The following is a 56,441-nucleotide window of genomic DNA, read 5'->3' on the forward strand; positions in this document are numbered from 1 at the left end:
ACGGGGGCGGGCGCTTGGACGGGAAAATCTTCATCGGTGGCGGTGGCGAGAATTACGGCGTGAAGCAGGGGCTTGCGCTTGGGTATGCCAACCGGCACGGGCTGATCGCGGGCGCCACCGGAACGGGCAAGACCGTGACGCTGCAGATCATGGCCGAAGGGTTCTCGGCCGCCGGGGTTCCGGTCGTTCTGTCCGACGTCAAGGGCGACCTGTCCGGCCTTGGCCAGGCCGGGTCCGAGACCGGCAAGCTGCACCAGCCCTTCATGGAGCGCAACGCCAGGATCGGCTTTGACGATTTCGCCTATGCGGCCTTTCCGGTGATCTTCTGGGACCTCTTCGGCGAACAGGGCCATCCGATCCGCACCACGGTGTCCGAGATGGGGCCGCTGCTGCTGTCGCGCCTGCTGGAGCTGTCGGAGGCGCAGGAGGGGATCATGAACATCGCCTTCCGCGTCGCCGACGAAGAGGGGCTGCCGCTGCTGGACTTCAAGGACCTGCAGGCGCTGCTGGTCTGGGTCGGCGAGAACCGCGAGACGCTGTCGCTGCGCTATGGCAATGTCTCGGTGCAGTCCATCGGGGCGATCCAGCGGGCGTTGCTGGTGCTGGAGAACCAGGGCGGCACGAACCTATTCGGTGAACCGGCGCTGGAGCTGGCGGACCTGATGCGCACCGACACGGACGGGCGGGGCCTGGTCTCGATCCTCGCCGCCGACCGGCTGATGGGCTCTCCGCGCCTCTATGCGACCTTCCTGCTCTGGCTGCTCTCCGAGCTGTTCGAGACCCTCCCCGAGGTGGGGGACCCCGAAAAGCCCAGGCTCGTCTTCTTCTTCGACGAGGCGCATCTGCTGTTCGACGACGCGCCCAAGGCGCTGCTGGACAAGGTCGAACAGGTGGCGCGGCTGATCCGGTCCAAGGGCGTGGGCGTCTATTTCTGCTCGCAGAACCCGGCGGATGTGCCCGAGGATATCCTGGGCCAGCTTGGCAACCGGGTGCAGCACGCCCTGCGCGCCTTTACCGCCAAGGACCGCAAGGAGCTGCGGCAGGCCGCCGAAACCTATCGCGACAACCCCCGGTTTTCGACCGAGGAGGCGATCCGCGAGGTCGGCACCGGCGAGGCGGTGACCTCCTTTCTGGAACGCAAGGGCGCGCCGGGAATGGTGGAGCGGACGCTGATCCGCCCGCCGTCCTCGCGCCTCGGGCCGATCGACGCGGATCTGCGCAAGTCGCTGATCGCCGGATCGCCGGTTGCGGGGAAATACGACAAGGCCGTGGACCGCGTCTCGGCCTACGAGATGCTGAAGGAGCGCGCCGAAAAGGCCGCCGCCGCCGCCGAGACGGCCGAGGCACAGGAAGACGAGCTGCCCCCCGCCGAGCGCGAATACCAGTCTGCCCGGCGCTATTCCGGCACGCGGGTCACAAGGTCGACCTCGCGCACGACACGGCGAAGCGAGGAAACCTTTGGCTCGGCCATCCAGACGGCGGTGATCAAGGAGCTGAAGGGCACCACCGGGCGGCGCATCGTGCGCGGGATCCTCGGCGGGCTGTTCCGGGCGCGCTGAGGTGGCGCGGTTCTGGATCGGCGTCGCGGCGCGGGCGCATGTGCTGCGGGGTGTCGATGGCGGATTCTGCCAGCTGGGCCACGGGAAGGAAGGCCCGGTGCGCCGCCTCTCGCCCGGCGACTTCCTGACCTACTACGCCCCGCGCGAAACGCTGGAGGGCACCGATCCGGTGCAGGCCTTCGTCGCGCTTGGACAGGTGCGGCAGGGCGAGGCTTACAGGGCAGAGCAGGGGACGCAGTTCCATCCCTGGCGCCGGGATGTCGACTATCTGGACGGGGTCGAGGCGCCGGTGCGCCCGATGCTGGACCGGCTGGCCTTCGTGCGCGATCCGCGGCATTGGGGCATGGCCTTCCGCCGCAGCCTGTTCGAGGTCGGGGATGACGATTTCGCCCTGATCGCCGGGGCCATGGGTCTGGCAGAGGCGGTTGAGAGGCTGCGGGGCTGATCACGGCCCGGCAACATGAAAAGGGCCGCGCGATGCGGCCCTAAAAGTGTGCTGCGGCGTCCGCTCAGAACGGGATTTCGTCGTCCAGATCGCGCGAGGGCGAGCGCCCGCCGCCACCGCCGCCGCCCGATGCGGGGCCGCGGTCGTCATAGCCGCCGCGGTCGTCGTATCCGCCCCGGTCGTCATAGCCGCCACCGGAACCGCCGCCGCCGAAGTTGCCGCCGCCGCCGCCTTCGCCACGGCCGTCGAGCATGGTCAGTTCCGACCGGTAGGGGCGCAGCACCACCTCGGTCGAATAGCGGTCCTGCCCGGACTGGTCCTGCCATTTGCGGGTTTCAAGCTGGCCCTCGATATAGACCTTCGAGCCCTTTTTCAGGAACTGCTCGGCCACGCGGATCAGCGGCTCCGAGAAGATGGCGACGGAATGCCATTCCGTGCGCTCGCGCCGTTCGCCGGTACTGCGGTCTTTCCAGTTCTCGGACGTGGCGATGCGCAGGTTGCACACCTTCCCGCCGTTCTGGAACGAACGCACCTCGGGGTCGCGCCCGAGATTCCCGATCAGGATGACCTTGTTCACCGATCCCGCCATGGAATCCCCCTCAATCCGAATCCGCTGTCTCTGGTCCGACGGTTACAGCAGAACGGAAAGGAAACGTAAAGTTTTCCCCGGATTTGCGGCAAATCCCGTGGGGTCAGGTGCCTAAACCTTGGTTGCAGACAGCGGATCTGGCCCCGCGGGCCGATGGCGCGGGGCGGGGTGCGGGGGCAGATCGGTGTCACCCGGCAGCGGATCACCCCGCCGGGCCACAGCAACCGAAAGGATCGACATATGACACGTTTCACCACCCTTGCCGCCGCCGCGCTGATCGCGTCCACCGGGGCCGCCTTTGCCTCTTCCGGCCACGGGGTCGATGACCAGACCCGCGCGGCGCTGACCGAACGCTTCACCGCCGAGGGCTATGACGTGCGCAAGATCGAGATGGAGGATGGCGAGATCGAGGTCTACGCCCTCAAGGACGGCAAACGCTACGAGCTGCGGCTGGACGACCAGATGAACGTCATCAAGGGCGGCGACAAGGACGGCGACGAATGATCGGGACGCCCGCCACTGCCGGGACCTCTGCCGCGGATCGCCCGCGGCAGAAGGTCAGGGTCTGGGACTTCGCCGTGCGCGGCTTTCACTGGCTGCTGGTGGTGGCCTTCGTGCTCAACGCCTTTGTCACCGACGCGGAATCGGCGCTGCATCACTGGATCGGCTATTTCGTGGTCGCGCTGGTCGGGCTGCGGCTGGTCTGGGGGCTGGTGGGCACGCGCTTTGCCCGGTTCGCCAGTTTCCCGCCCAGCGTCTCGGGTGCGATGCAGCAGCTGCGCGAGATCGCCGGGGGCGACACGCGGCCCCATGCAGGACACACGCCGCTTGGCGCGCTGATGATCTACAACCTGCTGGCCACGATGCTGCTGATCGGGCTGAGCGGATGGATGATGACCACCAATGCCTATTGGGGTGTCGACTGGGTCGAGGCGCTGCACGAGGCGCTGGTGACCTGGGCCGAGATCTGCGTCGCGCTGCATATCGGCGCGGTGATCTGGGAAAGCCGCCGCACGGGTGTTAACCTGCCCCGCGCCATGGTGACGGGAGTGAAGGACATGCCGGTGGACACAGCCGAAGGCCGGGCCGGGTGAGCCAGCGGCGCGGCCCGGGCAGGGCGGGGCTGGGGCTGGCCTCGCTGATCGTCGCGCAGGCGCTTTGCGCGGCGTTCTTCCTCAGCGATGCCCTGGCCGATTTCGCCGATATCGGCCCGGGCGCCCTGACCACCGGATATGTCGGGATCGAGGCCGCCGCCGCGCTGCTGCTGGCCGCCGGGATCGTGGTCGAATTCCGCATGCTGATGGGGCTGCTGCGCGATCAGGCGCGGCTGCAACGGGGCCTGTCCATCGCCTCGGGCGCGCTGGAAGAGCTGATGCAGGGCTATTTCCGCGACTGGCGCCTGACCCCGTCAGAGGCCGATGTCGCCCGGCTGACGATCAAGGGCATGACCATCGGCGAAATCGCCGGGCTGCGCGGATCGGCGGAGGGCACGATCAAGACCCATCTCAACGCGATCTACCGCAAGTCGGGCGTGACCGGGCGCGGCGCGCTGATGGCCCTGCTGATCGAGGATCTGATGGCCGAGCCGCTGGTTGCCGATGCCCCTGCGTCACCTGCGCAGGTCGGGGAAATCCGCTCTGGAAAATCCGGCTCTGATCGGTAGTATGCGCCAGAGGGTAACGGGGCAATTACAGGACATTCCATGACACGACTGGTGGCTATGGCACTTGCCGTCGGCCTGGCTGTGCCGGGGCTTGGCGCCCCCGAGCGGGCCGAGGCGGATGTCTTTTCCTCGCAATCCCGGGTGCGGCTGTTCAAGTCGCAGACCAAGGTGCTGGATACCCGTGCATCCAAGCAATATGCCAATTCGGTCCGGCTGCAGCCGCAAAAGGTCGTCACGCCGACCAAGTGGGGCGTCGCCCCGGCCTTCACCGGGCGCTACAAGGGGCCCTTCCTCGATGTCGCCCGCGCCGCGGCCACGCGGCATGGCGTGCCCGAGGACCTGTTCCTGCGGCTGGTGCAGCAGGAAAGCGGCTGGCGGACCGATGCCAAGTCGCACAAGGGCGCGCTTGGCCTGGCGCAGCTGATGCCGGGCACCGCACGGCGGCTGAAGGTCAACCCGCATGACCCGGTGGAAAACCTGGAAGGCGGCGCTCGCTATCTGGCGCAGCAGTACCGCACCTTCGGCTCCTGGCGGCTGGCGCTGGCGGCCTATAACGCCGGCCCCGACGCGGTGCGCAAGTACGGCGATATTCCCCCGTACAAGGAAACCCAGAATTACGTAAAGGTCATCTGGGGCCAGTAGGCATCCCCCCGGCAGGCCTGATCCGGGCCGAGGTCGGGCGGCAAAAAAATCTCTGAATCAATGTTTTATCGGATTTCCGTGCGCCGTGCGGGAACCGGCGGCCCCTGGCCGGGTTTGTTAACCACAACATAACACGGACATGCCTGACACCGGCGCGGTGACTGCCGCGCCCGGTCAGCACAGTGATAAAGAGAGACCGCCATGCTGAAGAAATCCATGACCGCCCTTGGCCTCGTTTTTGCAATGACCGCACCCGGCTTCGCCTACACCGGCGACTCGCTGCCGGTGGAAGACGTGACCGTCCGCTACTTCGAGGATTCGGCCTATACCATCGACGCCTCCAAGAAATATCCCGGCATCGTGTCCGACCTGACCGCGGCCGTGCGCGATGCCCTGCCCAACCTTGTCGAGGGCGAGCCCGGCTACGACGTCAATATCAAGGTCTATGGCCTGTCGCTGACCGGTGGCCCTATCTCGGAGGAAGGCAAGGACTTCAACTCGCTGGAAGCCATGGTCGAGGTGAACAACCCGCAACTGGGCACGGTGACCCACAGCTTCCCCGTCGTGCTGAAGGCGCATAGCGGCGACGCCATGCCGGGTGTCCTGACCGTGTCGCCGAATTCCGACGATTATTACGACGCGATGCTGCTGGCCTTTGCCGATGGCGTGAAGCGCGAGCTGGACGGCGTGCTGGCCGACGTGCCCGCCGATCAGCGGAAATAAGCGGAGCAGGGCGCGCCACTGCGGCCCGCCCGATCCCGCCCGAGACGGAAAACCCCGGTGCCCTGTGGCGCCGGGGTTTTTCCTGTGCGGGCCAGGGGCCGTGCCGCCCCGGGCAGTTCGCCCCCGAGCAATTAGACCCCGAGCAATTCGGCCGGGGCCTATAGCGGGGCCTATTCGGCGGCAATCTTGATGACCGGGGTCATCTCGGCCAGTTTCTCGTCGCTCAGGTGGCATTTGATCTGGTGGTTGCCCTCCAGCATGCGCACCGGCGGCACCTCTGTCTCGCAGAGCCCGCCGGGCACCTCGCTCTTCCACCGGCAGCGCGTCTGGAACGGGCAGCCCGGGGGCGGGTTCATCGCCGAGGGGATGTCGCCCTCCAGCACGATATGCCGCTTCTCGATCGAGGTATCGGCAATCGGGACGGCCGACAGCAGCGCCTCGGTATAGGGGTGATAGGGGGGCGAGAAGACCTGATCGGTGGTGCCCAGCTCCACCACATGGCCCAGGTACATGACCATCACCCGGTCGCTGAGATAGCGCACGATGGAGAGGTCGTGCGAGATGAAGAGCAAGGTGGTCTTTTCCTTGCGCTGGATCTCCATCAGCAGGTCGGTGACGGCGGCCTGGACCGAAACGTCGAGCGCCGAAACCGGCTCGTCCGCGACCACGATGCGGGCGCCGCCGGCAAAGGCCCGGGCGATGCCGACGCGCTGCTTCTGCCCGCCCGAAAGCTGGCGCGGCATCCGTTCGGCAAAGGCGCGCGGCAGCTTCACCAGATCCAGCAGGGTCAGCATGCGCTCGCGCCGGTCGGCCTCGGACGTGCCGATCTTGAAGATCTCCAGCGCCCGGATGATCTGCCGGCCCACGGTCATCGAGGGGTTCAGCGTATCGAACGGGTTCTGAAACACCATCTGCACATCGGCGACCGTCTTGGTGTCGCGCTTTTCGATCGGGGTGTCCTGGATTTCCCTGTTGTCGAGCAGGATCGACCCGCCGGTTGCGGTTTCCAGCCCCATCAGGACCTTGGCAAAGGTCGACTTGCCGCAGCCGGATTCGCCGACGATGGCCAGGGTTTCGGATTCGCGGGCCTCGAAGCTGAGCGTCTCGTTGGCCTTGACGACCTTCCTGGCCCCGCCGCCGAAAAGCGAGGAGGCGGCGACCTCGTAGTATTTCTTGAGGTTCTCCATGCGCAGCACCACATTGCCGATCTCGCCCTTTTCCTTGGTGGCGGCGGCGACAACGGGCGCGTTCCAGTCGATCTCGTCATATTTCAGGCAGCGGGTGGTGTGGCGGTCGTCGCCTGCGACGTCGAACATCGGGATGTCCCTGGCATCGCACCGGCCCGGTTCGAAATAGTCGCAGCGCGGGCCGAAATTGCAGCCACTGGGCCGTTCATGGGGCAGGGGGAAGTTGCCCGGGATGGCGACCAGCGGGCGCGCGTTCTTGTCGGCCCCGGGCAGCGGGATCGAGCGGAACAGCGCCTGGGTATAGGGGTGCTGCATCTTGTCGAAGACATCCTCGATCGAGCCGCGCTCGACCGCCTCGCCGGAATACATCACGCAGATCCGGTCGCAGGTTTCCAGCACCAGCCCCAGGTTGTGGCTGATGAAGAGCATCGAGGTGCCGTATTTCGCGCCGAGCTCCTTGACCAGTTCGACGATTGCCGCCTCGACCGTCACGTCGAGCGCGGTGGTGGGTTCGTCCAGGATCAGCAGCGCGGGTTTGGACATCAGCGCCATGGCGATGACGATGCGCTGCTGCTGCCCGCCCGAGAGCTGGTGCGGGAAGCTTTTCAGGATCCGCTCGGGGTCGGGCAGCTTGACGTCGGTGACCACCTGCAGGGCGCGCTGATAGGCCTCTTTCTCGGAAACGCCCTCGTGGATCATGGGCACTTCCATCAGCTGCTTGCCGATGCGCATGGCGGGGTTCAGCGAGGCCATCGGCTCCTGGTAGATCATCGCGATCTCGTTGCCGCGCACATGGCGCAGCTCTTCGTCGGACATCTGGCCCAGGTCGCGGCCCTTGAACTTGATCGTGCCGCCGACCACGCGGCCGTTCTTGCCGAGATCCTGCATCACGCCAAGGGCGACGGTGGATTTGCCGCAGCCGGATTCGCCCACGAGGCCAACCGCCTCGCCCGGCATGACCTTGACGGAGAAATCCATCACCGCCGGAATTTCCCGCAGCCGGGTGAAGAAGGAGATCGAGAGCTTGTCGATTTCCAGGATCGGGGCGTCCTGGGCGGGTGCGGCCGCGGCGGCGGGGTCAGTCAGGGTCTCAGCCATGGGCGTATCCTTCCGGGGACGGGCTCTGATCCAGCGGAGCGCGGGCTGACGCCCGCGCACACGATGCGTTTGGTTGGGGGGCTCTGCCCCCGTCGCGTGCTGCGCCCGCGACTCCCCCGGCATATTTCCGGCAAGAGGAAGGGCGGGGCGCGCGCATCAGTCCTTGAGGCTTTCTTCGCGCAGCCCGTCGGCCATGAGGTTGAGGCCGAGGACCAGCGAGAGGAGGGCAAGCGCCGGGGCGATGGCCGGGTGGGGATAGATCGACAGCAGCTTGCGGCCGGCGTTGATCGTGGTGCCCCAGTCCGGGCTGTCCGGCGGCAGGCCCAGGCCGAAGAAGCCGAGCGTGCCGAGCAGGATCGTGGTGTAGCCGATGCGCAGGCAGAAATCGACGATCAGGGGGCCGCGGGCATTGGGCAGGATCTCCCAGAGCATGATGTACCAGGGGCCCTCGCCGCGGGTCTGGGCGGCGGCGACGTAGTCGCGGGTCTTGATGTCCATCACCAGCCCGCGGACGATGCGGAACACCGTGGGCGCGTTCACGAAGACCACCGAGACGAAAACCACGAGGATGCCGCCGGGGATGTCGAAAAGGTCGAGGGCGGCGGGCATGAAGCTGACCGGCGTGCCGGGCTGGGAGATCAGCGAGAGGTAGGCCCAGCCGAGGGTGACGAGGATCACCGCGACAACCGTGTTCCGTTTCACCGGTTCGGTGAAGAAGCGCGCGTTGAAGAGCACCACGAGGAAGACGATGGGAAAGAGGAAGAGCACCACCGCGAGGAAGGAGGGAATGCCCGTCTGCACGATTTCCGGCGTGACCAGCAGGTAGAAGAGCAGGATCACCGGGAAGGCGAGGATCAGGTTGGCGAGGAAGGAGAGGAAGGTGTCGAGCCGCCCGCCGATATAGCCCGCCGGCAGCCCGAGGGTGATGCCCACCATGAAGGCGAAGAGCGTGGCGAGCGGCGCGATGCGGATCACCACGAAGCTGCCCGCGACCATGCGCGAGAAGACATCGCGCGCCAGGTTGTCGCCGCCCAGCAGGTAGTAGGGGTAATCGCCCGCCCCGGCCCCGTTGAGGGGGGTGCCGGGGACCTTGTTCTTCATCCCCGAAACGGCGGTGAGCGGGTCATGGGTGACGATCCAGTCGAACAGGCCCACCGAGAGCGCGGTGAAGATCCAGAACATCACCAGCCCGAAACCGGCCATGCCGATGGGATTGTCGAAGAGCTTGCCGTAGAGACCGAGCCGGCGCTTGAAGGCGATCGACAGGGCGAATGTCACGATCAGGGCGATCCAGACCGGCAGGAAGCGGGCCGAGAGGGCGCCGATGATGCCCTTGTTCTCGATCCCCGGGATGACGATGCCGCCGCCGAGGTAGATCAGGATCACCGCGAGGATCAGCCAGAGCGCCCCCTGCATCACCAGCCGCGCCCAGTCGGCCGGGGTGCGGCGGGCGGCGAGGGTGCCGTCGCCCTGCGCCACCGCGCCCGAGGGCACGAAGGACAGGACGATCGAGGCGAGGATCGAGAGGATCAGGACAGCCACGCCGGCCATCAGGATCGGGTTGAGGACGGGGCCAAGCACGCCGGTCCAGGTCAGGGGTTCCATTGCCATGCCCTCCTTACGAGATCCGGATGCGGGGGTTGAGGTAGACGTAGCCGATGTCCGAGATCAGCTGCGTGATCAGCACGACGAAGACCGACACGACCGAGATGCCGAGCAGCAGGTCGATGTCGTTGTTGCCCGCCGCCTGCACCAGCGCCCAGCCGAAGCCCTTGTAGTTGAACAGAGTCTCGACGATCACCACGCCGTTCAGCAGCCAGGGGAACTGCAGCATGATCACCGTGAAGGGGGCGATCAGCGCGTTCCTGAGGGCATGTTTCATCACGATGTTGGGAAAGCTCACGCCCTTGAGGCGCGCGGTGCGGATGTATTGCGCCGTCATCACCTCGGCCATCGAGGCGCGGGTCATGCGGGCGATGTAGCCCATGCCGTAGAGCGCGATGGTCAGCACCGGCAGGAAGAAGTTTTCGAATGTCGCATTGTCCATCGCCGAGGTCGCGGTGCCCTTGAACCATTTCAGCCCGAAGGCGGAGGAGGCGAAGACCGCGACGAGGATCACGCCCGAGACATATTCCGGCGTCGCCGTGGTGGCGATGGAGAAGGTCGAGAGCGTGCGGTCGGTGCGCGAGCCCTCGCGCATCCCCGCCAGCACGCCGACGATCAGGGCCGAGGGGACCATGAGGATCATCACCCAGAGCATCATCTTGCCGGTCAGTCCGAGGCGGGTGGCGATGATCGAGCTCACATCCTCGCGGAACACGCGCGAGACGCCCCATTCCCCCTGCAGGATCCCGCAGAACGCGGGCGCCGTCTCAGGATCGTCGCCCGGGGCAAAGCAGCGCCCGGCCTCAAGCCGGCCGTTGGCGTCCTCGCGCGTCCAGCCGGGCAGGACGCCCAGCCATTCGCTGTAACGGACGATGAGAGCCTGGTTGAACCCGTTCTTTTCCAGCCATCCCGCGACCTCTTCGTCGGTCATCCGGGAATTGCCTTCGTATTTCGCGACCTTTTCGAGGTTCGGCGGAAGGTTTGTCAGGAAGAACACGAGGAAGCTGAGGCACAGCGCCGTCAGAATCATCGTTCCCGTCCGTCTCAGGAGAAACGTGAGCATATGGAGTCCCTGTCTGGCCCGCGACCGGGGGCGATTTGGGCCCTTCTCGGTTCTGGCGCGGCTGGATAGCGAGAGGGGCCGCGTCCTGCGCGGCCCCTTTCAGGTTCTGATCAGCTTTCGATCCACCATTTGTAGTGGTGCATCTCGAAGGTCGGATGCATCTCGGTCCCGTGAACCGTGTCCTTGTAGTGGCGGAATAGCGAGCGCCAGTAGGGCTGGATGACCACGCCCTGGTCGATCATGATCGTCTCGATCTTGGCCATCACCTGCGAGCGCTTGCCGGCATCGGCGATCGACATCGCCTCGGCCAACAGGGTGTCGAATTCCTCGTTCGCGAATGCGGTCTCGTTCCAGGCCACGCCCGAGCGATAGGCCAGCGCCAGCACCTGCACGCCCAGCGGACGCTGGTTCCACTCGGTCGCGGACCAGGGATAGGCCAGCCAGTCGTTCCAGAAGGTCGAACCGGGCAGGATCGTCCGCTTGACGTTGAAGCCGGCATCGCGGCACTGGGCGGCGACGGCATCGCAGGTGGCCGACTGCCATTCGTCGTCGATCGAGATCAGTTCGAATTCCGTGTCGGCATGGCCGGCCGCGGTCATCATCTCCATCGCCTTGGACGGATCGGGATCGGGTGTCTCGATCTCGGCATATTCCGGGTGGATCGGCGCGACGTGGAAGTTTTCGGCCACGGTGCCCAGGCCCGAATAGCCCAGTTCCAGCACGACCGCGTTGTCGGTGGCCAGCTGCAGGGCCTTGCGGACGTCGACGTTGGTATAGGGCTCCTGCTTCTGGTTGAAGCGGACGCAGAGCGTGGCGGCGGTCACCGCCTCGGACTTGGTCCAGCCGATGGCGTCCAGCACCTCGATGAACTCGCCGGTGGACTGGTAGGTCATGTCGACCTCGTCCGCATCGGCGGCGGCCACCCAGGAGGCCATGTCGGTGCCGAAGTCGATGAATTCGATCCGGTCGAGATAGGCGCCTTCGCCCCACCACTGGTGATCGGTGTTCTTGACCAGGACCTGGCCGACGCCGGGGTTGTTCTCTTCCGGCAGGAAGGGGCCGGTGCCGATCGGGTTGTCCGCCGGATCGCCGCCGTCATAGGACTGGTGCACGACCTGCGCCGGATAGTCGGCCATGCCGGGGATCACGGTGATGTCGGGGGCCGAGCATTTCAGCACCACGGTCATGTCGTCGGGCGCGGTCACCGCGCCCTCGCGCATCATGCCGGTGGCCTCGTCGATCAGCGTGGTCATGCGCGAGGCCATCGAGTTGCCCTCGACCCCCTTTTCGCACCAGCGCTTGAAGTTGAAGATCACGTCTTCGGCGGTGAAGGGATCGCCGTTGTTCCAGGTCACGCCGGGGCGGACCTTCAGCGTGTATTCGGTGGCGTCGTCGTTGGCTTCCCAGCTTTCCAGCAGGCGGCCTTCGAAGGTGCCGTCACGGTTGTACTGGACCAGGTATTCCAGCCAGCCGCGGCTGAAGTTCGCCATCTGCGACCAGTCGTAGTTGCGCGGGTCCTTCAGCGCCTTGCATTCCATCTGCACGCGCAGGGTGCCGCCCATCTGGGGTGTCATGTGGCTTGCGGCCTCGACCGGCTGATCCAGCCCGCCCAGGGCATAGACCACCGGCGTGGCAACGCCGAGCGCCGAGGCGCGGGCCAGGAATTCGCGGCGGCTCAACTGGCCGGCCTTGAACTCCTCGGCGTACATGGTTGCGGCCGGATGAATCCGTCCTTCGGTTGTCGGGTGCGTCATCGTGTTCTCCCTGTGACACAGTCGTTCTTCTGCGATGCGGTGTGCCGGAGGGCCCCGCATCTTTTGATTGGATCAGAAACGACCGGGAAAAACGGCCCCGGGTCGCGCCTGACGCATTTCCGCATTATTCGCCGCAATGCGTCAATGTTTCCTATCGGCATATTCGGGTCAGAAAACGACATCTGTCTCAGTCAAAAACGACCCGCCGTCGCAATGCAACCATTTCCCGATGTTTTGATCGCCCGGCTGCCCGAAATCATGCCGCTTTTCCGACCCTCAGGGCAGAGGGCGTCCGCCCGGTATGGTGCTGTATGAACCTTGTGAAATAGGCCGCGCTGGCAAACCCCAGCCCCGCGGCGATGTCGCGGATGGCGCGGTCGCTGTCGGCCAGCTCGCTGCGCGCCGCATGCAGGGTGCATTCGGTCAGGATGTCGGCGGCGGTCAGCCCCCCGGTCTGCTTGCACACCCGCGTCAGATGGGTGGGGGTGACATCCAGCGCCTCGGCATAGGCGGCCATCGACTTGCCGGTGCGGAACTGGCGCGCGACAAGAGCGGCAAAGGCGGTGACCAGGCGGTCCGAGGCGGAATGCCGGGCGTCGGGTTCCAGCAGGGCGGTCATCGCGCGGCGGAACCAGACCGACAGCAGCATGGCATGGGCCCGCGCGGCCTCGTCCCCCAGCGGGCGGTTGGCGTTCTGCTCGCGCTGCATCGCGTCGAGGATCGAGGTCAGCTCGCCCTGCATCTGGACATCGCGGATCCGCAGCAGCTGCGCCTCGCGCGGCAGGCCGGGGACCGAGCCGGGGGCCATCGTCACCACCTGGGCAAAGCCCTGACGCCCGATGTCCAGCGCCAGCAGCGACCCGGCGGGCACCAGCAGGGCATTGTGGACGCCAAGGCCCCGCCGCCGGCCCATCAGATGCGCCACGCCCTGGCCCCGCGTGGTCCAGATGAACAGGTCCTGGTCGACGATATGCTGCAGCTCCAGCCGCCAGGCCGTCCCGCGCGACAGTTGCGCCAGGGTGGTCAGCCGCGGAGGCAAGGGCTGGGGGCGGGGCACAGGGGAATTCATCGGATGTTCCGTTTTCCCATTCTCCGACGTCGCATTGTTTCGCCAATGTGGACGAAATGTACGAAAAAGTAAATGCATACAAAGGATTCACCTTTGTTTCCCCGGCCGGTGCTCAATCGGCGGGCAGGGTCTGCCATTGCCGCATCCGGGCGCGGAACCAGGTGCGCTGCCGCTTGGCATATTGCCGGGTGGCGACGGTCGCGGCCTCGCGCGCGGCGCCCAGGGTCATCTCGCCGCGCAGATGCGCGATCAGCTCGGGCGCGCCAATGGCCTTGGCCGAGGGCAGGGCGGGCGACCATCCCGGCAGATTGGCGCGCGCCTCTTCCAGCGCGCCGTCGCGCAGCATCATGTCGAACCGGCGCGCGATGCGGGCGTTCAGCCAGTCGCGCGGGGCATCGACCACCAGCGCCTGCGCCCGGTCGAGCGGCAGCAGCGGCGGCGGCGTCTCGTCCTGCCAGTCGGCGATGGAGCGTCCGGTGGCGCGCCAGACCTCCCAGGCCCGCTGGACCCGCATCGGGTTGGCGGTGTCGATCCGGGCCAGGGTGCGCGCATCCAGCGCCGCCAGCATCGGCGCCAGCCCATCGGCCGCGCGCAGGGCGTCGCCCTCGTGCCGGATGGCGGGCGGGGTTTCGGGGATCTCGGCCAGTCCCTCGGTCAGCGCGGTGAAATAGAGCCCGGTGCCCCCCACCACGATCGCCCGCGCGCCCTGCAGCACCGGCGCGATGTCGCGCAGCCAGGCCCCGGCGGAATAGGCCATGTCGCCGGGCAGGTGGCCGTACAGGCGATGGGGCAGCTGCGCCTCGTCCGCGGGCGACGGGCGGGCGGTCAGAATGCGCCAGTTCTCATAGACCTGCAGCGCGTCGGCATTCACGATCACGCCGCCCTGCGTCCCGGCGATCTCCATCGCCAGGGCGGACTTGCCCGAAGCGGTCGGCCCGGCGATCAGCACCGGCCGTTCGGCGTCGAGTCCCGCGGGCGGTTTCAGGGCGTCGCTCCGCTTGTTTGCCGAAGGGGGAGATGATGCATTGAACCGGGCCGCGTTTTCCGACAAATATCCCGCGATCCTAGACCCCCCGACAGATGGAGCGCAACATGGCCGAGCAGCCCCCCAAGACAACCTTCCGGCGCGTGCTTCTGAAAATCTCGGGCGAGGCGCTGATGGGCAACGGCCAGTTCGGCCTCAACCCGCCGACGGTCGAACGCATCGCGCGCGAGGTGAAATCGGTGCACGACATGGGTGTCGAGGTCTGCATGGTGATCGGCGGCGGCAACATCTTCCGCGGCCTTCAGGGCTCGGCCCAGGGGATGGAGCGCACCACGGCCGATTACATGGGCATGCTGGCCACCGTGATGAACGCGCTGGCGGTGCAATCCGCGCTTGAGGCCCTTGGCGTGCACACCCGGGTGGTCAGCGCGATCCCGATGGATCAGGTCTGCGAACCCTACATCCGCCGCCGCGCCGTGCGTCACCTGGAAAAGAAGCGCGTCGTGATCTTTGCCGCGGGCACCGGCAACCCCTATTTCACCACCGACACCGCGGCGACGCTGCGGGCCTCGGAAATGGCCTGCGAGGCGATTTTCATGGGCAAGAAGGTCGACGGCATCTACGACAAGGACCCGGTGCTTTACCCCGATGCCAAGCGCTATGACCGGATAACCTATGACGACGTGCTGGCGCAGCATCTCAAGGTCATGGATGCCTCGGCCATCGCGCTGGCGCGCGACAACAAGCTGCCGCTGATCGTCTTTTCGCTGGACGAACCGGGCGGGTTCCGGGGCATCATGGCGGGGGAAGGCACCTATACAAGGGTGGTGAGTTGAGTTTATGAGGGGCGGACCCGCGCGACCGGCGCGGCAAAAGCGACCCCGCGCAACCGGCGCGACAGTGACGACCCCGCGCGATGCGCGCGACAGCGACCACAGGTGATGACCATGGCAGACGAAGATTTGGACATCGACATCGACGATCTGGAACGCCGGATGGAAGGTGCGATCGGATCGCTCAGGACGGAATTCGCCTCGCTCCGGACAGGCCGGGCCTCGGCCTCGATGCTGGAGCCGGTGATGGTCGACGCCTACGGCTCGCCCACGCCGATCAACCAGGTCGGCACGGTGAACGTGCCGGAATCCCGGATGGTCACCATCAACGTCTGGGACAAGTCGCTGGTCAGCAAGGTCGAAAAGGCGATCCGCGAAAGCGGGCTGGGCATCAACCCGCAGCTCAACGGCACGATCATCATGCTGCCGATACCCGAGCTGAACGAGGAACGCCGCCGCGAGCTGACCAAGGTCGCCGCGCAATATGCCGAACATGCCCGCGTCGCCGTGCGCAACGTGCGCCGCGACGGGATGGACCAGATCAAGAAGGCCAAGACCGCCGGCATGTCCGAGGACGACGTCAAGCTGTGGGAAGGCGAGGTCCAGGAGCTGACCGACCGCTACATCACCGCCGTCGACAAGCTGCTTGAGACCAAGCAGGGCGAGATCATGCAGGTCTGATCCGGTTCCGGATCGGACAATGGGGCGAGGAGGGTTCAGGCAATGACCGGCACGGAGAGCCCCGGTCCGCGGCACGTGGCCATCATCATGGATGGCAACGGTCGCTGGGCACAGGCGCGCGGACGGCCCCGGCTGTTCGGCCACCATGCCGGCGCCCGCCGCGTGCGCGAGATCGTCGAGGCCTGCCCCGACCTGGGCGTGCAGTATCTGACGATCTTCGGCTTCTCGACCGAGAACTGGAAACGCACCCAATCCGAGGTGGCGGGGCTGATGGGCCTGTTCCGCAGCTACATCCGGCGCGAGGCGCGCGCCCTGCTGGACAAGAACGTCTGCGTCCGTTTCATCGGCGACCGCCCCGGGCTGGACGGCAAGCTGCGCGATCTGATGGACGAGCTTGAGGCGATGACCGCCGAATGCACCGGCACCAATCTGACCATCGCGCTGAACTATGGCGGCAGGGACGAGGTCGCCCGCGCCACGCAGCGGCTGGCGCGCGACGTGGCGGCCGGCAAGCTCGACCCCGAGGACGTGGGCGAGGAGACGCTGCCGCGATACCTCGACACCTATGTCCTGCCCGATCCCGATCTTGTCATCCGCACCAGCGGCGAGGCGCGGATCTCGAACTTCCTGCTCTGGCAGTCGGCCTATGCGGAATATGAATTCATCGACACGCTCTGGCCCGACTTCACGCGCGACATCTTTGCCAATCTCGTGCACAGCTATGGCGGGCGGGAACGGCGCTACGGCGCGGTCAAGGTCTAAGCCATGACCGGCGATCCTCAGGATACCCCGCGCCCCCGAAAGTGGGGCGACCTGCTGCCCCGCATCGCCTCGGGCGCGGCGATGGTGTGTGTCGGCCTGCTGCTGATCTGGGCGGGCGGGCACTGGTTCCGCATCGGCGCCGCGCTGATCGCGGCGGGCATGGTGTGGGAACTCTCGCATATGGTGGCCCCCGGACAGCGCGGCCTGGCCTGGCAGGTGGGCGGCATCGCCTTTGCCGCGCTGGCGCTGGCGCTCTATCTGCCGCCCGCGGTGGCGCTGCCGCTGCTGCTGGTGCCCTCGATGGCCGGGATCGCGCTGATCCCGCAGCGGCGGACGATCTTCATCTCCTTCACCGCGATGATCCTGCTGGCCGCCTTTGGCATGGTGAAGATCCGCGACGATCTGGGCTTTGGCTGGCTGCTCTGGCTGGTGGCGGTGGTGGTGGCGACGGATGTGCTGGGCTATTTCGCCGGCCGCCTGATCGGCGGGCCGCGCTTCTGGCCCAAGGTCAGCCCCAAGAAGACATGGTCGGGCACCGCCGCCGGATGGGTCGGCGCGGCGATTGTCGGCCTGATCTTCGGCGCCTGGAGCGGGGCAGGGCCCGCGCTGGTCGGCGTGTCTATCGCGGTCTCGATGGCCTCGCAGATGGGCGACATGGCCGAAAGCGGCGTGAAGCGGCGGGTCGGGGTCAAGGACAGTTCCTCGCTGATCCCCGGGCATGGCGGGCTGATGGACCGGTTCGACGGGATGCTGGGGGGCGCGCTCTTCCTGCTGCTGGCGGGGCCGGTCGTGGGCTTTCCCCCGGGGCTGGGCTGAGCCATGCGGCGGATCACCATCTTTGGCGCCACCGGATCGGTCGGGCAGAGCACGCTGGACCTGATCGGGCGCGACCCGCAGGCCTACCGCGTCGTCGCCCTGACCGGCGGGCAGAACGTGACGCAGCTGGCCCGCGATGCGATCCGGTTCCGGGCCGAGCTGGCGGTGACCGCGCATGACGCCTGCCTGCCCGCCCTGCGCGATGCGCTGGCCGGCACGGGGATCGAGGCCGCCGCCGGCGCCGCTGCCCTGACCGAGGCCGCCGCGCGGCCCGCCGACTGGACCATGTCCGCAATTGTCGGCGCGGCGGGGCTGGCCCCCGGTCTGGCCGCGCTGAAACAGGGCCGCACCCTGGCGCTGGCCAACAAGGAAACGCTGGTTGCCGCCGGCGCCCTGGTGATGCGCGAGGCCGCCACCAGCGGGGCGACGATCCTGCCGGTGGACAGCGAGCATTCCGCCGTCTTCCAGTGCCTCGCCGGGGGCGAACCGGCCGAGGTCGAGCGGCTGATCATCACCGCATCCGGCGGCGCCTTCCGCGACTGGCCGGTGGAGCGTCTGGCCCGCGCCACCCCGGCGCAGGCCGCCACCCATCCCAACTGGACCATGGGCCAGCGGATCACCATCGACAGCGCCTCGATGTTCAACAAGGCGCTGGAGGTGATCGAGGCGCGCGAGTTCTTCGGCATCGCGCCGGAACGGATCGAGGTGCTGATCCACCCGGAATCGCTGGTGCATGCGCTGGTCGGCCATGCCGACGGGGCGCTGATGGCCCATCTTGGCCCGCCGGACATGCGCCACGCCATCGGCTATGCGCTGAACTGGCCGCGCCGGGCGCCGCTGCCGGTGGCGCGGCTGGATCTCGGCACCATCGGGCAGCTGACATTCCGCACGCCGGACCCGGCGCGATACCCCGCGCTCGATCTTGCGCGGCAGGTGATGGCGCGCGGCGGGCTCAGCGGGGCGGTGTTCAACGCGGCCAAGGAAATTGCGCTGGATGCCTTCATTGCGGGCAGGCTGGGATTTACCGCCATGTCCGACATCGTTGCACGCGTTCTTGATCGGGCCGAGGCGGAACCGGGCCTTATTGATGCCGCTTTCGATCTTGATAACGTGCTCCGCGCTGATCAAATGTCCCGGAACTGGGCGCAGGCGCAGATCGATGGCAGGGTATACGGGTAGGAAAAGGATAAGGCATGGCATTTCTGCCAGAGTTCGGCAGCGCGCTGATGACGCTTGTGGCATTTGTGGTGGCCCTGTCCATCATCGTCGCGATCCATGAATTCGGGCACTACATCGTCGGCCGCTGGTCGGGGATCCATGCCGAGGTGTTTTCGCTGGGCTTCGGGCCCGTCCTGCTGTCACGCATCGACAGGCGGGGCACCAAATGGCAGCTGGCGCTGGTTCCGCTTGGCGGCTACGTGCGCTTCATGGGCGACAGCGATGCCGCATCCGGCAAGGATGGCGAGGCCGTGCGCCAGATGACCCCGCAGGAACGCCGCCGCACGATGCATGGCGCGCCGCTCTGGGCGCGCTCGGCCACCGTCGCTGCCGGTCCGGTGTTCAACTTTGCGCTGTCGATCATCGTCTTTGCCGCGCTGATGATCTCGCGCGGGGATATCGCCGAGCCGCTGACCGTCGGCGACCTGCAACCGCTGCCCGAAAGCGGCTATCAGCTGCAAGCGGGGGACGAGATCAAGGCGATCGAGGGCGAACAGGTGCCCGCCTTCGCGGATACCGCGGCCTTCCAGGGGTTCACCGACACCCTGCCGCAGAAACCCGAACTGGACTATACGGTCGAACGCGACGGCGCGCTGATGGATGTGACGGGGCCCTATCTCTACCCGCCGCTGATCTCGCAGCTGGCGCCGCAATCCGCCGCCTATGACATCGGGCTGAAACAGGGCGACGTGATCACCGCCGTGGATGGCACGCCGATCTTCGACTTCTCCCAGCTCAAGGATCAGGTCGAGGGCTCGGACGGCCGTGTCCTGCTGCTGACCGTGTTCCGGCCCGGCATGGACGAGCCGCTGGAATTCGCCCTGGCCCCGCGCCGGGTCGACGAGGAAAAGCCCGGGGGCGGGTTCCGCACCGAATGGCGGATCGGCATCGCCGGGGGCCTGGCCTTCGAACCCGCGCGCGAGAGCAGGGGCGTGCTGGACGGTCTCTGGGGCGGCGTGCGCCAGACCGGGCGGATCATGGGATCCTCGATTTCCGGCCTGTGGCACATGATCACGGGCGCGATCAGCACCTGCAACATGACCGGCCCGATCGGAATCGCCCAGACTTCGGGCGCGATGGCCAGCCAGGGGGCCGACAGCTTTGTCTGGTTCGTCGCCGCGCTGTCCACCGCCGTGGGCCTGCTGAACCTGTTCCCGATCCCGGTGCTGGACGGCGGCCACCTGGTGTTCCACGCCTTCGAGGCGGTGACCGGCCGCCCGCCGTCGGACCGCGCCCTGCGCATCCTGATGACCGCAGGGCTGGCGCTGATCCTGACCGTCATGGTCTTTGCCCTGACCAACGACATTTTCTGCCCCTGACCGGGGGCGGAAGACGCCGGACCAGGCAGCCGCCGCCATATTTGCGCCCCAATTGGCGCCGGATTTCCGCCGCATTCACGTTGCACTAACGGAACCGGAACCCGTGCCAGACGGCCGGGCAAAAGAAACGCGACGGAAAGACCAAGGGTATGACACAAGCGATCCAGAGCGGCTACAGCAGCCTATCTCTCCTGTTCTCGTTGAACTGGGACCGGATTCTCTACGTCACGGCGATCTGCATGTCGCTGCTCTTCGGCGCGTTCCTCGGCACAATCTTTTCCTGACAGACAGCCTCCGGACCCGTCCGGAGTGACAGGACGCCCTTCAGCAGCGGGGTGTCCTGTCGTTTTGCGTTGTCGGCGCGCGGGCCAAAAGGGCCGCGCGCTTTGCTGTTTTGACAAGCCCATTCAATACCGATACTCACGATCCGACAGGGTTGTCTGACCGGGTACTATGAAATGCTGACGAAGTCCTTGGCCGCGGCTGCCATCCGCGCCGCTTCCAGAGTGCCGGCCCGCCGCTGGTGTGTGCTGTTTCTCTTCTGTGTGACGCTGGGGATCGCATCCGCGCCCTCCGACGCCTTGGCGCAGAGCTATCGATTCGGCAGCGTCTCGGTCACCGGGAACGAGCGGGTTTCGACCGGCACCGTGCTCAGCTATGCGGGAATCGGGCGGGGCCAGACGGTCAGCGCGGCCGAGCTGAACGACGCCTATCAGCGGATCCTTGCCTCGGGCCTGTTCGAATCCGTCGATCTTGAGCCGCGCGGCGGCACGCTGGTGATCAATGTCGTGGAATTCCCGACCGTCAACCGCGTCAGCTTCGAAGGCAACCGCCGGCTCAAGGACGAGGACCTGGTCGCACTGGTCCAGTCCCGCCCGCGCTACGTCTTCTCGCCCTCCAAGGCCGAGGCCGACGCGCAGCTGATCGCCGAGGCCTATTCCCAGACCGGCCGCATCACCGCCCGCGTCACCCCGCGCATCATCCGGCTGAGCCAGAACCGCGTCGACCTGGTGTTCGAGATCTTCGAAGGCGGCAATACCGAGATCGAGCGCGTCAGCTTTGTCGGCAACAAGGTCTATTCCGACAGCCGCCTGCGCCGTGTCGTCGACAGCAAGCAGGCCGGCCTGCTGCGCCAGCTGATCCGCAAGGACACCTATAACGACGAACGCCTGCAGGCCGATCAGCGCATCCTGACGGATTTCTACTTCTCGCGCGGCTATGTCGATTTCCGCATCACCAGCGTGAATGCCGAACTGGCGCGCGAACGCGACGGCTATTTCGTGACCTTCAACGTGCAGGAAGGCCAGCAGTTCAAGTTCGGCCAGATCACCACCACCTCGGAAATCCCCGAGGCCGACGCCGCGGAATTCCAGGCCGCGCTGCGCATCCGGCCCGGCGTGGTCTATTCGCCGGTGCTGGTGGAAAACTCCATCGCCCGGATGGAACGGCTGGCGATCAAGAAGGGCATCAACTTCCTGCGGGTCGAACCGCGCATCACCCGGGACGAGCGCAACCTTGCTCTCGACGTGGATTTCGTGCTGACCCGCGGCCCGCGCATCTTTGTCGAACGCATCGACATCGAGGGCAACACCACCACGCTGGACCGGGTGATCCGGCGCCAGTTCAAGGTGGTCGAGGGCGATCCCTTCAACCCCCGCGAAATCCGCGAAAGCGCGGAGCGGATCCGCGCGCTTGGCTATTTCGGCAGCGCCGATGTGAATGCGCGCGAAGGGTCGCGCCCCGACCAGGTCGTGGTGGATGTGAATGTCGACGAAACGACCACCGGCTCGCTGTCGCTGGGCGGCACCTACTCGACCGCGTCCGGCTTCGGTCTGGCGGCAAGCTTCCGGGAAAACAACTTCCTCGGGCGCGGGCAGCAACTGAACTTCTCGATCAGCGGCGCCGACAGCGACAAGAACTACGGGTTGTCCTTCGCGGAACCGGCCTTCCTTGGCCGTGACGTGAAATTCGACTTCGTGCTGGGCTATCGCGAGACCGACAACAACTTCGCCGCTTATGATACCGAGACGATCAATGCCGGTTTCGGCCTGACCTTCCCGATCGCCGAACGCTCGACCCTGAATGTGAACTACGGCATCAAGCAGACCGATATCACCCCCTCGGGCGCCCTGGGCGGCGTGATCTCGGCCGAGGCGACCGAAGGCGCGGTGCTGGCCTCGTGGCTGGGCTACGAATATTCCTTTGACAGCCGCCTGACCGGGCTGAACCCGAATGCCGGGGTGCTGCTGAGCTTTGGCCAGGACTTCGCCGGTGTCGGCGGCAGTGCGAAATACATCCTCACCAAGGCCGAGGCCATCGCCCAGACCAAGATCCTCAACGAAGAGGTCACCCTGCGCGCGACCTTCCAGGGCGGGGCGATCAATCCGATCGACAATTTCTCGACCCGGGTGACAGACCGTTTCCTGATCAGAAACAGCTCCATGCGCGGGTTCGAACCCGACGGGCTGGGGCCGCGCGAAATCGACGTGGCGACCAACGGGGCCTCGGTGAACGACGCGCTTGGCGGCAAGTATTTCGCCACCGCCCAGTTCGAGGCGGAATTCCCGCTCGGCCTGCCCGCCGAATACGGCCTTTCCGGGGGCCTGTTCTACGACGTGGGCACCGTCTGGGGCCTGGATGGCGCATCCAACGTGGCGGCTGGCAATGTCATCGTGAACGACGGGCCCGACCTGCGCCATGTCGTCGGCATCTCGATCTTCTGGGACACGCCGGTGGGTCCGCTGCGCTTCAACTGGAGCCATGCACTGCGCAAAGAGACCTTCGACAAGGAACAGAAGTTCGATCTGACGATCTCGACCGATTTCTGATCCGATGCGCGTCGGCCCGATCCTTCGCGCCCTCGGACTTGCGGCGGGACTGGCCAGTGCCGGACCCGCCCATGCGCAGGACGACCGGGGCCTGCGCTCGCCCATCCTGACCATCGACAGCGAACAGGTCTTCGCGCGCTCCTCGCTCGGCCGCTCCATCGCCGGCGAGGTCGAGGCGCGCGGGGCCGAGCTGGCCGCAGAAAACCGCAGGATCGAGGCGCAACTGATCGAGGAAGAGAAATCCCTGACCGAGGAGCGCGCCACCCTCCCGGCCGAGGAATTCCGCGCCAAGGCCGATGCCTTTGACGAAAAGGTGCGCCGCATCCGCTCCGAGCAGGACGCCAAGGCGCGCGCGCTGTCGCAGCGCAGCGACGCGGCGCAGCTGGATTTCCTCGAAGCCGCGCGGCCCGTGCTGGAACAGATGATGCGCGACAGCGGCGCCGCCGTGATTCTGGAAAAACGCTCGGTCTTTGCCAGCGTCGGCGCGGTCGACGTGACCGCAGAGGTGATCCGCCGCATCGACGCCGCGATGGACGAGAACGGCGAGTTGAGCGTGACACCCGATGCCGCGCCCGAGGGGCAGGATGCGGGCGAGGCCGCGCCCCGTGGCAGTGGCGAAACCCGCCCCTGAGCCGTGCAGATGCGCAGCCGCGCCCCGTCGAAAGCTTGCCCCGGCAGGGCCGTCTTGCTAGGGGGATGGCAATGAACGCGGGCGGGCGACGGACCCTCCCGAACGCCACGGCCCGAAAGGACCCCCTCCTATGACCGACGCGCCGCAACGGGCCGACATCCACCGGATCCAGAGCATCCTGCCGCACCGCTATCCCTTTCTCCTCGTCGACCGGGTCGAGGATATCCAGGGCTACCAGACCGCCCGCGGGATCAAGATGGTCACCATGAACGAGCCGCATTTCCAGGGCCATTTCCCCGGCAAGCCGATCATGCCCGGCGTGACCATCGTCGAGGCGATGGCCCAGACCGCCGCCGTGATGGTGGGCAGCGCGCTGAACATGGAAAACCGCAACATGCTGGTCTATTTCATGGCCATCGACAGCTGCAAGTTCCGCCGGATGGTGGTGCCGGGCGACATGCTGGAAATGCATCTGGAGACCCTGCGCGGCAAGCCCGGCGGCAAGGTGTGGAAGTTCAGCGGCCGCGCCGTGGTGGGGGAGGAGCTGGCCTGCGAGGCCGAGTTCACCGCCATGATGGACCTGCCGAAGGAGTGACCGCATGGCCGTAAGCGCCGACGCAACCATTCACCCCTCTGCCGTGATCGAGGACGGCGCCAGCATCGCCGCCGGCTGCGAGATCGGACCCTTCTGCCACATCGGCCCCGAGGTGACACTGGGCGCGGGCGTGCGCCTGATGAGCCATGTCGTGGTGCAGGGCTGGACCGAGATCGGGGACGGGACGCTGGTGCATCCCTTTGCCGTGCTTGGCGGCATCCCGCAGGATCTGAAGTTCAAGGGCGAGCGCACGCGCCTGACCGTGGGCAGGCGCAACCGCATCCGCGAACATGTCACGATGAACACCGGCACCGAAGGCGGCGGCGGCATCACGCGGGTGGGCGATGACGGGCTTTATATGGCCGGGTGCCATGTGGCCCATGACAGCCAGGTGGGCGACCGGGTGATCCTGGTGAACAACGCCGCGCTGGCGGGCCATTGCATCATCGAGGACGACGTGATCATCGGCGGCCTCTCGGGCGTGCACCAATGGGTGCGCATCGGGCGCGGCGCGATTGTCGGCGCGGTGACGATGGTGACCAACGACGTGATTCCCTATGGCCTGGTGCAGGCCCCGCGCGGGGTGTTGAACGGGCTGAACCTGGTGGGGCTGAAACGCAAGGGCGTGGCCCGGTCGGATATCACCGCCCTGCGCGCGGCCTTTCAGATGCTGGCACAGGGCGAGGGCGCCTTTGTCGACCGCGCCCGCCGCCTGGGTGCGGAAACCGAAAGCGACTATGTGCGCGAAATCGTGGAATTCGTGACCGGCGCCAGCGACCGCCAGTTCCTGACACCGGGCAAGGTCTGATGCTGGGCCTGCTGGCCTTTGGCGGTGCGCTGCCGGTGGCCGTGGCGCGTGCGGGTGCACCCCATGTGGTGACCTTCGAGGGGGTGGCGACACAGCTCGCCCCGACCTCGGGCGCGGCGCAGCGGTTCGAAACCCTGGGCGCGGTGTTTGACGAACTGCGCGCCGCCGGGGTCGACCGGCTGGTGCTGGCCGGTGCCCTGACGCGCCCGGCCTTCGATCCCGCCCGGCTGGATGCGGTGACCGCGGATCTGCTGCCCGGGCTTATGGCCGCGATGCATGGCGGCGACGACGGGCTGTTGCGCCACGTGATCGCGATGTTCGAGGGGCAGGGTTTTGCCGTCATCGGCGCGCATGAGGTGGTGCCCGAACTGACCGCCACGCCCGGCCTGCTGGCCGGCCCGGACCCGGATGCGGCGACCGAGGCCGACATGACCCGCGCGCTGGCGATCCTTGCCGCGCTCGGGCCCCTGGACGTGGGGCAGGGTGCGGTGGTCTCGGGCGGCCTCTGCCTGGGGATCGAGACGCTGCAGGGCACCGACGCCATGCTGCGCTTTGTCGCCGCAACACCCGCGGGGCTGAAGCCCGAAGGCGGCGTGCTGGTCAAGGCGCCCAAGCCGGGGCAGGATCTGCGGGTCGACATGCCCGCCATCGGGCCCGACACGGTGCGCGCCGCGGCCGGGGCCGGGCTCTCGGCTATCGTGGTGGCCGCCGGGCAGGTGCTGCTGCTGGACCGCGCGGCGCTGCTGGCGGCGGCGGGGGATGCGGGGATCACGCTCCTCGCCCGCGCGATCTGATGCGCGTCTTCCTGCTGGCGGGGGAACCTTCGGGCGACGCCCTGGGCGCGGCGCTGATGCGCGGGCTCCGGCAGATCGTGCCGGATGTGACGTTCGAGGGGATCGCCGGGCCGCTGATGCGGGCCGAGGGGATGACCTCGCTTTTCCCGATGGACGAGCTTTCGGTGATGGGCCTGGCCGAGGTGCTGCCGAAGTATTTCCACCTCAAGCGCCGGATCCGCGAAACCGCCGATGCGGTGCTTGCCCTGCAGCCCGATGTGCTGATCACCGTGGACAGCCCGGATTTCAGCCTGCGCGTGGCCCGGCTGGTCAAGGCGCGCTCGGGCATCCGCACGGTGCATTACGTGGCCCCCACGGTCTGGGCCTGGCGCCCCAAGCGGGCCGTGAAGATGGCCGAGGTGATCGACCACGTGCTGGCGCTGTTCCCGTTCGAACCGCCCTATATGCGCGAGGCCGGGATGGCATGTGATTTTGTCGGCCACCCGGTCGTGACAGAGCCGGTGGCGAGCGAGGCCGAGGCCGCCGCCTTTCGCCTGCGCCACGGGCTGGGGGATGCGCCGGTGCTGCTGCTGCTGCCCGGTTCGCGGCGTGGCGAGGTGGGCCGCATGGCCCCGGTGCTGGGCGCTGCCCTTGGCCGGATCGCGGCCGATAGGCCCGACATCCAGCCCGTGCTGCCCGCCGCCGGGCCGGTGGCGGGGCTGGTGACCGAGCTGACGGCGGACTGGCCGGTGAAGCCCCTGGTGCTGGACCCGCGCGAAGCCGATCCCGCCGGGTTTGCCGCTGCCAAGCGCGCCGCCTTTCGCGCGGCGGATGCGGCGGTGGCGGCCTCGGGCACCGTCTCGCTGGAGCTGGCGGCGTCGGGCACGCCGATGGTCATCGCCTATGACATGAACCGGATCACCCGGGCGATCATCCGGCGCATGCTGCTGGTCGACACGGTGACGCTGGTCAACCTGGTGTCCGACACCCGCGTGGTGCCCGAATACCTGGGCGAGGCCTGCCAGCCCGCCCCCATCGCAACAGCCGTGCTGGGGCTGCTGGCGGCACCCGGAGAGCAGCGCGCGGCGATGGAGCTGACGATGGAGCGTCTGGGGCGCGGCGGCGAAGCGCCGGGGCTGCGCGCGGCCCGGGCGGTGGTCGAGGGAATCGCGCGCTCGGCGGGGTGAGTGGGGCACCGGGCCCGGGTGACCGGGTGCCCGACGGGTGATCGGCCCCGGGCGAGCCTGCGCGTCGATCCGGTGGAGTGCGCGGCGGCCGGCAAGTCCGGCGGTACGACTCCGGCATCCGTGCAGGCGCGGCCCTGATCCGCTCCGGCGGAGCGGTTCAGAGCCTCACCCCCGCATGCGTGCCCCGTCCGGATCGAAGGCGGGCGTGTCGATCCGGCTGGCCTTGCACATCCGGCCCAGGATCTCGATCTCGACCTCCAGCCCCGGTGCGACCTTGTCCGAAGGGACAAAGCCCAGAGCGATGCTTTGCCCCAGATGGTGCGAATAGCCGCCCGAGGTGCAGAAGCCGACAACCTCGCCCCCCAGCCAGATCGGTTCATAGCCGTGCACGTCGGTATCCTCGGCCGCGACGGTGAAGCCCAGCAACTGGCGCGCGGGGCCGGTGGCACGTTCGGCCTCGGCGGCGGCGCGGCCGATGAAGTCGGTGGTCTTCTTCCAGGCGATGAACCGGTCGAGCCCGGTTTCCGCGGGGGTGTAATCGGGCGAGAATTCCGACAGCCAGGACCCGAACAGCCGGTCGAGCCGCAGGGACATCATCGCCCGCATCCCGAAAGGTTTCATGCCAAAGGGCGCACCGGCCCGTGACAGCGTATCCCAGAGGGCGCGCTGGCACATCGGGTCGCAATAGATCTCATAACCCAGGTCCCCGGTATAGCTGACCCGCTGCACGATGCAGTCGGTCATGCCCAGGGTCATCCGCGCCACATCGAGGAAGCGCATGGCCGAGACATCGCTGCGGGTGCAGGCTTGCAGCACCTCGCGCGCCTTTGGCCCGGCGATCTGGAATCCGGTGGAAAGATCAGAGATATTAGCGACTTCCACGCCATCGCTCATGTTTTGCATGAACCAGCGCATGTGATAGGCCTGCGCGCCGTAGCTGGCTGTCAGGCGGAAATCGCCCTCGGCCAGGCAGGAGATGGTGAAATCGCCGATGATCCGGCCCGACTGCGCCAGCATCGGCGTCAGCGACAGGCGGCCGGGCTGCGGAACGCGGCCGGCCATCACGCGGTCCAGCCACTCGCGCGCCTTGGGCCCCTTGACGGTGTACTTGCCGAAGTTCTGAACCTCGTTGATGCCGACCGCGTCGCGCACCGCGCGGACCTCGCGCGCCGTCGCCTCGAAGGCGTTGGAGCGGCGGAAGGAGGGCGTCTCGTAGCGCGGTTCGTCGCCTTGGGCGAAGTAGTTCACCACCTCCAGCCCGTATTGCTGGCCCCAGACCGCGCCCATGCCGTCAAATATGTCGTACATCGGCGTGGTGCGGAACGGCCGGGCGGCGGGCTTTTCCTCGTTCGGATAGGCGACCGAAAACCGGGTCTGGTAATTCTCGATCACCTTTGGCCGGGTGTAGCCCGGGGTGATCCAGCTGCCGAAACGGGCGACGTCGAAAGAGGTCGTGTCACGCTCGCATTCTCCGGCGGTCATCCACTGCGCCAGCATCAGCCCGACGCCGCCGCCCTGGCTGAACCCGGCCATCACCGCGCAGGCGGACCAGTAGTTGCGCATCCCCGGCACCGGGCCGACCAGCGGGTTGCCATCGGGGGCAAAGGTGAAGGGGCCGTGGATCACGCGTTTCACCCCGGCCTCGGCCAGAACGGGGAAACGGCGATAGGCGAATTCGATCGACTCGTCGATCTTGTCCAGATCGTCGGGCAGCAGTTCCGCGCCAAAGGACCAGGGCGTGCCGTCGACGGCCCAGGCCCGCGCCTTCTGCTCGTAGAAACCGATGCAGAGGCCGCGCCCCTCTTGCCGCAGGTAGCTTTCGCCCGAGGGGTCCATGACATGGGGATGCTCGGTCCCGCGTTCGTAGATCTCGGGGATGTCGTCGGTGACGAGGTAGTGATGTTCCATCGGGTGCAGCGGCAGGTAGACGCCCGCCATCGCGCCGACCTCGCGCGCCCAGAGCCCGCCGGCATTCACCACGTGTTCGGCGTGGATCGTGCCCTTGTCGGTGACCACGTCCCAGGTGCCGTCGGGGCGCTGGTTGGTTTCCTTGACCATGCAATGGGTTTCGATCGTCGCGCCGCCCATGCGGGCCGCGCGGGCATAGGCATGGGTGGTGCCCGACGGATCGAGGTGCCCGTCCAGCGGATCGTAGAGCGCGCCGATGATGCCGTCGGTATTGGTGATCGGCGCGATCTCGCGGATTTCCTCGGGCCCGACGATGCGGGTGTCCAGGCCCATATGCCGGTGCTTGGCGCGTTCGGCCAGCAGCATGTCGAACCGGTCGCGGGTATCGGCCAGGGTGATGCCGCCCACGTGGTGCAGGCCGCAGGACATGCCGGTGATCTCTTCCAGCTCACGATACAGGCGGATGGTATAGCCCTGCAGCGCCGCCATGTTGGTGTCGCCGTTGATCGTGTGGAACCCGCCGGCGGCGTGCCAGGTCGACCCGCTGGTCAGCTCGGCCCGTTCCAGCAGCATCACGTCGGACCAGCCGAGTTTCGTGAGGTGGTAGAGAACGGAACAGCCGACGACGCCTCCGCCGATGACGGCAACCCGGGTTGTGGTTTTCATGGATTTCCCCTGCTGGACTTGCCGCGATCCTCAGCCCAGGTCGCGGCGCGGAGCAAGCCCAAAGGCGACACTTGGTGTCGCTTGTGTCGGACCTGCCCCCCGGAATGCCGCTTGCGCTGGCGGCGGGGCGGGCTAGCTTTGCTTGGAAATCAAAAGGATGGCCCGGATGGTTCCCTCACTTCTGCGACGAATGCACGAATTTTCGCGCCTGCTGCATGTGCGGGTCATCCTGATCGCGCTGATGTCGATGCTGGCGGTCGCGCTGGCCAAGATCTTCGGCACGCTGATCCCGCCCGGGCTGGACGGGATGATCGGGGCCAAGGCGGTGGATCAGCTGTTGCAGATCATCGCCAATTCCATGCTGACGGTCACCACCTTTTCGCTGACCGTGATGGCGGCGGCGCATCGCAACGTGATGTCGCAATGGACCCCGCGCAGCCACCAGATCCTGCTGGAGGACACGACGACGCATACGGTGCTGGCCACCTTTGTCGGCGCCTATCTCTATGCCGTGGCCGCGATCATCCTGCGCTACGCCGAGGTCTTTCACGGGGCCGAACTGGTCCTGCTCTTTGCCGTCACGGTGATGGTCCTGTTGCTGATCGTGATCGCCATCGTGCGCTGGATTTCGCATCTGGAACTGCTGGGCAGCCTGATCGAGACCTCGCAGCGGATCGAGGACCGGTCGGCCGAGGCATGGCGGCTGCGGGTCAACTGGCCCGCGCTTGGCGGCCATGTTCTGGATCCCGGGGACGTGCCGGACGGGGCCGTGATCGTGCGTTCGGGGCGCACGGGATATGTGCAGCAGATCTATCAGGACCGCCTGCAAGCCGCCGCCAAAGAGTGCGACGCCCGCATCTACCTGGGGATCCCGGTTGGTCGCTTTGTCTACACGGGCGAGATCCTGGCCCATCTCAGCCATGACGACGACCGCCTGCACGCGGCGATCCGTGACAACGTTCTGATCGGCTCGCTGCGCAATTTCACCCAGGATCCGCATTTCGGGCTGCTCTGCCTGGCCGAGACGGCGATGCGCGCCCTGTCGCCCGGCATCAACGATCCGGGCACCGCGGTCGACCAGGTGGGGCGGATCGCGCGCGTCCTGCTGTCGGTCGAGAAGGGAGAGGAAAGCGTGCTGGAATACGACCGCCTGCATGTGCCGCGGCTGGATACCGAGGCGCTGATCATGGACACGCTGGACCCGATAGGGCGCGACGGGTCGGACAAGATCGAGGTCCAGATCGCCCTGCGCCGGGCCCTGGCCGCCCTGGCCGAGCATTCGGATCCCGGCATCGCCAGTGCCGCCCGGGTGGTGGCCGAACGGGCGCTGGAACGGGCCGGGCGGGCGCTGGACTTCGAAGCGGATGTGGAGCGGATCGAGGCCGCCGCCCAGGTCTGAGAGCGACACAGATTGACGCGGGCGGACAAGTCCCTGACGGTTTCCGGCAATTTCCGCCCCTGCGCTTTCGCGATGGTGGCGCGACACTACTCGGGAAGGGCCCCATGCGCACTCACGCTCAGGCAGTCGTCATCGGTGGCGGCGTCATCGGCTGTTCGATCCTCTACCACCTGGCCAAGCTCGGCTGGAGCGACGTTGTCCTGCTGGAGCGGGACGAGCTGACCAGCGGCTCGACCTGGCATGCGGCGGCCAATATCCACGGGCTGCACGACAGCACCAACATCAGCCGCATCCAGCACTATACGATGCAGCTCTACAAGGATCTGGAGGCCGAGACGGGGCAGGGCTGCGGCGTGTTCCAGCCCGGTTCGCTCTACCTTGCCCAGACCGAGAACCGCGAGCATCAGCTGCGCCTGCAGGCCGCCAAGGCCAGGCTCTATGGCATGAAATTCCACGAGATCGGGCGGGACGAGGCCGAGCGCCTGCACCCGCTGGTGGATTTCGACGGCATCCGCTGCATCATGTACGAACCGGACGGCGGCAATGTCGATCCCTCGGGCGTGACCAATGCCTATGCCGCCGGTGCGCGGGGGCGCGGGGCGGAAATCCACCGCTTCACCCCCGTGACCGCAACCGAACAGCAGCCCGATGGCAGCTGGATCGTGCGCACGCCCAAGGGCGACATCCGGACCGACTGGGTGGTGAACGCGGCGGGCCTCTGGGCGCGCGAGGTGGCGGCGATGGCGGGTGTCACGCTGCCGCTGGTCCCGACCGAGCACCAGTATTTCGTGACCGAGACCATTCCCCGGATCGCCGCGATGGACCGGCGCCTGCCTTCGGTCGCCGACCGGGACGGCGAATATTACCTACGCCAGGAAGGCAAGGGCCTGCTGGTCGGCGCCTATGAAAAGGACATGCGCTTCTGGGCCGAAGAGGGCACACCGCCGGGCTTTGGCCATGAGCTGTTTGCCGACGACCTGGAGCGCATCGAAGAGAACATGCTGCGCGCCATCGCCCGGGTGCCTGCCGTGGGTGAGGCCGGCATCAAGCGGGTGATCAACGGCCCGATGATCTGGTCGCCCGACAGCAACGTGCTCTTTGGCCCGGTGCCCGAGCTGACCGGCTATTTCGCCTGCTGCGGCATCATCCCCGGCTTTTCGCAATCCGGCGGCATGGGCCTGTCGGTGGCCGAGTGGATCACCACGGGCGAGTCGAAATTCGACATGTTCGCATGGGACGTCGCCCGGTTCGGTGCATGGGCCGGCAAGGAGTTCACCAAGGCCCGGGTGCAGGACCAGTATTCGAAACGCTTTTCGATCCACTTCCCGAACGAGGAGCGCGCGGCGGGCCGCCCGGTCCGCACCCGCCCGGCCTATGAGATGCAAAAGGACATGGGCGCGGTCTTTGGCCTGAACTACGGCTGGGAACATCCGCTGTGGTTCGCAGATGCGCCCGGGGTCGAGGAAACCCTGGGCTTCACCCGCCAGAACTGGTGGGAGCCGGTGGGCCGCGAGGCGCGCATGCTGCGCGAGGCGGTCGGCGTGATCGACATCTCGAACTTCGCCAAATACCGGGTGAAGGGGCCGGGGGCCGAGGCCTGGCTGAATGCGCTGTTCGCCAACCGGATGCCCGGCAATGTCGGCCGGTCCTGCCTGACGCCGCTGATCGGCGTGCGCGGCGGGATCGCGGGGGATTTTACCGTCACCCGGCTGGCCGAGGATGAATTCTGGGTCATCGGGTCCGGCATGGCCGAGCGCTATCACCAGCGCTATTTCCGGCAGGTGCCGCTGCCCGGGGGCACGACCTTCACCTCGCTGACCGAAGCGGTCTGCGGCTTCAACGTGGCGGGGCCGAAATCGCGCGAGGTGCTGCAGCGGCTGACCAATGCCTCGCTTGCGACCGGGGATTTCCCCTTCATGCGCTCGCAGCGGATCGAACTGGCCGGGATCGGCGTGATGGCGCTGCGGGTGTCCTTTACCGGCGATCTGGGATGGGAGGTGCATTGCGACACCGCCGATCAGGTCCGGCTCTATCAGGCGTTGCTGGCGGCGGCGCAGGAGGCGGGCGGCGGGCCGGTCGGCTCGCGCGCGCTGATGTCGCTGAGGGTGGAAAAGGGCTATGGCTCGTGGAGCCGCGAATACAGCCCCGAATACTGGCCGCAGGAGGTCGGGCTGGACCGGCTGGTGAAGCTCGACAAGGATTTCCTGAACAAGGCGGCGGTGGAACAGACCCTCGCCAACCCCGCGCGCGAACGGCTGGTGCTGATCGAGGTCGAGGCCGCGACCGCCGACGCCACCGGGGGAGAGCCGATCTTTGCCGGGGGCAAGGGGGTCGGCCGCGTGACCTCGGGCGCCTATGGCTATTCGGTCGGCAAGTCCCTGGCGCTTGGCTACGTCAAGGGGGTTGAGCCGGGCGCGGAGGTCGAGGTGATGATCCTCGGCCTGCCGCACAGGGGCCGCATCCTGCACGAACCGCCTTTCGATCCGGCGGGGGCGCGGTTGAGGGCCTGATCCGGGGCTTCGGTCTGCCGCTGCCCGGGGGCCACTGCTGTCTGCGGGCGCGCACCCGGCGGTGCCGCACGCGCCACCCGGCCACGTCAGGGCATTCGCCTGACGGCGCCCCTCAGGCCAAGGCCGGTTCGGCGCCGATCTGCTGGAGTGCCTCGGCCGCGATGCGGAACGAATTCTGCCGCGCCTGCGGGTCCCAGATCTGGCCGGCGACGATGACCTCGTCGGGCTGATGCTCGGCGATGATCCGTTCCAGCCCCGCGCGCACCGTGGCGGGCGCGCCGATGGCGGCGATGGACCCGGCCTTGTCGACCATGCGGATCAGCGCCGGGTCGGCGTGGTCCTCGATCCGGTCGACCGGGCGGGGCAGCTTGCCCGGGGTGCCGGTGCGCAGGCGGATCATGCCCAGCTGGGCCGAGGTGCGGATGCGGGCGGCCTCGGCATCCGTCTCGGCGCCATAGACGTTCACGCCAATCATGAAATGCGGCTTGTCCAGGAATTCCGAGGGCCGGAAGGTCTGGCGGTAGGTCTCGCGCGCATCGGCCAGGTCGCCCGGCGCAAAATGCGAGGCAAAGGCATAGGGCAGGCCCAGATGCGCCGCCAGCTGCGCGCCGTAGAGCGACGAACCCAGGATCCAGAGCGGCACCTTGGTGCCCATGCCGGGAATGGCGCGCAGGGTCTGGCCTTCCTCGACCTCGCCGAGATAGGCCAGCAGTTCCAGCACGTCCTGCGGAAAGGTGTCGGGCGCCTGCAGATTGCGGCGCAGGGCGCGCGCGGTGTTCATGTCGGTGCCCGGCGCGCGGCCCAGGCCCAGGTCGATCCGGCCCGGGTAGATCGAGGCGAGCGTGCCGAACTGCTCGGCGATGACCAGCGGCGAATGGTTCGGCAGCATGATCCCGCCCGACCCGACGCGGATCCGCGAGGTCTGCCCGGCGATATGCCCGATCATCACCGAGGTCGCGGCAGAGGCGATCCCGGGCATGTTGTGATGTTCGGCCAGCCAGTAGCGGGTGTAGCCCTCCGCCTCGGCCACCTTGGCCAGCGCCACGGAATTGGCGATGGCCTGCGTGGCGTCGGAGCCTTCGGCGATAGGCGCGAGATCGAGCACGGAGTAAAGCATGACATGTCCTTCGGTATCGGCCCGGGCGTCCGGATCGTCGCGGGGCCGGGCAGGTGCGGCGGGACCGCGCCCGCAGAACTGAACTAAGTGGTTTCTTTCGGTAACCGCAAGACCCCCGGCCGGGTCATTTTTCCGACCAGCCGAGTTCGAGGCGGTCGATGGCCGCGATGCGCTCGGCGGTTTGCGGGTGGCTGAGCAGCCAGGCGGGGGCCGATCCGCGCGCGCCGGTCAGCGCCTCAAGCTTGCGGAACAGGGATTTCTGCGGCGCGGTGCCGATGCCGGCCTTGGTCAGCAGGGCGGCGGCATAGGCATCGGCCTCGTATTCGTCGCCGCGCGACAGGCGGGCGGCCAGCAGCGAGGTGATGAACCCGGCGATGTAGTAGCCGACAAAGGGGATGATCCGCCCCAGCACCATGCCAAGGGCGGCGCGGATCGCATTCTGGCCGGAAAAGTCGATCATCCGGCGGCGGGAATGGCCAAGCGCCACATGGCCGAGCTCATGGGCGACAACCGATGTGATCTCTTCCGCCGTGACCTCTCCGGCGCGGAACTTGGCGTAGAAGCCGCGGGTCAGAAAGATGCGCCCGTCGGGCGCCGCCAGGCCGTTGACCGGGTCGATCTCGTAGATGTGCACGCGGATGCGCGGCAGGTCGAGCGCCTTGGCCAGCCGGGCGATGGGGCGGGCCAGCTCGGGGTCCGCCAGCTCGGTCGAGCGCGCGTCAAGTTCGCGCTTGGTGCGCCAGACCGAAAAGCGGTAGGCGACAATCGCGTAGAGGATGGCCAGTAGGATCGGGGTGAAGCGCAGCATGTCAGGGATATGGTTGCTATCCGCGCCCGGGGCAACTGGCACGGTGACGCCGATGCCGCCGCATCGAGCGTGAAATCCACAACCCCGCCACTGCGAGGATCCCCAATGCGATGGTCAGCCCGCCCAGATCCTGGGCCATCTGCGCGGCCATCGTCAGGTCGTCGGCGAAGGCGCGGCCAAGGCCGACGTAGAGCAGGACCCACACGGCCTCGCCCAATGCGCCCCAGAGAGTGAAGCGCAGATGCCCCAGCCGGGCGATCCCGGCGGCGAAATTGGCATAGGGTCCGATGGGGGAAAACAGCCAGCGCGACAGGAAGATGCCGGTGCCGCCGTGATCCTCGATCATGTGCCGCGCCCGGTCGTAAAGGCGGGCAGAGCCGGGGCGCCCCGCGATCCGGCGCAGCAACGGCTGGCGGGCGGCGCGGCCGATGGCATAGCCGGTCTGATCGCCCAGCACCGCCCCGCCAAAGGCCGCGCCGGCCACCGATCCGGTTGTCAGATCGCCGGTGGCCGAAAAGGCGCCGGCGGCCAGCATGGCCAGCGAGGCGGGGACCGGCAGGGCGAGGCAGGACAGGAAGGTCACCAGCATCAGGATCGGGGCGCCGTGGCGGACAAGCATCTCGATCAGCCAGTCGGTCATTCCGCGCGGCCCTGGGTGGCGAGGTATGCCTCAAGTTCCGCGATGACCTGCGCCACGGGCACGCCGCGCAGGCGGGCGATGCCTTCGATCGTGGGGCGGCGGGGCGCGTCGGGCGGCACCTTGAGCGCGGCCGCGACCGCATCGGGCGGCAGCTGCCAGGACATGGCGACATAGCGCGGCGTCATCCAGGGCTGCGGCTCGGACCGGCGGTTGGCGGGGTCGGCGAAATGCACCGTGATCAGCACCAGCCGGACGGCGAAAAGCAGCACGAAGCAGGCGGCCAGACCAAAGGCGGCCGAGGCGACGGGATGCAGCCGGACGATCCGGCCAAGGCTGGCGAGGCGAGACATCATTGCGCTCCGGTACCCGGGACAGCATGGACCCGGGTGCCGGCGCGGTCCAGCGCGCGCGGGGCGCGCGGAACGGGCATGGTGTCGCGGGCCGGCGCTGCGGCCCGCGCCGGATCAGAGGGCGACCATCTGCTCCGGGTCGAATTCCAGCATCACGGTCGCGCCGACCTCGTGCCGGTCCGAGGGCAGGGCCGAGACGCGCAGCGCCTTGCCGGTCCCGGCCGGGCGCACCAGGTAATCCCAGTTCTCGCCCAGGTAGGAGCGTTCGTCGACCACCGCCTGCACCGCCGGTTTGCCATTGGGCTGAGAGCCCTCGGGCAAGAGGCGCAGCAGCTGCGGGCGGACCGAGAAATCCACCATCCCGGTGCGCGCGGCGGTTTCGGCCGGGAAGGCCCCTGCGTCCAGCCGGAAGCCATCGAATTCGAAGGCCCCGCCGACCTGCTTGCCGGTGATCAGGTTCGTCCGCCCGATGAAGCTGGCCACGAAATGGCTGCGCGGCTTGTTGTAGAGGTCGAAGGGCGTGTCGATCTGTTCGATCCGCCCCGCGTTCATCACCGCGATCCGGTCCGAGGCGACCATCGCCTCGCCCTGGTCATGGGTGACATAGACGGTGGTGATGCCGAATTCGTCGTGCAGGCGCCGGATCTCGAACCGCATTTCCTCGCGCAGGTTGGCGTCGAGGTTCGACAGCGGTTCGTCCAGCAGCAGCACGCCGGGTTTCACCACGATGGCCCGCGCCAGCGCCACCCGCTGCTGCTGACCGCCCGACAGTTCGGCCGGGTAGCGGTCGGCCAGGTGATCCATCTTGGTGACGCGCAGGATCTCCATCACCTGCCTGTCGATCTCGGATTTCGAGAACTTGCGCAGCTTCAGGCCAAATCCGACGTTCTGCGCGACGGTCATGTTCGGCCAGATCGCGTAGGACTGGAAGATCATCGACATGTCGCGCCGTTCCGGTGGCAGAGAGGTGCGGGCCGAGGACAGCTCGCGCCCCTCCATCGTGATCGTGCCGCTTGAGGGCCGCATGAAGCCCGCGATCATGCGCAGGGTTGTCGTCTTGCCGCAGCCCGAGGGCCCGAGGAGCGAGACGAACTCGCCTTCCTCGATCGACAGGTTCACATCGTCAACGGCCCGGGCCTCTCCGTAGAGCTTGGTGATGCCGTTCAGGTCGAGCTTTGCCATCAGTGGTTCGTCCTCATCATGAAGTCGCGTCCAACCAGCTTGAAACCCAGCCAGACGAAGAAGGTGGTGGTGACCAGGATGATGCAGCCGATAGCCGCAACCGCTTCGAAGCGGCCTTCCTCGGTCATGTCGAAGATCAGAACCGACATCACGCGGGACGAAGGGCCGACCAAGAAGATCGCCGCCGACAGCTCGCGGGTTGCCGGGATGAACACCAGCAGGAAGCCGGCGAAGAGGGTCTTTTTCAGCAATGGCGCCACGACGTAACGGATCGCCGTCAGGCGACCGCCGCCGAGGACGCGCACCGCTTCCTCCATCTCGGGGTTGATGGAGCGCATCCCCGCCGCCGCCGTGCCGTAGGAAATCGGCAGGAAGCGGGCGATGAAGGCCACGATGATGATCGCCGAGGTGCCGTAAAGGCCAAGCGGCGGCGGCGCATAGGCCGCGTAGAAGCCGATGGCCAGCACGATGCCGGGGATCACGAAGGGCGCCATGCACAGGAAGGCCAGCACATTGGCAAAGGGCACCAGCTTGCGCGTGACCACATAGGCCACGCAGAGCGCGATGGTGAGCGCGCCACAGGCCGCCACGCCGGCGAAGTAGAACGAGTTCACGATCGCCTCCTGCGTCAGGCGCGAGACGAAGAGCACGTCATAGTAGTTCGCCAGCGTCAGGTTCGAGGCGGACATGCCCTTGCCCCAGGCCTCGGAGAACGAGGCGACGACCATGGTATAGCCGGGCAGGTACATCGCCAGCGCGCCGACGAAGCCGCACCAGGCCAGCAGGACCCATTTCCACTTGCCGATATCCAGCTCGCGCCGTTCGCCGCCCTTGCCGGTCTGGGTGACAAACCCTTTGCGGTTGAGAAGCAGACGCTGCACCCAGATCAGCGAGATGGTGATCAGCAGCAGCGGCATCGCATAGGCGGCGGCGACCTCCATCTTGAAGGGGTAGCCGAAGAACTGGAACAGCTGCGTTGTGACCAGGTTGATCCGCGCCGGGATACCCAGGATGGCGGGCACGCCGAAAAGCGCGATGGATTCAAGGAAGACGATGATGATGCCCCCCAGGATCGACGGCCAGACCAGCGGCAGCGTGATCTTGAGCGAGGTGTACCAGGTGGGCGAGCCGAGGATTGCCGCCGCCTCTTCCATCTCGGTCGAGATCATGTCGAGCCCGGCCTTGGTGAACAGGAAGATGAACGGAAAGGCGTTCAGCGCGATCATCAGCACGATGCCGAAGAAGCTGTAGATGTTGAACAGGGGCGTTTCCGCGCCGGTCAGCCATCTCCACCCCTCGTTCAGCCAGCCCGAATTCGGGCCCGCGATGAGGATCCAGCCGATCGAGGTCAGATAGGGCGGCAGGATGAAGGCGCCCAGGACCGAGGCCCAGGCGAACCACTTGGCCGGCATGTTGGTGCGCGACACGGCCCAGGCCATGGGCACCGCGAAGATGACGCAGAGCAGGGCCGTGCAGGCCCCCAGCAGGCAGGAATTGATCAGCGCCTGCAGATAGCGCCAGCGGCCATAGGCCTCCAGGTAGTTGTCCAGGGTGAAGGAGCCGTTGCCGCCCTCCTGGAAACTCACCTTGATCAGAAAGCCGATCGGTCCGACGACGAGGACGATCAGGACAAGGAAAAGCAGCGCCCAGAGCAGATTGATCGGCTCCAGGTTGAGGAACCGGCGCATATAGCCCCGGTTCCCTGCCGCGCTTCCGACGTATGGGGTGACATTGTCGGTCATGGACGGAATAGTCTCCTTCGACTCTTGGGCCTAGGCGCCGAACACGCGCCGCCAGAGCTCGATCACCGGCTGCACGCCGTTGATCAGCTCGTCCTGCGTGGGCGAGGCGAGGTTGATTTCGTCGATCGCCTTGGCTCCGGGCGGAGGTGCCACTTCGGGCCGCATCGGCTGCAGGCCGTAGGTCACCATCAGATCCGAGGCGCGTTCGCTGAGAAGGTAATTGACGAACAGCTGTGCCGCATTGGGATGGGGCGCATTGGCCGGTATGGCGGTGCCGCTCAGGGTCAGCTTGGCGCCGTCTTCGGGATAGATGATCTCGATCGGGTTGCCGGCGTTCTTGAGCCGGGTGACCGTGGCGAGGGTGCCGATGCCGATGGCGCGTTCACCTGCAACCAGCGTATTGGGCGGGTCGGACAGCGAACGCCCGATCAGCGGGTCGTTGGCTTCGAGCTGTTCGAAGAACTCGTCGCCGTAGAGGCGGCGCATCAGCACGGCCCAGGACCCGGTGGAGCCGCTGAACCCCGGATGGGACATCGCAACCTTGCCTTTCCACTTCGGATCGACGAGGCCGGTCCAGTTGGTCGGCGCCTCCTCGGCCGTCACCAGGTCGGTGTTATAGGCCATGACGGTGGGGTTGGCCGAGGTCGTGTACCAATAGCCGTCGGGTTCGAAATCCAGGTAGGGCTTGCGCAGTTTCGGCCCGTTCTCGGGCGAGAACTGCAGCAGGTTGCCCTCTTCCTTGAGCGAGATCAGATGGGTCTGGTCGCTGCCGCTGAACACGTCGGCCTGCGCCACGCCGTTGCGCAGATCCTGCGCCAGCCGCGAATAGACGACCTGACCCGTCGCACGGATCACGTTCACATTCACGCCCGGATAGGCATTGGTGAAGTCCTGGCCGATGTCTTCGGCGATGCTGGTGGTGAACTGGGCGACATACCATGTCACCTCGCCCTCTGCCTTGGCCTTTTCGTACAGCTCGTCGGTCGAAGTCTGGGCCGAAGCCCCGGTCGCGACAAAGGCGCCGAGGACGGCCGCTGCCAGTCTCGTGTAATGCATGGTAGTTCCTCCCTGTGCCCGTATCGCCGGGCCCGCGTCCTTGATTTCCGGCCGGTGCACCCGGCCGGAAACCGTCATGCAGCTTTCAGCCGCCGAAGATGTCGCGCCATTCTTCAATGATGGGCTGCACGCCTTCGATGACTTCTTCCTCGCTCAGATCCGCAATCGGGATTTCCTCGAGCGAGCGCACGCCCTCGGGCGGTGCGACGTCCTTGCTGACCGGCAGCAGCCCGTTTTCGACCTGCCGCTGCGAGGCCTCGGGCCCGAGCAGGAAGTTGACGAACAACTGGCCGGCATTGGGGTGCGGCGCGGATGACAGCACGGCCGTCCCGCCAAAGGTCAGTTTCGCCCCGTCGGTCGGGTACACGATCTCGATCGGGTTACCCGCCAGCTTGTTGCGCACGGCAACCGAGAAGACGGCGATGCCCACGGCGCGTTCCCCGGCGGCGATCACGGTCGGCGGGTCGATCATAGAGCGGCCGATATAGGGGTCGTTGTCGCGCAGACCGATGAAGAACTCGTCACCGTAGAGTTTCTTCATCAGCACCGCCCAGGATCCGGCGGAGCCGGAGAAGCCCGGATGCGTGATCGCCAGCTTGCCCTTCCACTTCGGATCGGTCAGATCGTCCCAGTTGGTGGGCGCGTCCTCGGCCGACACCTGGTCGGTGTTATAGGCCATAACCGAGGGGTTCGCGGTCGTGGCATACCAAAACCCGGGCTGCATGTCCTTGAACGGAGCGCGCACACCATCGGCATCCGGGGGCGTGAATTCAAGCAGTTGGCCCTGTTTCTTCAGCTCGTAGAGGTGGCCGAGGTCAGAGCCGCTGAACACGTCCGCCTGGGCCACGCCGGCACGGATGTCCTGGGCCAGACGGGCATAGACGACCTGGCCCGTGGCGCGGATCACATTGACCTTCACGCCGGGGTATTTCTCGGTGAAAATGGCGCCCATGTCTTCGGCCAGACCGGTCGAGAACTGGGCCACATACCACGTCAATTCCCCTTCTTCCTTGGCTTTCTCGTAGAGGGCCTGCACTTCGGGCGACATGTCCGCGGCGGCAACCGGGGCGGTTGCGGCGGACAGTACAAATGCAGCCGTTGTCAGAATTCTCTTCATCGGGTCTCCTCCCATCAGGGCGGCGCGGTTCTGTCGCGTCTCGCCGTACCGGACGGTGCTGGCCTGCGGATTTCAGACGCTCCCGGCGGAGTTCGAACCCCGCGCTTTCCCGGGCGCCGCTTTGTCTGACCATCGCCGTCATTTTTTGGTATGACCATACTGACGGGGGTGCGATTTCTGTCAAGGTATATTTGGTATGCTGTCATGACAACTCATATCTGAAGTGGATTCCGGTTGTGTGCCTTCTTTGGTCGGACCAATATGCCTCAACCGTGAAAACCAGGGAGGTACGACATGGCAGGCGCATGGACCGGGGCGGATGCCCGTGCGGGAAAACCGCTGGCGCGAATCAAGGTGATCGACCTGACGCTTGCCCGGGCGGGGCCAACCGCCGTGCGGCACCTGGCGGACTGGGGCGCCGACGTGATCCGGATCGAGCCTCCGGCGGCGGATGCCGGATCGGACCCGACGGGCGCCACGCGGCACGGATCGGACTTCCAGAACCTGCACCGCAACAAGCGGGCGATCACGCTGAACCTGAAAAGCGAGGAGGGGCTGGCGCTCTTCATGAAGCTCGCCGCAGAGGCCGACGTGATCGTCGAGAACATGCGCTCTTCGGTCAAGGCCCGGCTCGGCGTCGATTACGAGTCGGTGCGCAAGGTGAATCCGGGGATCGTCTACGGCTCGATCTCGGGCTTCGGGCAGGACGGGCCCTATGCCACGCGCGGCGGGGTCGACCAGATCGCCCAGGGCATGGGCGGGCTGATGTCGATCACCGGGCTGCCGGGGCAGGGGCCGGTGCGCGTGGGCATCCCGATTGCCGATCTCTGCGCCGGGGGCTACCTGGCGATGGGGATCATGATGGCGCTGTTCGACCGCGAGGCGACGGGGCAGGGACGCTGGGTCACCACCTCGCTGCTCGAGGCGATGGTGGCGATGCTCGACTTTCAGGGCTCGCGCTGGACGATGGATGGCACGGTGCCGCAGCAGGCGGGCAACGACCACCCGACCGGCATCCCGACCGGGGTCTTTCCCACCAGCGACGGCAATATCAACATCGCGGCCTCGGGCCAGCGGTTGTGGGAACGCTTTGCCCATGCGGCGGGGCTGGAGGCGCTGATCGCCGATCCGCGCTTTGTCGACGGCAAGAGCCGGTCCGCGAACCGGGTCGGGCTGAACGCCCTGATCGCCGAAAAGACGCGCCTGCAGACATCCGCCCACTGGGTCGATGCGCTGATGGAGGTGGGCGTGCCCTGCGGTCCGATCAACTCCATCGACCAGACCTTTGCCGACCCGCAGGTGCAGCATCTGGGCCTGTCCAAGAGCGTCACCCATCCGGAGATCGGCGCGATCAACATCGTCGCCTCGCCGCTGCAGATGACCGGCACGGATCGCGAGATCGCCAGCGCCGCACCGGATCGCGGCCAGCACACCGACGACGTGCTGGGCGCCCTGGGCCTGGGCGCGGACGAGATCGCGGGCCTGCGCGCCCGCAACGTGATCTGAGGGAGCCTCACATGCAGAACCTGGAAACCAGCAGCCCCCGCATCCTGGCCGCCAAGGGCGACGGGATCGGCTGGCTGACCTTCAACCAGCCCGAAAAACGCAACGCCATGTCGCTGGACATGTGGCAGGCCACCGGCGAGGTGCTGGAGTCCTTTGGAGCGGATGACGAGGTGCGCGTGGTCGTGATGCAGGGCGCGGGGGATCGCGCCTTTGTCTCGGGCGCCGATATCTCGCAATTCGAGAAACACCGCAGCAATGCCGAAGCCTCGGCCGAATACAACCGGATCGCGGGCCATTCGCGCAAGATGCTCGCCATGCTCGACAAGCCGCTGATCGCCAAGATCCGGGGCTATTGCATCGGCGGCGGGCTGGCGGTGGCGCTGGCGGCGGATTTCCGCATCGCCTCGGAGGACAGCCAGTTCGGCATCCCGGCGGCCAAGCTGTCGATTGTCTACCCCTATGACGGGATCAGACTGCTGAAGGAGCTTGTCGGACCGGGCAATGCCAAGAAGATCCTCTTTTCGGGCTTCCGCTATCCGGCGGCCGAGGCGCTGCGCATGGGCCTGATCGAAGAGGTCACGCCGGTGGAGGAGCTGGACGCCGTGGTGCGCAACTATGCCGAAACCATCGCGGGCAACGCGCCCCTGTCGATCAACGGCACCAAGCAGGCGATTCGCGAGATGGGCCGGAACGAGGCCGACCGCGATCTCGACCGGCTGGCGGCCCTGCAGACCGAGGCGATGAATTCGGCCGATTATGCCGAGGGGCGCCGCGCCTTCATGGAAAAGCGCAAGCCGGTCTTTACCGGGACCTGAGCGCCTGTCCGGTGGCGGGGTCCGGTGTCAGGACTTGCCGCCGGATTTCCCCGGGCCTTTCGATGCGCCCCAGACCGCCTTGGTCCCGCCGCGCCGCGCGGCCGGGGCGGGGGACCGGTCCTTGGCCGGGCCCGATTTGGCGGGGCCGGACTTGCCCTTGCCACCGGCGCGCACCGGGCGGTCGAACCCGCCGTCGCTGCGGCTCGCCGACTTGCCCGGCGCACCTTTGGGCGCGGATTTGGCTGCGGATTTTGCCGGGCCCTGGAACTGGCCCTTGGGCTTGTAGGCCTTGACCCCGCCGGGGCGCATCGGCTCGGGCGCATCCTGGGGGGGCTCGCTGCGGGCGGGGGCCTCCTGGGGTCTGGAATAGTCCGATTTCGGCGCATAGGTCCGGGGCGCGGCGGCCGCGGGCTTGCGGGCCGGGGTTGCGGCGGGGGCGCGTCCGCCTGCGGGCGGGCCGTCGACCGGGCGGGCCGAAACGCCTTCCTCCAGCGTGCCGTCATCGCCGAGCGCGGCGACAAAGGACGTCGCGGCCACCTCGGTCAGTTCGACAAATGTCTCGCTCTGCTGCACGCGGATCGCGCCGATGGCGTCCTTGTCCAGCCCGGCGGACCGGCAGATCAGCGGCAGCAGCCAGCGCGGTTCCGCCCGGTCGTCGCGCCCGACGGACAGGGCGAACCAGCGGCTGGGGCCAAAGGGGGCGCGCTCGGGGCGCGGGGCGCGGGTGTCGGGATCGGCCAGATCCTCGGGTGCGGAATGGCGCGCGCGGTAGAGCCTGAGATAGGCGGCGGCAATCGCGCGGGCATCGTGCAGGCCCAGCAGACGGTCGGCAAAGGCCGCGGCCTCCTCCGTCACCTCTTCGTCCCAGACCGGATCGCCCAGCAGGCGTTCCTCGTCCTTGCGCAGGATCTCGTCGGCGCCGGGGGCGGCGATCCATTCGGCGGTCACGCGCGCGGTCTTCAGCAGGCGTTCGGCCCGTTTGACCATCTTGGGCGGCACGATCAGCGCCGAGATTCCCTTGCGTCCGGCGCGCCCGGTGCGGCCCGACCGGTGCAGCAGGCCCTCGGAGTTGGTCGGCAGTTCGGCATGCACCACCAGCTCCAGGTTCGGCAGGTCGATGCCGCGCGCCGCCACGTCGGTGGCCACGCAGACCCGGGCCCGCCCGTCGCGCATCGCCTGCAGGGCGTGGCTGCGTTCCGCCTGGCTGAGCTCTCCGGACAGGGTGACAACCGCAAAGCCCCGGTTGCCAAAGCGCGCGGCCAGCCGGTTCACGGCGGCGCGGGTGTTGGCAAAGACGATGGCGTTCTGCGCCTCGTGGAACCGCAGCACGTTGATGATCGCGTTCTCGGCATCCTGCTGGGCGACGCGCAGGGCCTGATAGGCGATGTCGGCATGCTGGCGGGTGTCGGACAGGGTGGTCACGCGGACCGCCTCGCGCTGGTACTTCTGCGCCAGGGTGGCGATCATCGGCGGCACGGTGGCGGAAAAGAGCAGGGTGCGCCGGTCCTCGGGCGCTTCGCCCAGCATGAATTCCAGATCCTCGCGAAAGCCGAGGTCGAGCATCTCGTCCGCCTCGTCCAGCACCACGGCGCGCAGGGCGCTCATGTCCAGCGATCCGCGCTGGATGTGGTCGCGCAGCCGGCCGGGCGTGCCGACGACGATATGCGCGCCGCGCTCCAGCGCGCGCCGTTCGTCGCGCATGTCCATGCCGCCGACGCAGGTGGCGACCCGGGCGCCGGTGCGCGCGTAAAGCCAGCCGAGTTCGCGTGCCACCTGAAAGGCCAGTTCCCGCGTCGGGGCGATCACCAGCGCCAGGGGCGAGGCCGCATGGCCGAGCTTGCCCGCCTCGTCCAGGATCGAGGGGCCGATGGCCAGCCCGAAGCCCACCGTCTTGCCCGATCCGGTCTGGGCCGAAACCAGCAGGTCGGCCGCGTCGAGCGCCGGGTCGGTGACCGCCAGCTGGACGGGGGTCATGGTGTCGTAACCACGCTCGGCGAGCGCATCGGACAGGGTCTGGATCATCAGGAAACCGTTTCGCGTCTGTGGGCGATGCGCCGCACCGCCTCCCGTCATGGCGACGGGTGAAAACGCGCCTCCTAACGCAACACGGGGGCAATGTATATGGGGATTATCGCGGGCAGGCGTTTTCGGGGCCCGCGCGGGCGCCGCGCCCGTGCCCGGCGCGGTGAGGTCCCCGCGCAAGGCGGGGACGCGGGGGGACGTGGGGCGGCTGACCTTGGTTCAGGGCGGGCCGGATTGGGTCGGGTCTGGCGTGGGGAGCGGTTGTGCCCAGGTCCCGCCGGGTCCCCGCACAAGGCGGGGACGTGGGGACGTGGACGGGGCGGGCTCAGCCGGTGGGGACCCGTGGCCGGAACTGCGGGATGGTCTGGCCGAAGCTTTCGCCCAGCTCCAGCCTCAGGGGCATGTCGATCCTGAGCGAGTCGTTCGGGGCGAGGATGTTCGAGATCAGCCGCGGCCCCTCGTCCAGTTCCACCACCGCAACGTTATAGGGAATCCGGTCCTTGAACGCCTCGTGATACGGGCGGTGGTAGACGACCCAGGAGATCAGCGTCGCGCCGCCCTGTGCCGCCTCCCAAGCCAGATCGGGCGAGAGGCAGGCGGTGCATTCCTCGCGCGCCGGAAGCTGGGCCGCCCCGCAGGCGCGGCAGCGCTGGAACTCCAGCCGCCCGCCGTCGAGCGCGGACCAGAAGGCCCCGGCGGGGCCGGTGCGGTCGGGCTTCACCTCGGCGCTCATTGGCCCAGCACCAGTGTGGAATGGGTCTGCATCACGCCCCCCTGATTGGAAATCACCACGTTGCCCGCCCCCTTGACCTGGTTGACCGAGGTGCCGCGCATCTGGCGCACGCCCTCGTGGATCAGCTGCATCCCCGGCATCCCGGTTTCCGACAGCAGCCCGCCCGAGGTGTTGAAGGGCAGGGCCCCGTCCTGCATCAGCGCGCCATCCTTGACGAAATCGGCCGCCTGGCCTTTCTGGCAGAAACCGTAGTCCTCCAGCGTCATCAGCGCGGCGATGGTGAAGCAGTCGTAGATCTGCACGCAATCGACATCCTGCGGGGTCAGGCCCGCCATCTTCAGCGCGGTCGCGCCCGAGGTTTGGGCCATCGTGCTGGTCATGTCGCGGCGATAGGCGACCTCGTAGAAGGTCTGCCCGTAGCCCCAGCCGAGGATCGGGACGGGCGCGTCGACGCCCAGTTCGGCGGCCTTCTTCGCGCTCATGATCACCACCGCGCCGCCGCCGTCCGAGATCAGGGTGCAGTCGTCGCGCCTGAGCGGAGCGACCAGCGGATCGGCGGCAAGGTAGTCGTCCATGTTCAGCGGGTTCCGCACCTGCGCCTTGGGGTTCCTTACGCCGTGGTTGCGCGCGGCCATGGCGATAGCACCAAAGGCCTCGGGCGGGGTTCTGAATTCACCGATATGGCGCTGCATGATCATGGCATAGCCGGGGAGGGTGCCGAACCAGCCGTAGAGGCTGTCATCGCCCCGGGGCCTGGCATAGACGGCGGCATTCCCGGTGCGCGGATTGTCGGCGAAGGAAACGACGGCGATGTCGATCTGCCCCGCCTCGATCGCCATGCAGGCGATGGAGATCAGCGTGGCATTGGCCGCGCCGCCCTGATCCCAGGCCCCGCCCATCCGGGGCTGGATGCCGAGGGCCGAGGCGACCTTGACCGTGTAGAGCATCTGGAAGTCGCTGGTCGGAGGCTTGACGAAGAGCGCATCGACCCGGTCCTTGTCCACCCTGGCGTCACTCAGCGCCGCGCGGATCGCCTCGACATTCAGCGAGACCGAAGAGCGGCCGGGATGCTTGCCAAAGGCGGTGGCCCCGATGCCGGCGATGACGCATGTGCCGGAGAGGGTCATGGGTGGGGTCCTTGGGATTGTTCACAGTTTGCGGATGGAACGGGGCATTGCGGATTCATTGTTTCGGAAATCAGCGTCAATGCGACGGCCATGCCAGTCATCGCCCCTTGAACTCCGGCTTGCGCTTCTCGCGGAAGGCCTTAGGCCCTTCCTTGGCGTCCTCCGTCTCGCGCAGGGCCCTCGAGACCATCGCCTCCATCCGCAGCCCGGTGGTCAGATCCATGTCGAACGAGCGCACCGCCAGCTCCTTGGAGGCCTGGACCGCCAGCGGCCCGTTGGCGGCGATCCGGTCGGCATAGTCCAGCGCCGCGTCCATCAGCTGATCGGGCGGCACCACCTTGTTGATCAGCCCCCAGTCCCTGGCCGTGGCCGCGTCGATCCGGTCGCCGGTCAGCAGGAATTCCATCCCCAGGCAATAGGGCAGCTGCTTCAAGGTCCGCTGCGTGCCGCCATTGGCCGCGATGATGCCGCGCTTGACCTCGGACAGGCCAAAGGTCGCGGTTTCGGAGGCCACGCGGATGTCGGTGCCGTAAAGCATCGTCACCCCGCCGCCCAGGCAATAGCCGTTCACGGCGGCGATCACCGGCTTCCAGACCTCCAGCCCGCGGTTGAGCAGCTGGTCGCGCTGCGTCAGCCAGTTGTCGGCCCAGTCGGCCTGCACCGTCACGACCGATTTCAGGTCGGCCCCGGCGCAAAAGCTCTTGTCGCCCGCGCCGGTCACCACGGCCACGCGGACGGCCTTGTTGTCGCGGACCTCGATCCAGGCCGCCGACAGCGCCTTGTAGTGATCGGCATCGAGCGCGTTCATCGCCTCGGGCCGGTTGATGGTGATCGTGGCGATGCCCTCGGGGCTGAGGGTCCAGTCGATGGACATCAGCGCCTCCCGTTCAGCAGGTTGCGGGCGACGACCATGCGATGCACCTCGGACGGACCCTCGCCGATACGGTGGATGCGCAGCTCGCGGTACCAGCGTTCCAGCGGCAGTTCCTTGGACACCCCCAGCCCGCCGAGGATCTGCATGCAGCGATCCACCACGCGGCCTGCGGTTTCGGTTGCGGTGACCTTGGCGATCGAGGCCTCCAGCTTGAAATCCTGCCCCAGATCGCCGCGCCAGGCGGCGTCATAGACGATCAGCCGGGCGGCGCGCAGCTCCATCTCGCTATCGGCCAGCATCCACTGGATTGCCTGCTTGTCGGCCAGGGCCGAGCCGAAGGTTTCACGCTCCTTGGCCCATTTCACCGCGATATCCAGCGCCGCCTGGGCCACGCCGATGGTGCCGGCGGAATACTGGATGCGGTTGTCGACCAGCCATTTCTCGGCCAGGCGAAATCCGCCGCCTTCCTCGCCCAGCAGGTTTTCGGCCGGGATCTCGACACTGTCGAAATGCAGCTCAAAGGGCGAATAGGCCCGGATCACGGGGATCTCCTTCATTGTCAGGCCGGGGGTGTCCCGGTCGACGATGAAGGACGAGATGCCGGACCGCCCGCGCCCGCCGGTGCGGGCATAGACGATGCCCCAGTCGGCCTTGGCCGCCCCGGTGATCCACATCTTGGAGCCGTTGAGGATGTATTTCCCGCCGACCTTTTCGGCCTTGAGCTGGATCGCCCGGCCCGGATCGGCCCCGCCCGAACTTTCCGAGATCGCGACAAAGCATTTGCTGCCCTTTTCGACCCCGGGCAGGCCGTATTTTTCGACCTGCTGGCGGTTGCCTTCCCAGATCACATTGGGCGGATCGGCGCCAAAGGCCCCGCATGCGGCGTTGTAGAGGCCCATACGGACCTGTTTCGCCTCTTCGGCCCAGACCGCCTGGCCCAGCAGGTTCAGCCCCGCGCCGCCGTAGTCGACGGGCGTGCGCACGCACCACAGGCCCAGCGATTTTGCCTTGTCCTGCAAGGGTTTCAGCTTGTCGGGCGGGCAGAAGGTGGCGTCATGCTCCAGCGTGTCCTCGACCGCCTTGACGTCGTTCTGCACGAAACGGCGCACCGTCGCCTGCAACTCGCGGTATTCGTCCGGCATCTGCCAGGCGCCGAATGCGCGCCCGGTGTCCTCGACACCGGAACCTTCGACAAAGCTGTCCATTCAGATCACTCCCAAGCTCTCATCCATCACGTCGCCCGCGCGGGGCCAGGCCCGGATCGGACAGGCGGCGCGGTCTTCAACTGGCGGCATGGGGTGGGGCAGGGCACAGGCATCCCGCTGCCGTGGCGCCCATGCACGGGCCGCCGCAGACCAGAGGGATATCCGGTGCGCTGATGGGTCCTCCCCGGCACGATAGTTGGTGTTGCGTGCCGCCTCGATTAATTGGTATGACCAATGAAACGGGGTGTCAATATGGCATCCGCGACCGTGTCACCGCGGCGGCAGCATTGATTTCCGCAATGGGCCGACGCACTACAACCGGACAGATCGGGCCGCCTGTGGCCGCAATCGGGGACCAGAACCCATAGGAAGTCTGCAGTCATTGAGAGAGTCGCTTGCGATCCGGTTCAGCGCCGGGGGCGAGACAGCCGTGCAGCGCCGCTACGAGATCCTGGCGCAGGAGCTGCGCGGCCTGATCCTGTCCGGCGAGCTGAAAGTGGGCGACCCGCTCCCGGCCGAGCGCGACCTGGTCGAGATCACCGGCCTGGGGCGCGGCTCCGTCCGCGAGGCGATCCGCATCCTGGAGATCGAGGGCCTTCTGTCGCCCAAGAAGCCGGGCCGCAAGGGGGTGAGCGTGGTGCAGAACGCCTCGGACCAGACGGTGCAGCGGCAGCTGGAACTGTTCATCGGCGGCGACAGCGTGTCCAACGACCACCTTTTGCAGGCCCGCATGGTGATCGAACCGGCGCTGGCCCGCATCGCCTGCGACATGCGCACCGATGACGATATCGAGGCGATGCGCGCGATAAACGCCAGGATCGAGGCGATCGGCAATGCCGACCGGGGCGCGCTGGTGCAGCTGAACCTGGACTGGCATTCGCAGATGTTCGCCGCCAGCCACAACGACCTGCTGGTTGCCATCGCCATCGGGCTGACCGAAACCCAGCACCGCGCCGGGGTGATGGGGCAATACGGTTCGCAGGAACATGTGCGCCTGATGGTCGAGGCGCATGGCAAGATCCTCGAGTCGATCATCGCCCGGGACGGAGAGCGGGCCTATCGGCGCACCTATCTTCACCTGCGCGGATATGCCGATACGCTGGCCAAGAAGAACCCGCGCGAATTCGACCTCACGCCGCTGAACCCGCGCTGAACGCCCGTGCCCCGGGCGCGGCGGTATCCGCCTGACCCTGCGGCGCTCTGCGCCTCGGGACTGGCGAAGGTCGGGTTTTGGCGCTACGTCCTGAGGGGAACCGGACAACGGACTGGCCTGGCAGGATATGGTGCAGGGAGAATGCGGCGGATGATCATCTGGATTGCAGGAGCGGTGCTGCTGTTGGTCGTGCTCTTCGGGGCCTATGTCCGCCTCGCGCCGTCCGACCCGTTGCGCTGGCATGTGGATCCGCAGGTCACCCGCAACCAGGACCTGCCAAACGGCGTGCGCCGCCTGCAGCCCACCTGGCCCGACGGGCTGGCGCGGCTGGACGGAATCATCATGTCCGGGCCGCGCACGCGCTGGCTGGCGGGCAGTGTCCGGGCGGGGATGGTGACCTATGTCACGCGCTCGGCCTTCTGGGGATTTCCGGATTACACCACGGTGCTGATGGCCGACGGCAAGCTTGAGATCTGGGCCCGCTCGCGTTTCGGCACGTCAGATATGGGCGTCAACAAGGCCCGTGTCGACGGCTGGCTGAAGGTCCTGATCGGGGACGACGACTGAGCGCGACGACAGGCAGCCATCCTGCACCTCGCGCCACATCGGCACGTTGAGCGACATCTGGCACTGCGCCGTGAACATGCGCCCGTCGACCTGCAGGCAGATCATCTCGCCCAGCTCGACCCGGGCGCCGGAGCGGTCGGTGCAATAGCAGTCGATGACCTTGCCGCCCATCGTCCCGTCCGCCAGCGCGGGCAGGGTCGCGGCCAGCAGGGCCGAAAGCGGGGTTGCGAGGGTGATGAAGCGTGTCATACAACCAGCTTACCATGCGTCAGGCCCTTGACCAAGCGTTCCGTATACGGGACAGGACAGCATGATTTCCGACGACAGACTTCAGCAGATCATCCAGCGTTTCGGCTATATCGAGGCGCGCATGTCCGAGGGTTCGGGCGATATCGCGGCGCTTGGGCGCGAATATGCAGAGCTGCGCCCGGTGGTCGAACAGATCACCGCCTACCGCGCCCTGCGCGACGAGATGGCCGAGGCCGAGTCGATGCTGCGCGATCCCGAGATGCGCGAGCTGGCCGAGGAGGAATTGCCCCGCCTCAAGGCGCGGCTGCCCGAGGCCGAGCATGCGCTGCAGCTGGCGCTGCTGCCCCGCGATGCCGCCGATGCCCGCCCCGCGATGATCGAGATCCGGCCCGGCACCGGCGGGGACGAGGCGGCGCTGTTTGCCGGTGACCTGCTGCGGATGTACCAGCGCTACGCCGAGCGGCGCGGCTGGCGCTTCACCGTGATCGAGGAAAGCCAGACCGAGCTGGGCGGGATCAAGGAGGTCGTCGCCAATATCCAGGGCGAGGGGGTCTTTGCCCGGCTGAAATACGAAAGCGGCGTGCACCGCGTCCAGCGCGTGCCCGAAACGGAAAGCGGCGGGCGGATCCATACCTCGGCTGCAACGGTCGCCGTGCTGCCCGAAGCCGAGGATGTCGATATCCGCATTGATCCCAATGACTTGCGGATCGACACGATGCGCAGCTCGGGGGCAGGGGGGCAGCATGTGAACACCACGGACAGTGCCGTGCGGATCACCCATATCCCCTCGGGCATCGTGGTGACCTCGTCCGAGAAATCGCAGCACCAGAACCGCGCCATCGCCATGCAGGTCCTGCGCAACCGCCTGTTCGACATGGAACGGCAGCGCGTCTCGGACGCGCGGGCGGCGGACCGCAAGGCACAGGTCGGCAGCGGGGACCGGTCCGAACGGATCCGCACCTACAACTTCCCCCAGGGCCGGATGACCGATCACCGGATCAACCTGACGCTCTACCGGCTGGACCAGATCATGCAGGGCGACCTGGACGAGACCGTGGATGCCCTGATCTCGGAACACCAGGCCGCCCTGCTGGCCGAGATGGACGGGTGAGCGACACCCTCGCCACCGCCCTGCGCGCCGCCGTCGCGCGGCTGGCCGGGGCGGGCCTGCCCGACGCCCCGCGCGACGCCCGCGCACTGGTGGCCGCCGCCGCCGGGCTGCCGCCCGACCGCCTGACGATCGAGGCGGGATCGCCCTGGACAGCGCAGATGCAGGCCGCTCTGGACCTTTCCCTGGCGCGCCGCATCGCGCGTGAGCCGGTGACGCGCATCCTGGGCCACCGGCTGTTCTGGGGCCGCCGCTTTGCCGTGACCCCGGACGTGCTGGACCCCAGGCCCGACACCGAAACCGTGATCGCCGCCGCGCTGGAGGGCGGCACGGCCCGGCGCGTGCTGGACCTCGGCACCGGCAGCGGCATCCTTGCCCTGACCCTGCTGGCCGAATGGCCCGGGGCGACGGCGCTGGCCACCGATGTCTCGCCCGCCGCGCTGGCCGTGGCGCAGGGCAATGCCGATGCGCTTGGACTGGGCGACCGGGTGAGTTTCCTGCACTCCGACTGGTTCGCCGCGGTGGCGGGGCGGTTCGACATGATCGTCTCGAACCCGCCCTATGTGAGCGAGGCCGAGATGGCCGGGCTCGACCCCGAGGTGGCGCTGCACGATCCCCGCCAGGCCCTGACCCCGGGCGGCGACGGGCTGGACCCCTACCGCGTGATCGCGGCGCAGGCGGCGGCGCATCTGCAGCCCGGCGGGCGTCTGCTGGTCGAGATCGGGTGGCGGCAGGGGCCTGCCGTCGCCGCCCTGTTCCAAGGGGCCGGACTTGAAGCCATCGCGGTTCATCCCGATATGGAAGGAAGGGACCGTTGCATCGCCGCGCGGCGTTCCGAAACGGGCTGAAGGTGGCCCAGGGGTGACCAATCACCGCGCTTTGGGAAATTTTCCGTACTTTTCCCTTGTCATACACGCCGCAAGATGGTTACTCGTAAGTCGTCACGGCTGCGGATGCCCCAACCGGGCTGTCCCGCGTGACACCAAGCCAGACAACGTCGCTAACCGATTACGAGGCAAGGCGCGCAATAGCGCAGAGCACGGGTGAAGCGGCAGCCAGACAAACCAAGGCTGGACTACAGGACATATGAGATCTTCGAAATCACGTTCGCGGTCTAAGAACAACCGCAACCGTTCCGTCGGCAACATCGTCAACCGGGTCTTCGACAGTTCGGGCCCCGAAGGCAAGGTGCGCGGAACCCCGCAACAGATCATCGAGAAATACAATCAGCTGGCACGCGATGCGCAGCTGTCCAACGACCGCGTGGCGGCCGAGAACTTTCAGCAGCACGCCGAACACTACCTGCGCATGCTGGGCGAGGCCCAGAAGGAGCAGGACCAGCGGCGCGAGCAGCAGGAAAACGAGAACCGCCAGCGCCAGGCCGAACGGGACCGCGAGCGCACGCAGCGGCAGGATCGCGACGGCAACGACGGCCAGGGCGAGCCATCGCAGCCCGACACCTCGGCGCAGCAGCAGCCCGAACCGCGCCCCAAACCCGAGCCGGTGGCCGAAACCCGCGACACGCCCAAGCCGAAACCCCAGCCGAAACCGGCCCAGCCCGCCAGCGATGCGCTTGGTGTGGTCGAGGATACCGACAGCGGCGAGGACAGCGGCCTGGTCGAGACGCCCGAGAACAAGGCGCCCAAGCCCAAGCGGACCTACAACCGCAAGCCCCGCGCCAAGAAGACGGACGACAAGGCAGAGGGCGGCGACAAGCCCTCCGATGGCGGCACCTCGGGAGAGCAGGCCGCGGCCGAGTGATCGGGCGACATATCTGACCTTATGAACAAGGCCGGTCCCGCGACCGGCCTTTTCGTTTTGCGCCATCCCGGCAGGCGGTGAGCGGAGCAAGAAACCTTTCCCGAATCGCGGCCCGCCCCAGGGGTCATCCGGCCGGGTGAACGCCCCGGCGTTGACGGCGAGGGGCACAGGGCAGCCTGTCAGCGCGCGCGGTTCAGCCCGCGGCGACCGCCCGGGCGAGGGCGCAGAATGCCTCCAGCGGCACCTGTTCGGCCCGTTCGGTCGGGGCGATTCCGGCGGCGATCAGCCGGTCCTCGATATCCGGTGCCAGGCCCTTCAGCGCCGCGCGCAGCATCTTGCGCCGCTGGTTGAAGGCGGCGGCGACCACACGTTCCAGCACCTTGGGGTCCGCCGGATAGCGCGGCTCGGGCAGGGCCGTCAGATGCACGACGGCCGAGGAGACCTTGGGCGGCGGGGTAAAGGCTTCGGGCGGGAGGGACAGCACGATCCGCGCCTCGGCCCGCCACGCGGCGAGCAGCGCCAGACGGCCGTAGGCCTTGGAGCCGGGCGTGGCGGTGATGCGTTCGGCCACCTCGCGCTGAAACATCAGCGTCAGGCTCTCCCAGAACGGCGGCCATTCCGGCGGGGTGAGCCAGCGCACCAGCAGCTCGGTCCCGACATTGTAAGGCAGGTTGGCCGCGATACGGATCGGCGGCGTCAGATGGGCCAGCGGGTCGATCTTGAGCGCGTCGCCCTCGATCACCTCCAGCCGGCCGGGATAGGCCTCGGCGATTTCGGCCAGGGCAGGCAGGCAGCGGGCATCCTTTTCGATCGCCAGTACCCGGCGCGCGCCCTCGGCCAGCAGGCCACGGGTCAACCCGCCGGGCCCGGGCCCGATCTCCAGCACGTCCGAGGCGCTCAGATCGCCCGCATGGCGGGCGATCTTGGCGGTCAGGTTCAGGTCCAGCAGGAAGTTCTGGCCCAGCGACTTGCGCGCCGACAGGCCATGCGTCGCGATGACCTGGCGCAGCGGGGGCAACCCGTCTATCGCCGACACGGCATCAGCCCCGGGACCGGCCTGAAGGGCGCGGGCTCAATAGATCTCGATCTGCGCTTCCGAGCGCAGCTGCGACAGGTAGGTTTCTGCATAGCGGCCGATGCGTTCGTTCTGCAGCCGGGTCAGCACGTCGCGCCGGTTCTGATCCCCGGCCGACGAGGCGGTCTTGCGGTTGCACAGCATCAGGAAGACCAGCGTCTGACCGTTCGACCGGGTGAGCGCCGTCGAAACCTCGTTGGCATCCAGCTTGGCCAGTTCGATGGCGATGTCCTGCGGGATCTCGCCGGGCTTCTTGCTGCCACGCTCCAGCACGCTTTCGGGCTGACCCTTGGCGATGCCGTACAGGTCGTTGCAGGTGTCGACCTGCGCCCTGACCTTGGCCGCCCGGGCCAGCGCCTCGGGGCTGCGGCCCCCGGCGATGTAATAGGCGGCATATTCGATCTCGGTCACGTCGGGGGCGGAATAGGGCCCTTCCTCGATGGCGCGCAGCTGGAACAGGGCGATGGCACCCTGCACCGGCAGCGGCGGCGTCACCTCGCCCGGTTTCAGGCCAAGGATCACCGGGCGCAGGGCCGGCGGCAGGTTCGACACCTGCATCCAGTTGATGCGCCCGCCGGCGGCCCCGGTGGGCGCGGCGGAATATTCGCGAGCCGCGCGGGCAAAACCGTCGAAGCTGGTGATCTGGGACAGCTCGTCCGCCAGCGCCTGTGCCTGGGCTTCCTGGCCCTGGGGCGCGGGAATGAAGATTTCCGACAGCAGCACGCGCAGGCTGGAGGCGCCGGTGCCGCCACTGTTGGCGATGGCCTTGTCGATTTCGTCGTCCGAGATGTTCACACGCGCGCCGAACCGCCCGCGCACCAGTTCGCGCCACATCAGGCCGGGGCGGACAAAGTCGCGGAAGGTCTGTTCGGACACGCCGTTCTGGCCAAGCGCGGCGATGAACTGGTCGGCATCCAG

Annotated in this window: 53 protein-coding genes (1 of these 53 cut by a window edge); 29 read left to right on the forward strand and 24 right to left on the reverse strand. The window is 67.4% G+C overall.

Translation table 11 applies throughout. From position 1 onward, the window contains the following. The first annotated feature begins 14 nt into the window (after positions 1–14). Positions 15–1,559: a helicase HerA-like domain-containing protein gene (locus GLS40_RS04640; protein WP_160381565.1), complete on the forward strand. Its 1,545-nt coding sequence runs from the start codon at positions 15–17 to the stop codon at positions 1,557–1,559. A gap of 1 nt (position 1,560) precedes the next feature. Beyond that, positions 1,561–2,004: an EVE domain-containing protein gene (locus tag GLS40_RS04645; protein ID WP_160381566.1), complete on the forward strand. Its 444-nt coding sequence runs from the start codon at positions 1,561–1,563 to the stop codon at positions 2,002–2,004. Positions 2,005–2,068: 64 nt separating this feature from the next. Here the strand turns inward: GLS40_RS04645 and ssb are convergent, their stop codons facing one another. Beyond that, entirely contained in the window at positions 2,069–2,593 is a 525-nt protein-coding gene (gene ssb, locus GLS40_RS04650) for a single-stranded DNA-binding protein (protein ID WP_160381567.1), read from the reverse strand. Positions 2,594–2,833: 240 nt separating this feature from the next. On the opposite strand from ssb, the gene GLS40_RS04655 reads away from it, so the two are divergent. The 5 genes from GLS40_RS04655 (at position 2,834) to GLS40_RS04675 (ending at position 5,621) form a co-directional block, all read left to right on the forward strand. Continuing rightward, entirely contained in the window at positions 2,834–3,097 is a 264-nt protein-coding gene (locus tag GLS40_RS04655) for a PepSY domain-containing protein (protein ID WP_160381568.1), read from the forward strand. Continuing rightward, positions 3,094–3,687 carry a cytochrome b/b6 domain-containing protein gene (locus GLS40_RS04660; protein ID WP_160381569.1) on the forward strand — a complete coding sequence of 198 codons (594 nt, stop codon included), beginning with the start codon at positions 3,094–3,096 and terminating at the stop codon, positions 3,685–3,687. Before GLS40_RS04655 ends, GLS40_RS04660 begins: the two co-directional genes overlap by 4 nt. Continuing rightward, entirely contained in the window at positions 3,684–4,256 is a 573-nt protein-coding gene (locus GLS40_RS04665; RefSeq protein WP_160381570.1) for a helix-turn-helix transcriptional regulator, read from the forward strand. Before GLS40_RS04660 ends, GLS40_RS04665 begins: the two co-directional genes overlap by 4 nt. A 39-nt stretch (positions 4,257–4,295) precedes the next feature. Continuing rightward, positions 4,296–4,898, forward strand: a complete 603-nt coding sequence (locus GLS40_RS04670; protein ID WP_160381571.1) for a lytic transglycosylase domain-containing protein — start codon at positions 4,296–4,298, stop codon at positions 4,896–4,898. Positions 4,899–5,099: 201 nt separating this feature from the next. Then, on the forward strand, positions 5,100–5,621 hold the full coding sequence (locus GLS40_RS04675; RefSeq protein ID WP_160381572.1) for a hypothetical protein: 522 nt from the start codon (positions 5,100–5,102) through the stop codon (positions 5,619–5,621). Between the two features lie 170 nt (positions 5,622–5,791). Here the strand turns inward: GLS40_RS04675 and GLS40_RS04680 are convergent, their stop codons facing one another. The 6 genes from GLS40_RS04680 to miaA form a co-directional block, all read right to left on the reverse strand. Next, positions 5,792–7,906, reverse strand: coding sequence for a dipeptide ABC transporter ATP-binding protein (locus GLS40_RS04680; RefSeq protein ID WP_160381573.1), 2,115 nt, complete (start codon positions 7,904–7,906; stop codon positions 5,792–5,794). 156 nt (positions 7,907–8,062) lie between these two features. Then, entirely contained in the window at positions 8,063–9,511 is a 1,449-nt protein-coding gene (locus tag GLS40_RS04685) for an ABC transporter permease (protein WP_160381574.1), read from the reverse strand. A 13-nt stretch (positions 9,512–9,524) separates the two neighbouring features. Then, positions 9,525–10,574 (reverse strand): ABC transporter permease, encoded by a 1,050-nt coding sequence (locus tag GLS40_RS04690; RefSeq protein ID WP_160381575.1) that lies wholly within the window; start codon positions 10,572–10,574, stop codon positions 9,525–9,527. A gap of 110 nt (positions 10,575–10,684) precedes the next feature. Continuing rightward, complete coding sequence (locus tag GLS40_RS04695) at positions 10,685–12,328, reverse strand: ABC transporter substrate-binding protein (protein ID WP_160381576.1); 1,644 nt, start codon at positions 12,326–12,328, stop codon at positions 10,685–10,687. A 256-nt stretch (positions 12,329–12,584) separates the two neighbouring features. Continuing rightward, the gene (locus GLS40_RS04700) at positions 12,585–13,397 is read right to left on the reverse strand and encodes a helix-turn-helix transcriptional regulator (RefSeq protein WP_160381577.1); all 813 of its coding nucleotides are present in this window, start codon (positions 13,395–13,397) and stop codon (positions 12,585–12,587) included. Between the two features lie 112 nt (positions 13,398–13,509). After that, positions 13,510–14,382: a tRNA (adenosine(37)-N6)-dimethylallyltransferase MiaA gene (miaA, locus tag GLS40_RS04705; RefSeq protein ID WP_160381779.1), complete on the reverse strand. Its 873-nt coding sequence runs from the start codon at positions 14,380–14,382 to the stop codon at positions 13,510–13,512. Between the two features lie 107 nt (positions 14,383–14,489). Here miaA and pyrH point away from each other — a divergent pair, with 107 nt between their 5' ends. The 13 genes from pyrH (at position 14,490) to lpxB (ending at position 26,833) form a co-directional block, all read left to right on the forward strand. Beyond that, positions 14,490–15,218: a UMP kinase gene (pyrH, locus tag GLS40_RS04710; RefSeq protein WP_160381578.1), complete on the forward strand. Its 729-nt coding sequence runs from the start codon at positions 14,490–14,492 to the stop codon at positions 15,216–15,218. Between the two features lie 111 nt (positions 15,219–15,329). Then, a complete protein-coding gene (gene frr / locus GLS40_RS04715; protein ID WP_160381579.1) occupies positions 15,330–15,896 on the forward strand; it encodes a ribosome recycling factor in 567 nt (188 codons plus the stop codon). A gap of 42 nt (positions 15,897–15,938) precedes the next feature. Further along, the gene (uppS, locus tag GLS40_RS04720; protein ID WP_160381580.1) at positions 15,939–16,658 is read left to right on the forward strand and encodes a polyprenyl diphosphate synthase; all 720 of its coding nucleotides are present in this window, start codon (positions 15,939–15,941) and stop codon (positions 16,656–16,658) included. Positions 16,659–16,661: 3 nt separating this feature from the next. After that, positions 16,662–17,474 carry a phosphatidate cytidylyltransferase gene (locus GLS40_RS04725; protein ID WP_160381581.1) on the forward strand — a complete coding sequence of 271 codons (813 nt, stop codon included), beginning with the start codon at positions 16,662–16,664 and terminating at the stop codon, positions 17,472–17,474. A 3-nt stretch (positions 17,475–17,477) separates the two neighbouring features. After that, entirely contained in the window at positions 17,478–18,653 is a 1,176-nt protein-coding gene (gene dxr, locus GLS40_RS04730; protein ID WP_160381582.1) for a 1-deoxy-D-xylulose-5-phosphate reductoisomerase, read from the forward strand. 14 nt (positions 18,654–18,667) lie between these two features. Then, positions 18,668–20,011 (forward strand): RIP metalloprotease RseP, encoded by a 1,344-nt coding sequence (gene rseP, locus GLS40_RS04735; RefSeq protein ID WP_160381583.1) that lies wholly within the window; start codon positions 18,668–18,670, stop codon positions 20,009–20,011. A gap of 149 nt (positions 20,012–20,160) precedes the next feature. Then, on the forward strand, positions 20,161–20,295 hold the full coding sequence (locus GLS40_RS18090; RefSeq protein ID WP_268892925.1) for a hypothetical protein: 135 nt from the start codon (positions 20,161–20,163) through the stop codon (positions 20,293–20,295). Positions 20,296–20,469: 174 nt separating this feature from the next. Then, positions 20,470–22,839 carry an outer membrane protein assembly factor BamA gene (bamA, locus tag GLS40_RS04740; RefSeq protein WP_160381584.1) on the forward strand — a complete coding sequence of 790 codons (2,370 nt, stop codon included), beginning with the start codon at positions 20,470–20,472 and terminating at the stop codon, positions 22,837–22,839. Between the two features lie 4 nt (positions 22,840–22,843). Next, on the forward strand, positions 22,844–23,470 hold the full coding sequence (locus tag GLS40_RS04745) for an OmpH family outer membrane protein (protein WP_160381585.1): 627 nt from the start codon (positions 22,844–22,846) through the stop codon (positions 23,468–23,470). A 130-nt stretch (positions 23,471–23,600) separates the two neighbouring features. After that, positions 23,601–24,065 carry a 3-hydroxyacyl-ACP dehydratase FabZ gene (gene fabZ, locus GLS40_RS04750; RefSeq protein ID WP_160381586.1) on the forward strand — a complete coding sequence of 155 codons (465 nt, stop codon included), beginning with the start codon at positions 23,601–23,603 and terminating at the stop codon, positions 24,063–24,065. A gap of 4 nt (positions 24,066–24,069) precedes the next feature. Next, entirely contained in the window at positions 24,070–24,873 is an 804-nt protein-coding gene (lpxA, locus tag GLS40_RS04755; protein ID WP_160381587.1) for an acyl-ACP--UDP-N-acetylglucosamine O-acyltransferase, read from the forward strand. After that, positions 24,873–25,667, forward strand: coding sequence for an LpxI family protein (locus tag GLS40_RS04760; protein ID WP_160381588.1), 795 nt, complete (start codon positions 24,873–24,875; stop codon positions 25,665–25,667). Before lpxA ends, GLS40_RS04760 begins: the two co-directional genes overlap by 1 nt. Then, entirely contained in the window at positions 25,667–26,833 is a 1,167-nt protein-coding gene (gene lpxB / locus GLS40_RS04765) for a lipid-A-disaccharide synthase (protein ID WP_160381589.1), read from the forward strand. The genes GLS40_RS04760 and lpxB overlap by 1 nt, the downstream gene beginning before the upstream one ends. Before the next feature lie 165 nt (positions 26,834–26,998). Here lpxB and GLS40_RS04770 read toward each other — a convergent pair whose 3' ends face one another. Beyond that, positions 26,999–29,407 carry a GcvT family protein gene (locus GLS40_RS04770; protein WP_160381590.1) on the reverse strand — a complete coding sequence of 803 codons (2,409 nt, stop codon included), beginning with the start codon at positions 29,405–29,407 and terminating at the stop codon, positions 26,999–27,001. A 166-nt stretch (positions 29,408–29,573) separates the two neighbouring features. On the opposite strand from GLS40_RS04770, the gene GLS40_RS04775 reads away from it, so the two are divergent. Both GLS40_RS04775 and GLS40_RS04780 read left to right on the forward strand, forming a co-directional pair. Further along, entirely contained in the window at positions 29,574–30,806 is a 1,233-nt protein-coding gene (locus GLS40_RS04775; RefSeq protein ID WP_160381591.1) for a DUF2254 domain-containing protein, read from the forward strand. Between the two features lie 104 nt (positions 30,807–30,910). Next, the gene (locus tag GLS40_RS04780; RefSeq protein WP_160381592.1) at positions 30,911–33,316 is read left to right on the forward strand and encodes a GcvT family protein; all 2,406 of its coding nucleotides are present in this window, start codon (positions 30,911–30,913) and stop codon (positions 33,314–33,316) included. 112 nt (positions 33,317–33,428) lie between these two features. Here GLS40_RS04780 and GLS40_RS04785 read toward each other — a convergent pair whose 3' ends face one another. The 8 genes from GLS40_RS04785 to GLS40_RS04820 all read right to left on the reverse strand — a co-directional run bounded on the left by GLS40_RS04785 (position 33,429) and on the right by GLS40_RS04820 (position 41,328). After that, a complete protein-coding gene (locus GLS40_RS04785) occupies positions 33,429–34,433 on the reverse strand; it encodes an LLM class flavin-dependent oxidoreductase (RefSeq protein ID WP_160381593.1) in 1,005 nt (334 codons plus the stop codon). Between the two features lie 124 nt (positions 34,434–34,557). Next, positions 34,558–35,241, reverse strand: coding sequence for a M48 family metalloprotease (locus GLS40_RS04790; protein WP_160381594.1), 684 nt, complete (start codon positions 35,239–35,241; stop codon positions 34,558–34,560). A gap of 16 nt (positions 35,242–35,257) precedes the next feature. Further along, positions 35,258–35,881 (reverse strand): DedA family protein, encoded by a 624-nt coding sequence (locus tag GLS40_RS04795; protein WP_160381595.1) that lies wholly within the window; start codon positions 35,879–35,881, stop codon positions 35,258–35,260. Then, positions 35,878–36,231, reverse strand: coding sequence for a hypothetical protein (locus GLS40_RS04800; protein ID WP_160381596.1), 354 nt, complete (start codon positions 36,229–36,231; stop codon positions 35,878–35,880). The genes GLS40_RS04795 and GLS40_RS04800 overlap by 4 nt, the downstream gene beginning before the upstream one ends. A 114-nt stretch (positions 36,232–36,345) precedes the next feature. After that, complete coding sequence (locus tag GLS40_RS04805; RefSeq protein WP_160381597.1) at positions 36,346–37,413, reverse strand: ABC transporter ATP-binding protein; 1,068 nt, start codon at positions 37,411–37,413, stop codon at positions 36,346–36,348. Next, positions 37,413–39,155, reverse strand: coding sequence for an ABC transporter permease (locus GLS40_RS04810; RefSeq protein WP_160381598.1), 1,743 nt, complete (start codon positions 39,153–39,155; stop codon positions 37,413–37,415). The genes GLS40_RS04805 and GLS40_RS04810 overlap by 1 nt, the downstream gene beginning before the upstream one ends. Positions 39,156–39,185: 30 nt before the next feature. After that, complete coding sequence (locus GLS40_RS04815) at positions 39,186–40,211, reverse strand: ABC transporter substrate-binding protein (RefSeq protein ID WP_160381599.1); 1,026 nt, start codon at positions 40,209–40,211, stop codon at positions 39,186–39,188. A gap of 85 nt (positions 40,212–40,296) precedes the next feature. After that, the gene (locus tag GLS40_RS04820) at positions 40,297–41,328 is read right to left on the reverse strand and encodes an ABC transporter substrate-binding protein (RefSeq protein ID WP_160381600.1); all 1,032 of its coding nucleotides are present in this window, start codon (positions 41,326–41,328) and stop codon (positions 40,297–40,299) included. 294 nt (positions 41,329–41,622) lie between these two features. Here GLS40_RS04820 and GLS40_RS04825 point away from each other — a divergent pair, with 294 nt between their 5' ends. Both GLS40_RS04825 and GLS40_RS04830 read left to right on the forward strand, forming a co-directional pair. Further along, positions 41,623–42,834 (forward strand): CaiB/BaiF CoA transferase family protein, encoded by a 1,212-nt coding sequence (locus GLS40_RS04825; protein ID WP_160381601.1) that lies wholly within the window; start codon positions 41,623–41,625, stop codon positions 42,832–42,834. Positions 42,835–42,845: 11 nt separating this feature from the next. Further along, entirely contained in the window at positions 42,846–43,649 is an 804-nt protein-coding gene (locus GLS40_RS04830) for an enoyl-CoA hydratase (protein ID WP_160381602.1), read from the forward strand. A 27-nt stretch (positions 43,650–43,676) separates the two neighbouring features. Here GLS40_RS04830 and GLS40_RS04835 read toward each other — a convergent pair whose 3' ends face one another. The 5 genes from GLS40_RS04835 to GLS40_RS04855 all read right to left on the reverse strand — a co-directional run bounded on the left by GLS40_RS04835 (position 43,677) and on the right by GLS40_RS04855 (position 49,610). Then, positions 43,677–45,671 carry a DEAD/DEAH box helicase gene (locus GLS40_RS04835; protein ID WP_160381603.1) on the reverse strand — a complete coding sequence of 665 codons (1,995 nt, stop codon included), beginning with the start codon at positions 45,669–45,671 and terminating at the stop codon, positions 43,677–43,679. A 325-nt stretch (positions 45,672–45,996) separates the two neighbouring features. After that, entirely contained in the window at positions 45,997–46,404 is a 408-nt protein-coding gene (locus tag GLS40_RS04840; RefSeq protein WP_160381604.1) for a Zn-ribbon domain-containing OB-fold protein, read from the reverse strand. Next, positions 46,401–47,531, reverse strand: a complete 1,131-nt coding sequence (locus GLS40_RS04845; protein WP_160381605.1) for a thiolase family protein — start codon at positions 47,529–47,531, stop codon at positions 46,401–46,403. Before GLS40_RS04845 ends, GLS40_RS04840 begins: the two co-directional genes overlap by 4 nt. 97 nt (positions 47,532–47,628) lie before the next feature. Then, positions 47,629–48,405 carry an enoyl-CoA hydratase/isomerase family protein gene (locus GLS40_RS04850; RefSeq protein ID WP_160381606.1) on the reverse strand — a complete coding sequence of 259 codons (777 nt, stop codon included), beginning with the start codon at positions 48,403–48,405 and terminating at the stop codon, positions 47,629–47,631. Next, positions 48,405–49,610 (reverse strand): acyl-CoA dehydrogenase family protein, encoded by a 1,206-nt coding sequence (locus GLS40_RS04855; RefSeq protein ID WP_160381607.1) that lies wholly within the window; start codon positions 49,608–49,610, stop codon positions 48,405–48,407. Before GLS40_RS04855 ends, GLS40_RS04850 begins: the two co-directional genes overlap by 1 nt. Positions 49,611–49,992: 382 nt before the next feature. On the opposite strand from GLS40_RS04855, the gene GLS40_RS04860 reads away from it, so the two are divergent. Beyond that, complete coding sequence (locus GLS40_RS04860) at positions 49,993–50,763, forward strand: FadR/GntR family transcriptional regulator (RefSeq protein WP_160381608.1); 771 nt, start codon at positions 49,993–49,995, stop codon at positions 50,761–50,763. A gap of 150 nt (positions 50,764–50,913) precedes the next feature. Beyond that, complete coding sequence (locus GLS40_RS04865) at positions 50,914–51,330, forward strand: DUF1499 domain-containing protein (protein WP_235905771.1); 417 nt, start codon at positions 50,914–50,916, stop codon at positions 51,328–51,330. Here the strand turns inward: GLS40_RS04865 and GLS40_RS04870 are convergent. Continuing rightward, complete coding sequence (locus GLS40_RS04870; protein WP_160381610.1) at positions 51,262–51,579, reverse strand: hypothetical protein; 318 nt, start codon at positions 51,577–51,579, stop codon at positions 51,262–51,264. The two genes, GLS40_RS04865 and GLS40_RS04870, sit on opposite strands and share 69 nt — an antisense overlap. 61 nt (positions 51,580–51,640) lie before the next feature. Here GLS40_RS04870 and prfA point away from each other — a divergent pair, with 61 nt between their 5' ends. The 3 genes from prfA (at position 51,641) to GLS40_RS04885 (ending at position 54,448) form a co-directional block, all read left to right on the forward strand. Beyond that, positions 51,641–52,690 carry a peptide chain release factor 1 gene (gene prfA / locus GLS40_RS04875; RefSeq protein ID WP_160381611.1) on the forward strand — a complete coding sequence of 350 codons (1,050 nt, stop codon included), beginning with the start codon at positions 51,641–51,643 and terminating at the stop codon, positions 52,688–52,690. Beyond that, positions 52,687–53,535, forward strand: a complete 849-nt coding sequence (gene prmC / locus GLS40_RS04880) for a peptide chain release factor N(5)-glutamine methyltransferase (protein WP_160381612.1) — start codon at positions 52,687–52,689, stop codon at positions 53,533–53,535. Before prfA ends, prmC begins: the two co-directional genes overlap by 4 nt. A gap of 238 nt (positions 53,536–53,773) precedes the next feature. Next, positions 53,774–54,448, forward strand: a complete 675-nt coding sequence (locus GLS40_RS04885) for a DUF4167 domain-containing protein (protein ID WP_160381613.1) — start codon at positions 53,774–53,776, stop codon at positions 54,446–54,448. 193 nt (positions 54,449–54,641) lie between these two features. Here the strand turns inward: GLS40_RS04885 and rsmA are convergent, their stop codons facing one another. Together rsmA and GLS40_RS04895 are read right to left on the reverse strand one after the other, a co-directional pair. Beyond that, positions 54,642–55,484 carry a 16S rRNA (adenine(1518)-N(6)/adenine(1519)-N(6))-dimethyltransferase RsmA gene (gene rsmA / locus GLS40_RS04890; protein WP_160381614.1) on the reverse strand — a complete coding sequence of 281 codons (843 nt, stop codon included), beginning with the start codon at positions 55,482–55,484 and terminating at the stop codon, positions 54,642–54,644. A gap of 36 nt (positions 55,485–55,520) precedes the next feature. Beyond that, positions 55,521–56,441: the 3' portion of a peptidylprolyl isomerase gene (locus GLS40_RS04895; RefSeq protein WP_160381615.1), read on the reverse strand. Its footprint extends 321 nt past the window's final position; 921 of the gene's 1,242 nt are visible here — the last part of the coding sequence; its start codon lies off the right edge, out of view; it ends in the stop codon at positions 55,521–55,523.

The organism is Pseudooceanicola pacificus (genome assembly GCF_009789075.1).
Taxonomy (GTDB): Bacteria; Pseudomonadota; Alphaproteobacteria; order Rhodobacterales; family Rhodobacteraceae; genus Pseudooceanicola; species Pseudooceanicola pacificus.

What these genes read in the sequence shown, in the direction of transcription:
- ssb (WP_160381567.1), bottom strand. Translation starts at nt 2,593, where the DNA reads ATGGCGGGATCGGTGAACAAGGTCATCCTGATCGGGAATCTCGGGCGC.
- GLS40_RS04655 (WP_160381568.1), top strand. Translation starts at nt 2,834, where the DNA reads ATGACACGTTTCACCACCCTTGCCGCCGCCGCGCTGATCGCGTCCACC.
- GLS40_RS04660 (WP_160381569.1), top strand. Translation starts at nt 3,094, where the DNA reads ATGATCGGGACGCCCGCCACTGCCGGGACCTCTGCCGCGGATCGCCCG.
- GLS40_RS04670 (WP_160381571.1), top strand. Translation starts at nt 4,296, where the DNA reads ATGACACGACTGGTGGCTATGGCACTTGCCGTCGGCCTGGCTGTGCCG.
- GLS40_RS04675 (WP_160381572.1), top strand. Translation starts at nt 5,100, where the DNA reads ATGCTGAAGAAATCCATGACCGCCCTTGGCCTCGTTTTTGCAATGACC.
- GLS40_RS04680 (WP_160381573.1), bottom strand. Translation starts at nt 7,906, where the DNA reads ATGGCTGAGACCCTGACTGACCCCGCCGCCGCGGCCGCACCCGCCCAG.
- GLS40_RS04685 (WP_160381574.1), bottom strand. Translation starts at nt 9,511, where the DNA reads ATGGAACCCCTGACCTGGACCGGCGTGCTTGGCCCCGTCCTCAACCCG.
- GLS40_RS04690 (WP_160381575.1), bottom strand. Translation starts at nt 10,574, where the DNA reads ATGCTCACGTTTCTCCTGAGACGGACGGGAACGATGATTCTGACGGCG.
- GLS40_RS04695 (WP_160381576.1), bottom strand. Translation starts at nt 12,328, where the DNA reads ATGACGCACCCGACAACCGAAGGACGGATTCATCCGGCCGCAACCATG.
- GLS40_RS04700 (WP_160381577.1), bottom strand. Translation starts at nt 13,397, where the DNA reads ATGAATTCCCCTGTGCCCCGCCCCCAGCCCTTGCCTCCGCGGCTGACC.
- pyrH (WP_160381578.1), top strand. Translation starts at nt 14,490, where the DNA reads ATGGCCGAGCAGCCCCCCAAGACAACCTTCCGGCGCGTGCTTCTGAAA.
- frr (WP_160381579.1), top strand. Translation starts at nt 15,330, where the DNA reads ATGGCAGACGAAGATTTGGACATCGACATCGACGATCTGGAACGCCGG.
- uppS (WP_160381580.1), top strand. Translation starts at nt 15,939, where the DNA reads ATGACCGGCACGGAGAGCCCCGGTCCGCGGCACGTGGCCATCATCATG.
- GLS40_RS04725 (WP_160381581.1), top strand. Translation starts at nt 16,662, where the DNA reads ATGACCGGCGATCCTCAGGATACCCCGCGCCCCCGAAAGTGGGGCGAC.
- dxr (WP_160381582.1), top strand. Translation starts at nt 17,478, where the DNA reads ATGCGGCGGATCACCATCTTTGGCGCCACCGGATCGGTCGGGCAGAGC.
- rseP (WP_160381583.1), top strand. Translation starts at nt 18,668, where the DNA reads ATGGCATTTCTGCCAGAGTTCGGCAGCGCGCTGATGACGCTTGTGGCA.
- GLS40_RS18090 (WP_268892925.1), top strand. Translation starts at nt 20,161, where the DNA reads ATGACACAAGCGATCCAGAGCGGCTACAGCAGCCTATCTCTCCTGTTC.
- bamA (WP_160381584.1), top strand. Translation starts at nt 20,470, where the DNA reads ATGCTGACGAAGTCCTTGGCCGCGGCTGCCATCCGCGCCGCTTCCAGA.
- GLS40_RS04745 (WP_160381585.1), top strand. Translation starts at nt 22,844, where the DNA reads ATGCGCGTCGGCCCGATCCTTCGCGCCCTCGGACTTGCGGCGGGACTG.
- fabZ (WP_160381586.1), top strand. Translation starts at nt 23,601, where the DNA reads ATGACCGACGCGCCGCAACGGGCCGACATCCACCGGATCCAGAGCATC.
- lpxA (WP_160381587.1), top strand. Translation starts at nt 24,070, where the DNA reads ATGGCCGTAAGCGCCGACGCAACCATTCACCCCTCTGCCGTGATCGAG.
- GLS40_RS04760 (WP_160381588.1), top strand. Translation starts at nt 24,873, where the DNA reads ATGCTGGGCCTGCTGGCCTTTGGCGGTGCGCTGCCGGTGGCCGTGGCG.
- lpxB (WP_160381589.1), top strand. Translation starts at nt 25,667, where the DNA reads ATGCGCGTCTTCCTGCTGGCGGGGGAACCTTCGGGCGACGCCCTGGGC.
- GLS40_RS04770 (WP_160381590.1), bottom strand. Translation starts at nt 29,407, where the DNA reads ATGAAAACCACAACCCGGGTTGCCGTCATCGGCGGAGGCGTCGTCGGC.
- GLS40_RS04775 (WP_160381591.1), top strand. Translation starts at nt 29,574, where the DNA reads ATGGTTCCCTCACTTCTGCGACGAATGCACGAATTTTCGCGCCTGCTG.
- GLS40_RS04780 (WP_160381592.1), top strand. Translation starts at nt 30,911, where the DNA reads ATGCGCACTCACGCTCAGGCAGTCGTCATCGGTGGCGGCGTCATCGGC.
- GLS40_RS04785 (WP_160381593.1), bottom strand. Translation starts at nt 34,433, where the DNA reads ATGCTTTACTCCGTGCTCGATCTCGCGCCTATCGCCGAAGGCTCCGAC.
- GLS40_RS04790 (WP_160381594.1), bottom strand. Translation starts at nt 35,241, where the DNA reads ATGCTGCGCTTCACCCCGATCCTACTGGCCATCCTCTACGCGATTGTC.
- GLS40_RS04795 (WP_160381595.1), bottom strand. Translation starts at nt 35,881, where the DNA reads ATGACCGACTGGCTGATCGAGATGCTTGTCCGCCACGGCGCCCCGATC.
- GLS40_RS04800 (WP_160381596.1), bottom strand. Translation starts at nt 36,231, where the DNA reads ATGTCTCGCCTCGCCAGCCTTGGCCGGATCGTCCGGCTGCATCCCGTC.
- GLS40_RS04805 (WP_160381597.1), bottom strand. Translation starts at nt 37,413, where the DNA reads ATGGCAAAGCTCGACCTGAACGGCATCACCAAGCTCTACGGAGAGGCC.
- GLS40_RS04810 (WP_160381598.1), bottom strand. Translation starts at nt 39,155, where the DNA reads ATGACCGACAATGTCACCCCATACGTCGGAAGCGCGGCAGGGAACCGG.
- GLS40_RS04815 (WP_160381599.1), bottom strand. Translation starts at nt 40,211, where the DNA reads ATGCATTACACGAGACTGGCAGCGGCCGTCCTCGGCGCCTTTGTCGCG.
- GLS40_RS04820 (WP_160381600.1), bottom strand. Translation starts at nt 41,328, where the DNA reads ATGAAGAGAATTCTGACAACGGCTGCATTTGTACTGTCCGCCGCAACC.
- GLS40_RS04825 (WP_160381601.1), top strand. Translation starts at nt 41,623, where the DNA reads ATGGCAGGCGCATGGACCGGGGCGGATGCCCGTGCGGGAAAACCGCTG.
- GLS40_RS04830 (WP_160381602.1), top strand. Translation starts at nt 42,846, where the DNA reads ATGCAGAACCTGGAAACCAGCAGCCCCCGCATCCTGGCCGCCAAGGGC.
- GLS40_RS04835 (WP_160381603.1), bottom strand. Translation starts at nt 45,671, where the DNA reads ATGATCCAGACCCTGTCCGATGCGCTCGCCGAGCGTGGTTACGACACC.
- GLS40_RS04840 (WP_160381604.1), bottom strand. Translation starts at nt 46,404, where the DNA reads ATGAGCGCCGAGGTGAAGCCCGACCGCACCGGCCCCGCCGGGGCCTTC.
- GLS40_RS04845 (WP_160381605.1), bottom strand. Translation starts at nt 47,531, where the DNA reads ATGACCCTCTCCGGCACATGCGTCATCGCCGGCATCGGGGCCACCGCC.
- GLS40_RS04850 (WP_160381606.1), bottom strand. Translation starts at nt 48,405, where the DNA reads ATGTCCATCGACTGGACCCTCAGCCCCGAGGGCATCGCCACGATCACC.
- GLS40_RS04855 (WP_160381607.1), bottom strand. Translation starts at nt 49,610, where the DNA reads ATGGACAGCTTTGTCGAAGGTTCCGGTGTCGAGGACACCGGGCGCGCA.
- GLS40_RS04865 (WP_235905771.1), top strand. Translation starts at nt 50,914, where the DNA reads ATGATCATCTGGATTGCAGGAGCGGTGCTGCTGTTGGTCGTGCTCTTC.
- GLS40_RS04870 (WP_160381610.1), bottom strand. Translation starts at nt 51,579, where the DNA reads ATGACACGCTTCATCACCCTCGCAACCCCGCTTTCGGCCCTGCTGGCC.
- prfA (WP_160381611.1), top strand. Translation starts at nt 51,641, where the DNA reads ATGATTTCCGACGACAGACTTCAGCAGATCATCCAGCGTTTCGGCTAT.
- GLS40_RS04885 (WP_160381613.1), top strand. Translation starts at nt 53,774, where the DNA reads ATGAGATCTTCGAAATCACGTTCGCGGTCTAAGAACAACCGCAACCGT.